The sequence below is a fragment of the Lentibacillus sediminis genome, assembly GCF_002763455.1.
Lineage (GTDB): Bacteria > Bacillota > Bacilli > Bacillales > Amphibacillaceae > Lentibacillus_D > Lentibacillus_D sediminis_A.
Genome location: NZ_NIXK01000015.1, coordinates 1 through 54,902, shown reverse-complemented (window position 1 = coordinate 54,902; position 54,902 = coordinate 1). Strand labels below are relative to the sequence as shown.

Genomic DNA, 54,902 nt, shown 5'->3' with positions numbered 1-54,902 from the left:
TGAAGGTCCAAAAAGATGGATAGAACGCTTCTCAAGATCAAAAGAGAGCGGCTGAAGGTCCAAAAAGATGAATAGAGCGGTTCTCAAGATCAAAAGTAAACGACTGGATGCTAGAAAAGACGTATAGCCCGCCGCCTCCAACCACCAGACACCCTTTTCGATAATTTCCAGCATCTGAAATAATTACCATTGAATAAGGAACGTATATTCGCATATAATAATAATAACAAACACCAGTTCCTATGTGGAGGGGTTTTTTATGAAAAAGGTCATCTTTCTTGTGGATATGCTTTCTTTTTATGCTTCAGTAGAAAAAGCGGAGCATCCGGAGCTGCAAGATAAGCCGTTGGTGGTTTCCGGTGATCCGGAAAGAAGGAGCGGGATTATTCTGGCGGCCTGCCCGTTGGCCAAAAAGGCTGGGGTAGAGACGGCGGAGGCTTTGTGGCAGGCAAAAGCCAAATGTCCGGGAGCGGTGATCGTGCGCCCGCGCATGGAACATTATATTAAGGTCTCTGCTCAAATTACGACCATCCTGGAGCAGTTTACCGACCTTGTCGAGGTCTACTCGATTGATGAGCAGTTTATGGACATCACAGGGAGCCAAAGCCTTTTCGGTAATCCGCACACAATTGCCAAACAGGTGCAAGAGGCGATCATGGAGGATACCGGGGTGTACGCCAGGGTGGGAATCGCCCCAAACAAGATTCTGGCCAAAATCGCTTGCGATAATTTTGCCAAGAAAAATGCTGCAGGGATTTTTGAGCTGAATGAAACCAATATGAAAGAGAAAATGTGGGCTTTGCCGGTTGGGAAACTGCATGGGGTGGGGAGCCGGATGGAGCGGCATCTGCAGCGGATGGGGATTGAGGATATTGGGCAGCTGGCCAATTTTCCGCTGGGCATCCTGCGCAAGCGCTGGGGGGTAAATGGCGAGCTGCTGTGGCAGAGCGCGAATGGGGCGGACCCATCCCCGGTCAGCCCGGACACCCATACCCAGCAAAAAGCGGTGGGTCATCACATGACGCTGCCGCGCGACTATCAGACGTTTGAAGAAGTTAAGGTCATATTGCTCGAACTGAGTGAGGAAGTGGCCCGGCGGACGCGGGCAGAAAAGAGCAGGGGAAATACCGTGTCTGTCGGCATCCGGGGTGCGGATCTTGCGTTTCCGACCGGATTTCATCGGCAAATGAAGCTGCATACCGCAACGAATTTCGGCATGGATATTTACCATGCTGCTGTGAAACTGTTTTGCACCTACTGGGATGGAACACCGGTCCGAAGCGTAGGTGTTACCCTGTCCCAGCTGCAGCCGGATAACCCGCAGCAGCTGAATCTATTCGATTTTTCCCTGAAAAAGGAGCGGCTCAGCCAGGCGATGGATGAGATCCATAAGAGATACGGCCCTGCGGCATTGGTTCGGGCGGCCTCTCTAAGTGCGGCCGGGCAGGCTTACATTCGGGCAGAAAAAATTGGCGGCCACTATAAATAGAAAGGAAGGGATGGACGCATGAAGCCAAATAAACTGACCCCCGGGCATAATATGCGCTGGGAAGCAAGCCGGATGATGCTGCCGGAACATAAGGAGGTGATCCGCCGGCAGCGCCAGGAATTAAACAAAAAGACAAAGCCCATATTGGATGAACAGGAGCTCGACCGGCTGGCGGGTCTCCTTCATGACGCTCTCGAATATGACATCGCGGTGAAAATCGAGATCTTCCACCCATACGAGAACCGCTGGCTGACCGGGCAAGTGGAGAAAATAGCACCAGGCCAGAAGCAGATGCAAATTATCACTGAAAACTCACTCCAGTGGATTACGATGGATGATATTCTGGAAGTGCTGCTGCAGGAGAAGTAACCTGATCGGCTGCCGTTCTTCTTCCGCGTGGGGCAGGCCATAGACTGCCTCTACGTGGCACACCGAGCAGGAATAACCGGAAACAATCCGATAAATGCCTTGATAAAACTTTACAAGTGAAGATATTTCAAAGCAGAGTCTCCAGCAGCAAATTACCCGTCCCGCGCAATATCTGACATGAAACAATTAAACCAGACTAACCCACTCAACATTAACAGAAAAAATTTTTTTATAATAATACACAAAATACTTTGACATAGTTTAATAGTACCGGTATAATACAATCAATATATATCAGAAAAATTTAACATCAGGGGCAGCCTTGTTCAGTAAAACTGGACAAGGGGAAAATCAAATGGGGAGGTCTTATTCATGAACACTCGGTCACAATGGGGGACAAGAGCAGGGTTTATTTTGGCTGCATCAGGCTCGGCAATCGGGCTCGGGAACATTTGGCGATTTCCATCGGTAGCTTATGAAAGCGGCGGGGGAGCATTTTTTATTCCATACTTATTCGCGCTGCTGACAGCGGGGATTCCGATCTTGATTATGGAGTTCACGCTTGGCCAGAAGTATCGCGGATCCGCACCACTGACGTTTAGGCGGATGAACAAGAAAACGGAATGGATCGGCTGGTGGGCTGTATTGGTGGCATTTGTCATCTCCACCTATTATTCGGTTATTATTGCATGGGCCATCATGTTTTCCTTTTTCTCGTTTAACCAGAACTGGGGCGCGGATACAGAAGCCTTCATGTTTGGGGAATTTCTGCAAACGGTGGATGCCGGGCAATTTGGCGGGTTTGTTCCAAGTGTACTTATTCCATTAATTTTTGTATGGGCCATTGTATTTGGGATTTTGTTTGCAGGTGTGCGCAAAGGGATTGAAATTGCCAACCGGATTTTTATCCCGGCACTCGTTCTGGTATTTTTGCTGATTGTCATCCGGGCGGTCACACTGCCGGGAGCAATGGAGGGGCTAAATGCGTTTTTCCAGCCGGACTTCAGTGCGATCACCTCACCGGATGTGTGGATCGCAGCCTATGGGCAAATTTTCTTTAGCTTGTCGATCGCCTTTGCGATTATGATTACGTATTCAAGTTATTTGCCGAAAAAGACCGACATTACGAACAATGCTTTTATTGTTGGATTTGGAAACTCCAGTTTTGAACTGCTGTGCGGGATTGGGGTCTTTGCCGCACTTGGTTTTATGGCGATGCAGTCCGGAACAGACGTTGACAGTGTTGTAGAGGGCGGTGTGGCGCTGGCCTTCGTGGTCTTCCCGCAGATTATCAATGAGCTTCCGGCACTGAACGGGCTGTTTGGCTTTTTGTTCTTCTTCTCACTGGTGCTTGCGGGGCTGTCCTCCCTGATTTCCATTACGGAAACATACGTAGCGGGGTTGCAGGATAAATTTAATATTTCCCGTAAGAGAGCGGTACTGTTCGGCGCAGGAGCTGCTTCCGTGATTTCTCTGATTTTTGCTACGCGCGGCGGATTGAATTTCCTGGATGCCGTCGATTACTTCATTAACCAGTTTGGGGTAGCGCTGCTTGGTCTGGTCGAAGTGATTCTGGTTGTCTGGGTCGTTCGCCATCTTAAGGATTTGCAGACACATGCCAATGGAATTTCTGACATTCGTCTTGGTTCCTGGTGGCCGATCAGCCTTGGAGCCATCACGCCAATTGTGCTTGGCTACATGATGTATGGCCTGTTCACGCAGAACTTGCTGCAGCAATTTGATACCCCGACCGGCAACTATGGAGGGTATCCGGATCTGTTTATCCTTGTCTGCGGATGGGTCGTCGTTGCCGGGGTGATCCTTGGTGGCATCGCATTGTCGCTGGCTCCATGGAAAAATCCGGCCGAAGTGAAGAAACAGGACGCTGAAAAAAGGGAGGCTAAATAAATGACCGGCGGTGCAATTACAGTCATGATTATTGGCATGGTGATCATCTGGGGCGGTCTGGCCGCCAGTATCACCAATGCTGTGAAAAAAGCCAAGAAATAACAGGAGAGCCTTTACCGTCGGTGGTAAAGGCTCTTTTCAACAAGGGCACACAGGCCAGCTCCAGCGCTAAAGCTGTGTGGACTTCCTTCACCTCCGTACGATAAGTCAACATCGACTCACTACGTTCGTCGTGTCTCCTTTATCTCCTACGTAGGAATGATCAGCTAAATTCGCCGCTTTGCGCGGCAACGCTGATCCACCTGGCATGGCCAGGCGCAGCCCATACGTCGCTACGACGCACAGGACGTGCTAGTACAGGCGTTGCCACAGGACGTGGCGTTCTTAGCCTGTAAGGGCGCTTCCGCTTTTGAATTAATTTTTAATCATCCGTTCCCATTTCTGTAAATATGGATATGGATCAAAGGAAAACTCGCTGGTTCCATTGTATTTATACATTCCGTAATGCAGATGGGGCGGAAATTTTCCCGAGGTGCCGGGCGGGCCGTAGCCGGTGGAGCCGACACTGCCGAGCACATCGCCAGGCTGAACGACCTGTCCGAGTTCAATATCATCACTGTAGCCATTTAGATGAGCGTAGTAGTGATAAATATTGTAAATGTCGCGGATACCGATTCTCCATCCACCGTATAAATTCCAGCCCATCATTTCAATCACGCCATACGTGGTAGATTTAACCGGGGTTCCATAGTCGGCAAAAATATCGGACCCCTCATGAATCCGCAGGCCGCCGAAACCACGCCTGTCCCCCCAATTATTGTTGTACGTGTAATTATACTCTGTCGCAACAGGGAAATCCCTGTCCGTCAGGTTGATCTTCTGGAACTTCGCAAACACCCTGGATGTATTCATGATCGTTTTCACGGTAAGATCGCTTTTATAATGATTCCATAAGGCAATCTTGATATCATCCCGGTTGGGGCTCCCATATTCCAGGATCATATTCCCCATCGTATACAAGACATCTTCCGGGTCATCGGGATCTGCCAGACCGTCGCCATTGCCGTCTTTTCCTTTCCCGTCAAACATAGCTATAATCCGTGCATCCAACACATCGGAGGAATTGCCAATCCCAAACCAGCTATCGGAATCGATATCAATTGAGATCACCTGCTCTTCTTCATCACTGGGCTGGATGTTCCGCTCATAATTATCAATTGCCGCAAAGTAATACCATGGAATCTGCGTCAGCGCCTCGGTCTTTTTAAACAAAGCCATCCGCTGATCATAAATGTCTTCCTCCTCTTCGGCATGCACATAACCCAAATCAGAAAGAAGCATCACAAGCGCCAGGACGGCTATGATGGAAATATATCTAAAAAGCAAAGTGTTTCACCTCCTCAAAAACGGCTGATTCGTGGTTATTCCGCTGGCTGATTCATCTGCTTAATGATCTGATCAATCGTGTTATCATAATTCCGGTTGTCAGTACGAGAATTATGCAGGCTTTGGATGTCTTCCATCAGTGACGCGTTATCAGAGACATGAATGTTGTAATACCTTGGTACGACAGACATAGCGGTTTTACTGGCGATATCGGCAGCATTTTCCGTATCAAGCTCGCCATTTCGTTCATACGCGATTAGTACTTCCTGGTCGGTAACAAGGGTGGCCACTTCCTCAAATCCTTCATTACGCAAAATGGTTCTGGTGATCATTTGCGCGACCTCCGTGCGGTCCATGGTCATAGCATGATCTTCCTGAGTATTATTCACTTCATCCCGGGAAAAACGGACATAACCGAGCTGTTCATTCAATTCTTCATTCGCCGGCTGTTCCATCTCATTGTTCGGATTCAATTTTTCATTAATGCCGATTCCCTGCTCCCCGGCATTATTGTCACCACCACACCCACTGATAAGCAAGAGACCGCTCAGCCCGATTGCTGTAAAAAGTTTCGTCTTCATGATTTTCCTCCTGTTGGTAAATTTAACTTGATTAATGAATGCATCTGCTGATAAATATGTTTTCTTTAGTTTGGCGAGAGGGAGAAATTTCATGCAGGTAATTATTTCTGCATATCTGTTTTTAGTTTTTTGTGGATTTATTTTTTCTGTGGTAAACTATAGTCAATGCTCGGGGGAGGGAATATCGTTGATTGAATTGCACGGCAAAAGATACGAAGTGGTGGAAGATGTGAAAAATGGGTTTTCCGAAAAAGCGCTGCAGGAGCGTTATTCCGATATTCTCTCCAAGTACGACTACATCGTCGGAGATTGGGGTTACGATCAGCTTCGTCTTAAAGGATTTTATCATGACCACCAGTTCAAGGCGGCGATGGACGCACGGATCGGTACCTTAGATGATTATCTTTTTGAACACTGCAATTTTGGCTGTGCCTATTTTGTTATAAAGAAAATGGCCTAGCGTGATGTATATAGGAAAGGGAGGGAGCAGTTCCGTGATGAGGAACTACTCCTTTTTTTCTGAACCGTCATGAAGCGGGTGGGCGCCCGGTGTCTTTCTTGGCAGGTCATCATGCTGCTCTTTATCCGGATAGACAAAGGCACTCCCGCGGTGCTGACCTTCCAGCCATGGCCCGGATTTTCCTTCTGTTGGCTTTTCTTTGTCAATAGTAGAACCAAGTGGCCCCTCCGGAAATTCTTCTGGAACCAGCTCTTCATTCAAGCTCCTCACATTGGAAAAATTGGAAAATGATTTGTTCTTTTTTGGCATTTTCATCGCTCCCTTTCCTTCCTATTTTTTGCCGTTCTAAAAAGGATATGAGCAGTAATTTTTGCTAAGTGCGGTTTTCGAGCTGGCCGTATAAGCGCTGGAAATGCATGAGAGAGCTTTCTCACGTGCAAAAGAGGCAGTATGCGCCCTGGAAATGCATGAGAGAGTTGTTCTCACGTGCAAAACAGACAGTCTGAGAGCCCGAAATGTTGTAGAGAGGGCTTCTCAACGACAAAAGAGGGTAAACGAATGCCTGAAATGTTGTAGAGAAGCATCCTCAATGACAAAAGGGGCAGGATGAAATGTCGGACACTCTCTAAACGCATTTGCTGCCTCAAATCTTCCGGCGTGTGATAAGATAGGGGAGATGGATCGGAGGGTAAAAAGATGTATTTTGTAGACAGGAAAAAAATAGAAGAAACGCTTCAATACATAGAACGAATAATGGAAGAACTCAGCAGCCAGAACTTCACTTCCGCTACGGAAAAATGGGCATTGGAGCGGATGGTGCACGGCCTGATTGAAGGGATGCTGGATGTCGGCAACATGATGATCGACGGTTTTATTATGCGCGACCCAGGAAGCTATGCAGATATTATTGATATTTTAATCGATGAAAAAGTGCTGCCGCAGGAGGAAGAAACAGGCTACAAAGCGTTAATCGCTTTAAGGAAAATGTTGGTGACCAGCTATACAGCGGTGGATCATGAGGAACTGCTGGAGGTTATCCGGAAAAATCAGACGGCTTTTACACAGTTCAGCAGCCATATCAGGAAATATTTGGATAATGAGCTTGGTGTGGCCCATGCGTTTTCCAATGAATAATGAACCAGGCTTCATCGTAAGAAGAAAGGAAGACATCTATTGAAATCATATAAAGGCTATTTAATCGATCTGGATGGCACGATGTATCGCGGTACCGATCCAGTCGACGGTGCCGCGTCATTTGTGGAATGGCTGCGTGCTGAACAAATCCCGTATCTTTTTGTGACCAACAACTCATCCACCACACCGGAAAAAGTGGCGGACAAACTGACTCAGATGGGAATCCATGCGACTCGTGAGCAAGTGCTGACTACCAGCCAGGCAACAGCGGGATATATCCGAAGTCAGAAAGCGGACGCCAGCTGTTATGTAATAGGCGAAGAAGGACTGCTGACGGCACTGGAAAGAGAAGGTCTTACTATCACCGAGGAGGAAATAAGCGATTTTGTTGTTGTTGGCATTGACCGGCAGGTGACTTATGAAAAATTTGCCCGGGCCTGCCTGGCAGTCCGAAACGGTGCACGGTTTATTTCAACGAATGGCGACGTGGCAATCCCGACGGAACGCGGCCTGCTGCCGGGGAACGGCTCGCTTACTTCGGTAGTTTCTGTCAACACCGGTGTGGAGCCGCTGTTTATCGGAAAGCCGGAAGCCGTGATTATGGAAGAAGCTCTGAAGAAGCTCGGTTTAAACAAGGAAGAAGTTTTAATGGTCGGAGATAATTATGATACCGATATTCTAGCAGGGATTCACGCCGGGATGGACACCTTGATGGTCTTCACCGGGGTCACTCCCTATGAGGCACTCGAGCAGGTGGAAAAACAGCCCACTTATTATGTACAGCACTTAAGTGAATGGATAGAAAAAATGCAGGAATCGCGCGGGTGAGCTCACCCGGCTCCTGCATTTTTTTAATCATCAATCGACACATCATCGGCATTGCTGTGGGCCAGCCTGCTTGAAGCAGCCGCAGCAATGGCTCCCACAATGTCATCAAGAAACGTGTGGACTTCCCCGGTCGATTTATCATTTAATCGTTTCAGAATGCCCGGTTTCTGTTTATCAATATAGCCGTAATTAGTAAAGCCGATGGAGCCGTAAACATTAATAATCGACAGGGCGATCACCTCGTCAATGCCGTACAGTCCTTCATCGGTGTCAATCGTTTTCTGCAGCGGCTGGTCAAGCATTTGCTTTTCTGCCATGACGTCCAGCTGGATGCCGGTCAGGACCGCATTTTGCACCTCGCGTTTTGTCAGCACCCTGTCAACATTATAGAGGCAATCCTCCATGCTGAGATTTTCATGATATTTGGACTGCAAGTAATAGACGAGCTCGGCAATATCCTCGAGTTCCACTCCGCGCTCTGTCAGCCACTTCCTTGCTTTGACTTCCAGTTCACTCTTTTTCGTGTTCTCTTCCATACAAACACTCCTTTAGTTTTCCTTATCTGGTTAAAAATCGCTCCCATGGTTCATAGGCTATTATATAAGCAAATGGATGAGGAGGGTTTCCATTGCCGATGAGAGATTTTCTTACTGCAAATTATGCCATCCGTACAGAAGATAAACTGACATTGGATGGCAGAGAAGGTTATATCCAAGATAATACTGTCTATTTTATCATGTACGCCGATAACAGGGAAATGATTCATATGGAGCAGGCGGTGCTTTCCTATTATTTGATGGAACAGCAATACGATCACATGGCGGTTCCGATCCCCAATCGTCAAGGCCAGTGGTACACCGAGTATCAGGACAAAACTTTCACGGTGCTCCAAGTGCGGGCACTAAAGGGGGAATCACAGCTCTCCCCTGGTGCGCTTCTGGCAAATTTTCATCAAACCGGAGCGGCCTACAGCTATGAGCCGCGAGCCGTGTCCAGCTACGGGGCTTGGCACAGCTTGTGGATTGATAAACTGACTTTGTTTGAGGAGACGATTGAAAAAAGTGCGGCCGATCATCCGTCGTCCTATTACCGACTGCTGATGGACAGTATGCCATATATTATTGGCATTAGTGAAAATGCGATTCAGTATGTGCAGGAAACGGAAAACGAGCGGCGATTCCATGAGGGGGATCAAGGGACCATTGCGTTTAGAAGGTATGCGAATCAGCTGGGGAGTCCGGTGCTTTGGCCGGCCGACTTGGTGTATGACCACCCGGCGCGTGATGTTGCAGAAGCGATGCGCTGGATGTTGCTGGAGGATGAAGGCGAGGGAACGCTCGCAGCTTTTGCGGAGCAGTATCAGACGGTTCGGCCATTGTCCGTGTTCAGTTGGCGGTTAATTTATGCCAGATTGCTTTTTCCGATTCATTTATTTGACCTGCTGGAGCGGGGATTTTCTACCGATGATACCGCACCGCTTGAAAGAGAGTTGCAGGTACTTTTGGAAAAACAGGATGCTTATGAAAAACGGTTGCGCCATTTTTACCAGCATTCCGGGCTGGGAGAGGAAGCGCGTGACCTCCCTGTGTTACACTGGCTCTAAGAAAAGAGCAGGAGGGAAAGACATGAATAAGCCAGTGATTTATGTGACACGAAAACTCCCGGAAGAGCGGTTGGAACCTTATCGGGAACATATGGAAATTCGCATGTGGGAAGAGACAGATACGCCCGTTTCGCGGGAAGTGCTGCTGAAGGAAGTAAAAGAAGCAGACGGTCTGTTATGCATGCTGAGTGAAAAAATCGACCACGAACTGCTTGATGCGGCATCCCGTTTGCAGGTTGTCGCAAACCTGGCTGTCGGCTATGATAATATCGATGTCGAGACAGCCAAACAAAAAGGGGTCACGGTAACCAACACTCCGGATGTACTGACCGAGACAACCGCCGATCTGGCATTTGCGCTGCTGATGGCTACTGCCAGAAGAGTGGTGGAAGCGAGTGAGTATATCGAAGCGGATCAGTGGCAAAACTGGTCGCCGTATTTGCTAGCTGGCTCGGACATTCATCATAAGACGATCGGGATTGTCGGCATGGGACGGATCGGGGAAGCGGTGGCCAGACGGGCGCGAGGGTTTGCGATGCCGGTGCTTTACCATAACCGTTCAAGGAAATACCAGGCAGAAGCAGAGATTCCGGCGACTTATGCTGAGCTGGAGACATTGCTGGAAGAATCGGATTACGTCGTCTCTGTTGTTCCGTTGACCAAGGAAACGAAGCAGTTGTTTGACGAGTCAGTATTCCGGCGCATGAAAAAATCGGCTATCTTTATCAACATCTCCCGCGGGGCGGTTGTTGATGAGGAGGCGCTTGTCACCGCACTGGAAAATGGAGAAATCAAAGCTGCCGGGCTGGATGTATTTACGGAAGAACCGATTCGCTCCGATCATCCGCTGATGCAGCTCGATAATACGGTCTGCCTGCCGCATATTGGTTCTGCCAGTACGGAAACCAGAAGTGCGATGATTGATTTGTGTCTGGATAATATTTCTGCGGTTATGGAAGGAAAAGCACCTAAAACTGCTTTGTAAACAAAACCTATAATATGCGGTATAGCCTGCCGCTGCGGAAATACCCTTCGCTTTCCGCGGGCGCTGGTGAGCCTCCTCGTGCTGTCGCACTGCGGGGTCTCACCTATGCTTATGATCCCGCAGGAGTCTTCGGGTATTTCCTCCGCTGGGTGATGTACTTTGTTGCTTTACTGTTTGCTAAATTAAAAGTACAATATCCATTTTCGATGGTTGATTGGAGCGGAGGGCATCCGACTCCTGCGGGAAAAGCACGAGTCTAGACCTGAGCAGGAAGCGGTTTTCTTCCGAGGAGGCTGAAGCCGTGCCCGCGGAAAGCGGATGCCCGCAGCGGAAATCAACAAGCACACATGTCGAATTCCAATCAATTCTATAAAGAATCATATGTACTTCCGTAACGGCAGGTTATGTCACAGTTCCCATCAACTGCAACCCACACGAAAGACCTTAAATAACAATCAAAAAAAGCAGACATGCTGCATTCCAGCTGTCTGCTTGCTTCTATATGAGGAAAGTTTAAAATACCTGTTCGATTTCTGTCACGCCGGGAACTTCTGCCATCAGAGCGCGTTCGATTCCCGCTTTCAGGGTGATGGTAGAACTTGGGCAATTGCCGCATGCTCCCATCAGACGAAGAAGTACAATGCCGTCATCATCCACATCAACCAACTCGACATCTCCGCCATCACGCAGTAAAAATGGACGCAGTTTGCTCAGCACTTCCTGTACTTGTTCTTGCATTATCCATCTTCTCCTTTCTATACTCCTATTATAAACCGCCATTGCAAAAAAATCTATCGGTAAAATAACATTTGCTTTACTGATTAATTATATTTTATCTTTTTATCAATGTTTTGTAAAATAAAAGTAGTTGGCGAGGGGGGAAACAACATGAAAAAAATAATGATTACCGTCTATGGTGCCGAGCAGATTTGTGCAAGTTGTGTCGGTGCGCCTGGATCCAAAGACACGTATGAATGGCTGCAAGCAGCAATTGACAGAAAGTATCATTCCGAACCGGTTGAATATGAATACGTCGATATTAATTACCCGCCGCAAGTGGAAAAACATCAGCAATTCGCTGAACGGGTGCTGGAAGAGGACATGTTTTACCCAATCGTTTTCATTAACGATGAAATGGTCGCAGAAGGGATTCCCCGGCTGAAACCGATCTATAAGGAACTTGATAATCAAGGACTCAAACAGCAGACATAAAGAAATGAGGATGACAAATGGAACTGCCTTTCATCAAAATGCATGGACTGGGAAATAATTATATTTATGTCGATTTATTCCAATTTCAAATAGAAGAAGAAATACTTCCAGATCTGGCGCGGGCTGTCGCTGATGTAAACACAGGGATTGGTGCGGATGGCCTGATTCTTATTCAGCCAAGTAAGCGCGCGGAGGTAGGCATGCGCATCTTTAATAAAGACGGCTCCGAGGGAAAAACCTGCGGCAATGGTCTGCGCTGCACCGCGAAATACGCCTATGAGCATGGTTTGGTGGCGACGGAAAAATTTCAGATTGAAACCAAAGCCAATCTGGTGGCAGCAGAAGTTGAAGGTGAGAGTGGCAGAGCAGAAGAGATTACCATTAATATGGGCGCACCAATGCTTGAAAGATCTGCGATTCCCATGCTTGGTGAGGAGAAAAACAGGGTAGTGGCCGAAGATTTTGCGGTAAAAGATGCACAGATGAAAGTCACTGCCGTATCGATGGGTAATCCGCATGCCGTATTTTTTGTGGACGATATTCAGCAGGCGCCGCTTTATCAACTAGGCCCTGTGATTGAAAAAGACGCACGTTTTCCGGAAGGCGTGAATGTGGAATTTGTTGAAGCCGTATCGGAAACGGAATTAAATTTTCATGTATGGGAACGCGGATCCGGAGTGACACAGGCTTGCGGAACCGGTGCCTGTGCCGCTGCCGTTGCTGCTGTACTGAACGGTTATGCCAGGCAGGGAGAGACGATTACCGTTCATCTTGCAGGCGGCGATTTAATGATAAACTGGAGTGAGGATGGCGATGTCTGGATGACCGGCGGAGCAGAGGTGATCGCAGCAGGCACGTTTTTTTACAACGGGAAGGCACGGATTTAGCTATGCTGCTGGCTCAATTGGTTGAATGAATCGCTTTCTGCTTGTATACTAAAGAGTAAGAAATAACCTTTGAAAGAAGGAGGTCGCCCGATATGGTGATTACACTGACAGATAAAGCTGTTGATCGGATTAAGGAAATGATGGCTGACGAACCGGTGGATGCGCGCCTGCGTTTTGGCATCCAAGGCGGCGGCTGCAGCGGGCTGTCTTACGCGCTGGGCTTTGAATATGAAGTGAATGAGGAACTCCAAAGGGAAGAAGAAATAAATGGCATCCCGGTCTTGTTTAATAACCAGGATATTCCGATTATAGAAGGAACGACGATTGACTTTAAACAGAATATGATGGGGGGCGGGTTTTCCATCGAAAATCCGAACGCTATCGTCTCCTGTGGCTGCGGTTCTTCTTTCCGCACGAAAGATAAAGTTGGAACCCCGGGAGATTGCTAATGAACAAGAGCCAGGATGCTATATGAGCATGCTGGCTCTTGTGTTTTTAAATTGGAACCAACGTAGCAGCGAGTAAATCCTCCGCTCACACAGCCTTCCGGATTAAAACATAGCCGTTGAATGCTTCGGCTGAATCCTTGCTTTCGGATCAATGTATTGCTTGGCGTTATTAATCGCAGTTGGCCCTTCGCCGAAACCAGTGGCAATCAGTTTCACTTTTCCTTCATAGGTACAAATATCGCCTGCTGCATAGATGCCGCGGATGTTTGTCTCCATTTTGCTGTTGACAACAATGCTGTTTTTCTCGATATCCAGCCCCCATTCCTTTATCGGTCCAAGGGTGGAAACGAAGCCATAATTGCACAGCACCGAATCAACGGTCAGCTCGATGGTTCTGTCCCCTTTGACTTCTTCCAGGGTCACTGCGTCAATTTTGTTACTTGCTGTAATCGATGCAGGCACAAAAGGGGTGAGTGTTTCCACCGACGAGGCATGGAGTTTTTCTACACTGTGCTCATGCGCGCGGAACTTCTCCCGCCGGTGCACCAGGGTTACTTTTTTGGCAATCGGCTCAAGCATCAGTGCCCAGTCGACTGCCGAATCGCCACCACCCAAGAGAAGTACATGCTGATCTTTGTACTGATTCATATCTTTGACGTGATAATGCAGATTAATCCCTTCAAACTGCTCGCTGGCCCCGACATTCAACCGCCTTGGCTGAAACGCGCCGTTGCCCGCGGTGATGATGATTGTTTTCGTCCGGTGGATTTCCCCTGTGTTTGAGGTAAGCTTGAACGTATCATCTTCCAGCCGCTCCACCTGGTCTATCGACTGCTCCAGGACAATGGTCGGGCCAAAAAGATTCGCTTGTTCCTCCAGATTGTCCACCAATTCCTGGGCGCCAACTTTCGGGAAACCGGCAATATCATATATATCTTTCTCCGGATACAGGGCGGTCAGCTGCCCCCCGGTATGCGGCAAACTTTCAATAATTTTTACACTCGCCTGACGCATCCCGCCGTAAAAAGCAGTGAACAACCCGGTAGGTCCTGCGCCAATAATTGTGACATCATAAACTTGTTCTGCCAAGAAACTGTCCCTCCATTTCTCTCGTTGCTACCACACCACTCCCATATTATCACAAATGCACGGAAATGTACGAAGAGGGTGCACATAAGGAAAAAAAAATCGACAAAATTCGGGAAGTGACAGGCACCTTGACACACAGGTTGAAAAACAAGAGAAAAAACGCTATGATGATGAATGGGTATTTTACAAATATGTAACAGTTAGGTTATATTTACATATCAGAAAGACTGCGGCGAATGCTGAATGGATGTGATGATTAAATGAGCAAACCGAATATTGTGATATTGGGTGCCGGGTATGGCGGCATGATAACAGCAGTCAGACTGCAGAAGACGATCAAGCCATCTGAGGCGACAATTACACTCGTAAACCGAAATGATTACCATTATCAGACGACCTGGCTGCATGAAAATGCGGCAGGCACCTTGCCCCATGAACGGACCAAGATTCCGATTAATGACTTGATTGACCGTGACAAGGTAAATATCGTACTGGAAAAAGTGGTTGGGATCAAACCTGAGGAGAAAAAGGTCAAATTGGAAAAAAGCGAATTAAGCTATGATATATTGGTGGTCGGCTTAGGGTTTGAAGCGGCCACTTTTGATGTGCCAGGGCTGGATAAGCATGCCTTTACGATTGAAGACCTCAACAGTGCCCGGCTCCTGAACCAGAATCTGGAGTATCATTTTGCCGCATACCACCATGGCAAGAAGGCAGATCCGTCCAGGCTGAATATCGTTGTTGGAGGCGGCGGATTTACCGGCATTGAGTTTCTGGGGGAGCTGGCAAACAGGATACCGGCACTTTGCGAGAAATTTGATATTGAGAAAACCCTGGTGCGAATCGTTAATATTGAAAAGTCGCCGATGGTGCTTTCCGGATTTGATCCGCAGCTGGCAGATTATGCGATGAATTCCCTGGAATCCCGCGGGGTCGAATTTATTACCGGTGCGGCGATTACAGCCTGTGAGCCAGACCGCATGATGTATGAAAAAGACGGTAAGGAAATCGAAATACCAACACGCACAACCGTCTGGGCGGCAGGCGTGAGGGCAAATACACTTATTGAGCAGTCTGGCCTTGCCACCAACAGAGGAAAAGTGGAGGTACGTGAGGATCTGCGCAGTCCGGATTATGATGATATTTTCGTCATAGGGGATTGTGCCACCGTGTTTGATGAATCCACAGGTGACGCGTATCCCCCGACAGCCCAGATTGCGATCCAGCAGGCAAAAACTGCTGCCCGCAATATCAAGTCGCTGATCACCACTGGGGAGACGGAAAAATTTCAGCCCAAAATTCTTGGCACGGTTGCTTCCCTCGGACATAATGATGCGGTCGGCGAGCTGTTCGGCAGCCGGAAAATACGGGGCTTAAGTGCGGTGATAATGAAAAAAATCATTGATAACCGCTATTTGCTGCAGCTGGGCGGTATCCGCCTGTTGATGAGGAAAGGCAAATTCAATATTTTTTATTGAGCAAGATAAACAGCGATGACTTGTTGTCCCAAGTCATCGTTTTCTAATACCCAGCAAAACCCCGGACAGGAAGCTTGCCCTTTCTTTTCTCTTTATTATAGAATGTAGGTTGCATGGTTCGGAAGGGAGATACTGCGTTGATTCAATTAGTTGTATCGATTATATTATATTTCGTGATATTTTTTGGGATCGCTTTTATATTGAATATGCTATTACGTCGGACATGGCTGATGGCTGTGCTTTATCCAGTTATTGTTATTATGATTGTCGATAATATTTCTACATGGAACTATTTTACAAGCCCCGGAGAAGCCTTCTCGGCGATAGGGGAGAGGCTGATGAGCATCACGGCAGTGGACATAACGATATTGCTTTCCGGTTTTGCCGGGACTATTCTGTCAGGCATTGTGATTAAGATGCTCAGGAAGAACGGATATCAGATGTTTTAATGCTGGAAGAATAGCAGCAAACCAAGATTCTTAAAAAAAGATGAATATAATTTTACTAGATTGGGAATGATGACATCCAGTGAGGTGTTATCAATGAAAACCAAAAATTTTATTCGAAGAGCGGGGATGCTGCTGTTATTTTCCCTGGCATTCCTTGCTACGGCAACTTCCATTTCCAATGTCTCCCTGGCAGATGTCCAGACTTGGGTAACAGAGGAAGTGAGCGGCACAGCTGCTAATGGCACTCATCCTTCATCGGAGTTTCGACATACAGCAATAAAGGAAAAATCGCTAAAATCTAAGGATGAGAAAGAACGCTTGATTTCCAGTGATGAAATTGACGGGCCGCAAACGCTGGATGAAGCGGTAAATTTTGAACAGTATCCCTCAGCCACGGTTATGGCTACCGGTTACACAGCCGGGGTGGAATCAACAGGTAAAACACCATCCCATCCGATGTACGGCATCACGTTTTCCGGTGTGCAGGTGAAGCGAGACTTGTATTCTACTATTGCTGCGGATTTAGATGTTTACCCAATCGGAACTATTATGTTCATCCCTGGTTACGGATATGGTGTTGTGGCCGATAAGGGTAGTGCCATTAACGGCAACGACATTGATTTATACTACGAAACGGTAGAAGATGTGTATTCAGAGTGGGGAAAAAAAGAGCTTGAGGTATACATTGTGGAAATGGGAGACGGCAGCCTGACAGAAGAAGCATTGACAGAACTGAATGAAACGGAAGCATTGCAAGTGTTTAGACAGAATATAACGGAATAATAACGGAAAATGGAGGGTTCCCTATTTAGGGGGCTCTCCTTTTTGCATGGTTCTTTCTGTGCTATGATAGAAGGCAGTGAATCTTTGAGAGCGTAGGAGGGACCCAGCATGACGGAAAAACAGCAGGCAATGCCAGGGAAAGACGGTAATCGGATCTATTTTTTCCTGTTATTGGCTGGAATTATTGTGGTGGCATTTAATCTGCGTCCCGCCATCACATCGGTCGGACCGCTGATCGGCATGATCCGTGATGATCTCGGGCTTTCCAACTGGAGTGTGGGCATTTTGACAAGTCTGCCGCTGGTCGCATTTGCCATCATGTCACCAGTCGCTCCCAGACTGGCAAATCGCTGGTCCAACGAGCGCGCACTGTTGATGGGCTTGCTGCTGCTTTTCGCTGGCATTGTAATTCGTTCGCAATCCGCAGTAGCTCTTTTGTTTTTCGGGACATTGCTGATTGGTTTTGGTATCGCTATTTCCAATGTTCTTCTGCCAGGGGTAGTTAAGGAAAAATTTCCTGACAGAACGGAATTGATGACAGGGGTGTACTCCACATCCATGGCTATCTTTGCGGCAGCTGCTTCGGGCTTGAGTGTGCCACTGGCGAGTGGTGCCGGGCTTGGCTGGCAGCTCGGATTGATGGTCTGGGGACTGCCGGTGATTGCCGGTGTGCTGATCTGGCTGGTGATTAATCGCAAAAACACCGGGAAAGAAGAGAAAGACGTCAACTATGTTACAGCAGGCGGCAACCGCATGTGGCGTGCGCCGCTTGCCTGGCAAGTGGCCCTTTTTATGGGGTTTCAGTCTACGTTATTTTATGTAACGATTTCCTGGCTCCCGGAAATTCTCATTTCCTATGGGGTGACGATGGAGACGGCTGGCTGGATGCTTTCGGTTCTGCAGCTGATTGGCCTGCCATTTAGCTTCCTAATGCCGGTATTGGCAGGCAAATTTCACTCCCAATGGGGGCTGGTCATCGGTTTGGGCATTTGCGGAACCGCGGGCTATAGCTGTTTGTTATTTGCTCAAGTTTTTCCAGTCATGCTGATCAGTATTGTGCTTCTTGGTGTTGCGCTTGGAGGAATGTTTCCACTCTGCCTGACCTTCTTGGCGATGCGTGCCCGTACTGCAAAGCAGGCTGCGGAATTATCGGGGATGGCACAGTCGCTCGGTTATTCATTGGCTGCAATAGGGCCTGTGATGATCGGTTATTTGTACGATATTACCGGAACATGGAGCATACCAATTAGCGTGCTGATTTTTATATCCGTACTGGTCGTTGTATTCGGCTCTCTTTCTGGCCGAAACCGCTACGTAACGGATGCATAAGAAAAAGCGCAAGTGCTGGTGGAAGGGCACTTGCGCTAGGTATGATACTAATAAAATTGCGAGAGAAAAAATGCAATACCAACACCAGTTAATCCGCCGAAAAACACTTCAATCGGCTGATGTCCAAGCAGTTCCTTTAATTCCCTGCGCTTTTGATATTCCTCTTTATTATTCCAATCTTTTGCTTCATCAAAAAAGCTTTGAAAGTCTTTAATCAGCATATTCAGCACCGCTGCCTGCTCGCCGGCTTGCCTTCTTACTCCTGTGGCGTCAAACATGGTGATGATGCTGAAGACAAAGGCGAGGGCGAAGATATTTGAGGTGACTCCTTCACTAATGCCTATCCCAGTGGTGAGCGCGGTGACAGCCGCGGAATGACTGCTTGGCATGCCGCCCGTGCTGAATGCCAGACTCGGTGAAAATTCTCTGGCTATCAGCATTTTAATGGGGATTTTTACTACCTGGGCAAAGACAATTGCCGTCAAAGCAGCGGTTACCGGAAAATTTAAAAACAGATCCATAAAAGGGCAAACATCCTTCCTGCGGGCTTCATCTAAAAACGTACCTGTCGCGGTTTGTTTGATGTTATTTTATCACATTGACTCGCTGAACGCTATGTTTCGATGAATGCAGCCTGCCGTTGTTTTCCTTATATGAACCTGTTCCCTTTAGCTACAATAAATAAGCCGACAAGAAATAAAACGTTCGATGTGTTCTCTAATTGCTAGGATTTTAAAAGACCATACACTTAATGAAAAAGAAAATGCTTCCCTAAAACAAGCCGTCAACTAACGGACTTAGCAAAAATGTACCAACAATTATTCCAAGGACAAACAACAGGATGTATACGAGAACCTTATTTATATTCATTTGTTTCCTCCCTCTGCGCTGATACTTTTATGATATAACACAGACAGAACTATTTGACAACAATAATATTGGAATAATTGTTTTTTTGACAATTATTCACATTGAAGAGATTGAGTCTGGGAGTAAATAAAAATAACCCCAGCCGAACTGGAACCAATGGAGAGATATCTTTCTCATCATTAACTTGGTAACATGCTCTAGTAAATAAATTACCAACTATACTCCGGTTTCACTCAATTGACGCATAACAATTTTACGCTTGGACAGATTTATCATAAACACGCCGGCCAAACAAGCGAGCACGGCATCTTTTATAAGAAACGGAACCATCGACAGCCAGGCGGCAGTATACGGGATTGGCAACTCCAGCCAGCCATTCATGGCCAGATACATGTACGAAACCCCGATTCCATAATTGAAGACAAGGCCTGTAAAAGCTGCGGTTATGTAAAGATAGAGTGCCCTCTGCTGGTTTTTCATCGAAATCCAGCCAACAAAAAACGCAACAAATATAAAGGAAATAATGAAGCCGCCCGTTGGTTGTAATAATACCATCGGACCTGCATGAAACCCGGCAAACACCGGCACACCGGCCAGTCCGACAAATGTATAAGCGATCATGGCAATGGTTCCAAGTTTCCTGCCAAGCATCAGCCCTGCCAGCACCGCGAAAAAGGTTTGCAGCGACAACGGAACTGATGCGCCTCCGATCGGTACCGCAAGAAACGGGAACCATACCGTAATATTTGCACCGATCGCCATCAGGCAGACGAAAACGGCACCATAGGTTAAATCAATTGGACGCAAGCTTTTCAATCTTCTCTCTCCCCTCTATGAAAATAATAATCATAGAGAGATAAATTGTCAACCATCAATATTATAAGGGTGACAATAAAAAGCAGCCCTTGAGCGGACTGCTTATTACCAAATTATTTTACAGCTGCTTCCAAGGCAACCTCCATCATCTCATTGAATGTCGTTTGCCGCTCCTCGGCACTGGTTTCCTCGCCTGTCAAAATGTGATCAGATACCGTCAGCACCGACAGCGCCTGTCGTCCGAACTTCGCAGCCAAGGTGTAAAGTGCGGTGGTTTCCATTTCAACTGCCAGCACTTGATATTTGGCCAGCAATTCGTTTACTTCCTGAGCGTTGTCGCGGTAAAATGTATCACTTGTGAAGACATTCCCCACGCGCAAATTCAATCCTTTTTCAACACCGGCATCATAGGCATTTTTCATTAGCTGAAAATCTGCCAGTGGAGCGTAGTCAATTCCGCCAAAAATCATTCGGTTCATCTGCGAATCAGTCGTGGAACCTTGAGCGAGGATGACGTCCCGCACTTTCACGTCTTTCTGGATGGCGCCACATGTACCGACACGGATTAATTTTTTCACATCATAGCTTTGGATCAATTCATTAACATAGATTGAAATGGACGGAACACCCATCCCTGTGCCCTGTACGGAAACACGTTCGCCTTTGTATGTTCCGGTGAACCCGAGCATCCCGCGCACTTCATTGTACTGGGTGACATTTTCGAGAAAATTTTCCGCAATAAATTTTGCCCTAAGCGGGTCGCCCGGCAATAGAATTTTATCAGCAATAGCTCCCTGTTCTGCACCAATATGTACACTCATTTATTCTTCCTCCTTGCGCTACATTAGATTTCAAGTTAACGTTATCACAACGCCTAGACAAAGACAAACAACTCTTTCACCGGGATAATTCTTTTCGCTAAAATTAGCGAATACGAGCGTGTTTCAATTCATTTTTCGGCAAAAATAGTGTATGATAGAAGCTGTACTCAGTAAAATAGTACGTGAGAATATGTTTTGGAAGGATGAGTTCGATGGCAGAGAAGAAATTTACAATTACTGCAGATACAGGAGTGCACGCCCGCCCGGCTACATTGCTGGTAAATAAAGCAGGACAGTATGAATCAGATGTGGAAGTTTCTTACAATGACAAAAAGGTAAACCTGAAATCCATTATGGGCGTTATGTCCCTTGGAATTCCAAAAGGTGCCGAGATCACGATCACCGCTACAGGCGGAGACGAAGAAGAAGCGATTAAAGGTGTCACAGAAGTAATTGAAGAACATTTGGGCGAGTAAAAGGCTGGAGCAATCCAGCCTTTTTCATTTCAGTAATAGGTTCTTTCATAAATTTCTTCCAGCCCGCTCATTGTTTGCAGGGCTTTCTGACTGTAGGCGGAACCATCCGCAACAAGTTTTTCCTTATAAACGTTCACTGCCTGCTTTAGGGACTGGCCATAGGATGGAATTTCCCCTGCATAGGGCTTGACGGCGGGTTTTTTTACATTCATTTTTTCATGAGGAGCGAGAGCTTTTCGCTCATGAAAAAATACATCCTCTACCTGATTGGGGTTATGCAGATCTCCTTGCATCGGATGTTTTTCTACTGCCAGCACTTCAATGAGGTAGCGGTCGCCTCTGTCCTCCCTGACTTCACCTATGTAAGTGCCGGATTTATAATGGGCACGGACGTTTTCGCCAATCGATACATCAGCCATCGTGAATCACTCCTTGTCTATATTCTCGCAAAAATATCACAGATTTGCGAACATTATGCTGGTCCGGTTTTGCATGCCGGTAAATTTTGTTATAATACACGTTGAAGGATGTGAGTACGAATGATCATGATGCCATTTCTTTATTTTCCTGAGGATAAATCCGAATATATTCCGGCACTCATTACATTATTGATCTTTGCCGCTTTAGCGGTCGTCACGCTTTACCTGATCCACCGTCACTCCAAAAAAGAAGAACGTGAATTTAACGAAAAATATAAGCAGGACATAGAATATGCAGAAAACCGGGATAAAGCGTCAGATCCGCGCGAATAGTGGAAGAGCCTTTCTTTTGTTGAAGAGAGGCTTTTATTTTTTGCGTTTAGCCTATTGCCTTTTGGTTGATACTAGAGACAACAATGCAAAAGGAGATAATCTGATGCGGGCAATTTTATTATTAATTTTTATGACGTTTTTGGTTTCCTGTCAGAGCGGAAACAGTGAGGCGAACCGAACGGTGGAAATGTATAATGCATCCGGCGACATGGTGGGGACGGCAGAACTGTCCGAGCAGGATGCCGGGGTGCAGGTTAAATTAAGTCTGGAAGGGTTGGAACCTGGTTTTCATGGGGTGCATGTTCATGAATTCCCACAATGCGAAGGGCCGGATTTCACCAGTGCCGGCAATCATTTCAATCCGGACGGGAACGAACATGGCCTTATGCATCCGGAAGGCTCCCATCTTGGTGACCTGCCGAATGTGGAAGCAGATGGCAGCGGGATTGTCGAAGCGGAACTGATGCTTGCAGAGGCGACTCTGAAAGACGGGAAAAAATCGATTCTAAGAGGCGAGGGGACCTCCTTAATTGTTCATGACGGCCAGGACGATGGGGTAAGCCAGCCCGGCGGCGAGTCGGGTGACCGTATCCTGTGCGGCGTGATTAAAACGGATCCGGATCCACAAGGCGAAGAAACACCGACAGACCCAACCGAATTTAATGAAGAACAAGAAAAATAAAGCTGCTGTGCCTTCATTGGCATAGCAGCTTTTGTTTGTACGGGGATTACGCTTGATACTTCTTAATCAAATCAACAAAGGAATCCACGAAAGTTTGCAGGAATTGAATGGTTCCTTCATTGTTGATTTTACCATTTTCATCCACTAAATCTGCTGAATTGGCAAGATAGACCTCAGGCTGCTGAACAACAGGCATATTCAGGAACGTGAGAGATTGACGTAAATGATGGTTTGCGCCAAATCCGCTCAGATTACTGATAGATTGACTGATAATCGCTGCTGGTTTGCCATCCCATACACTTTCACCATAAGGCCTTGAACCTACATCCAATGCATTTTTTAACACACCTGATACGGAACGGTTATACTCTGGGGTTACGAATAAAACAGCGTCAACTCCCTTGATGGTGTTGCGGAATATGGTATATTCCTCTGGAGAATTACCGTCATATTCCTCATTGTACAAAGCAAGATTGCCGATTTCCACAAACTCTGTTTCATACCCCTCCGGAAACAGGGAAGCTACATTCTTTGCAATTTTTTTGGAAAAAGACTCTTTCCGCAGACTGCCAACTACAATACCGATTTTCGTCATGTTGATCACCCTTTTTTTAGATTTTCTTTTTTGACTTTTTTCTAATGAGAAGTTGTTTTGACACAATATCCATAGACTGTGGCGTAAAATCAGTGAGGTTAATGATCGTCGCTACGGAAATACATTCCGCTTTCCGCGGGAGGCTGGTGAGCCCCCTTGTGCTGTCGCACTTCGGGGTCTCACCTAAGCCTTTCCTCCCGCAGGAGTCCCCATGTATTTCCTTCGCTGCCTGATGTGGTTTTTGACTCTACTGCGTGTTTAAATCAACTACCACTCTTGATAGTTGATTTCTGCTGCAGGCAGTAACTTTCTGCAAGCACGTGCTTCAGCCTCGGCCTAACAGGATGTTAGTCATGAAGGCGCCTGAGACAGGACGTCGTGATTTTAGCCTTCCATCCTTTAACCGCTTTCTGCTCAGGTTTAGACACTTGCTTTCCCTTAGGAAATCGACTGCCGTCAGCCCCAATCAATCACCTACACAGTGGGTAGTTATTGGTTGCTTTTAAAAACACACCGTTAGCGGAGGAAATACCCCGAGACTCCTGCGGGGTGATAAGCATAGGTGAGACCCCGCAGCGCGTAAGCGTGAGGAGGCTCACCAGCGCCCGCGGAAAGCGAGGGGTATTTCCGCAGCGGCAGCCTATGTCACGTTTTTAATCAACCACGACATAATTAAGAAACAAAACTTACGAAAAAAGCCTCTTTTTAAGTCTTTCCTAACTATTTACTTTCATTACATTCCTTCCACAGCGGTAATCAGCCGCTCCACACCGTCTTCCACTAAGGCTTTAGGACAGGCAATGTTCATGCGCATGAAGTAGCCGCCTTCCTCGCCGTAATCCAAACCCTTATTCAGTCCGACCCGGGCTTTTTCCACCATGAATTTATTCAGTGCCTGATCATCCAATTCCAGCCCGCGGCAATCAATCCACAAAAGATACGTGCCTTCTGTGCGGGTGACTTTGAGGTTAGTGCGGCTTTCCAGTTCTTCTATCACATAATTCCGGTTTTTCTCAAGCACCGTTTTCAGCTCATCCAGCCAGGCTTCTCCGTGCAGGTAGGCTGCTTCCAATGCGGTCGAACCCATCGTATTCAGCATATGATGGCCCTGTTTGCCTAGCATTTCATCCAGCTTATCTCTTTTTGCTTTATCCTCCGTTACACAATAGGATGCCTGCAATCCGGCAAGGTTGAATGTCTTGGAAGGGGACATACAGGTAATCGTCTGCTTGGAAATCTCCGGGGAAAGACTGGCAATCGGAATATGACGCTCTCCCGGATAGATCAGGTCCGCATGGATCTCATCTGACAGAATAAGCACATCATGTTTCAGGCAAAGCCTTGCCATTTCCTCGAGTTCTTCCTTTTTCCACACACGGCCGACCGGGTTATGCGGGGAACAAAGAATAAAGGCCTTCACTCCCTGACGCAGTTTTTCTTCAAAATCGACAAAATCAATCGTGTAATAGTTATCTTCCCGGACGAGCGGACTTTTGACAACTTCTCTGCCATGGCCCTCGATCACACTATAAAATGGTGTGTACACCGGCGTTTGGATTAAAATTTTGTCTTCCGGTTCCGTGAATGCCTGAACCGCCATATGTAAGCTGGTGACAACGCCCGGACTGAAAGACAGCCAATTTTCGTCTATTTGCCAGTCATGGCGGCGTGAAACCCAGTTGGTGACGGCGCCTTTGACCTCATCATCGATCACCGTATAGCCATAAATGCCATGTTTAGCGCGGGCGATCAGCGCCTCGTTTACAGCTTCCGGCGCCTTAAAGTCCATATCAGCCACCCACATCGGCAGCACGTCATCCGACTGGAAAACTGCCTTAAGCATGTCCCATTTCACGGAGCGAGTATTTTTGCGGTCATGTATCGTATCAAAAAATCCCATTTGTCAGCCTCCTTCTCTTTCACTTTATATTATTATAACAAATTGCCTGTCAGCAAACCCGGCTGACAGGCTGAAAAAAAGCAAAAAAAAAGCAAAGCGCTAAAAACGCTTTGCCTACAGGGGGAATACGAGAAAGTCTTACATTAATAGTATTACCCCTGCCTGTACAAAATAAACATCTTTTACCAAAAGTTTGTTAAAAATTTCCGGATTTTGTTGTCTAACCAAAATTAAAGCCGTTTTTCCAGAGCTTGTTTCGCATCTTCAAATCCAGGCTTGCCTAAGAGGGCAAACATATTCTTTTTATAAGCCTCCACACCCGGCTGGTCAAATGGATTGACGCCGAGCAGATAGCCGCTGATGGCACAGGCTTTTTCAAAGAAATAAACAAGATAGCCGAATGTATGGGCATCAAGACGTGGCACTTCCACTACTAAATTGGGAACCCCGCCGTCTGTGTGCGCGAGCAATGTGCCCTGGAAGGCTTTATCATTAATCTCATGGATGTTTTTGCCTGCCAGATAATTCAGCCCGTCGGCATTTTCCTCGTCTGCCTCCAGCGTCAGATCATTTGCGGACTCGTTCACATGCAGAACCGTTTCAAAGATATTCCGCCGGCCTTCCTGGATGTACTGGCCAAGGGAGTGGAGGTCTGTCGTGAAGTTGGCAGAGGAAGGGTAAATCCCTTTTTGATCTTTGCCTTCACTTTCTCCGAATAACTGCTTCCACCACTCGGCGAAATATTGCAGGCTCGGCTCATAATTGATCAGCAGCTCGGTAACTTTTCCTTTGTTATATAAAATATTACGCACTGCTGCGTACTGGTAAGCCGGGTTGTTGGAAAGGGAAGGCTCTGCCAAATCGTTTCTGGCTGCAGCAGCTCCTTCCATCATCGCTTCAATCGAAATGCCACTGACCGCGATTGGCAAAAGACCCACTGCTGTCAGTACCGAATAACGTCCGCCGACATCATCAGGGATCACGAATGTTTCATAGCCGGCCTGATCAGCACTGGATTTAAGTGCTCCTTTTTGTTTGTCCGTCGTGGCAAAAATTCGCTGCTTCGCTTCCTCTTCGCCATATTTTTCTTCAAGGAAATTTTTAAAAATACGAAAGGCAATTGCCGGTTCGGTGGTGGTGCCGCTCTTGGAAATGACATTGATGGAGACATCCTTATCCTTGAGCACTTCCAGCAACTGCGTCATGTAGGATGCACTCATATGATGTCCGGCGAAAATCACCTGTGGCGCATTGCGCTCTTCTTTGGACAGAAGGGTGTTAAACGGGTGGTTAAGCATCTCCAGAGCCGCACGAGCGCCCAAATACGAACCGCCAATCCCGATCACTAATAGCACATCGGAATCGTTTCTGATTTTCTCTGCGCTTTTTTGAATTCGGGTAAATTCCTCTTTATCATAGTCTACCGGCAAATCGAGCCAGCCGAGAAAATCACTGCCTGCCCCGGTCTGTTCGTGCAGAGCCTGGTGGGCAGTCTCTACGTATTTTTCCAGGTTGTCCAGCTCTTGCTGATTAAAAAAATCAAGGGCTTTATCATAGTTGAATGAAACATGTGTCATTAGCTGTATTTCCTCCTCGAGAGTCTACGTCATTTCATTACATTATCACTTTAACTCAAAACAGGACGGGAGGTAAAGGAAACTTGTTTTATCCCCGAGTTTTTTGGTTCTGGGCGAGTAAAGGACTTCCGGTCGAGAGCGAGAACTTCTGCCGGAGAGCGAGAACTTCAGCCTGAGAGCGGAAACTTCTGCCGGAGAGCGAGAACTTCAGCCGGAGAGCGAGAACTTCAGCCCGAGAGCGGAAACTTCTGCCCGAGTGCAGAAACTTCAGCCCGAGAGCGAAAACTTCAGCCCCACTGCTCTAACTTCCGCGCGTTGCACGTCATCCAGTCATAAAAAAAGACATGCTCACGCGGCATGTCTCTTGGGATTACTTCTTGCTATCATCAGACTGATTAATCCAGTCCTGAAGCTTATCTTTTAACGTATTAAAACCGCCAGTTTCGTCATTGTTATCCTGTGCTGCTTTTTTCTGCGGTTTTGCTGTTTGTTTGGGAGCTTCTTCGGTGGCGCGGATCGACAGAGAGACTTTGTTTTTCTCTTCATCGACATTCAATACTTTTACTTTCACTTCATCGCCAACAGCCAGATGTTCATTAATATCTTTAACAAATCCGTGGGTTACCTCTGATATATGAACCAATCCCTGTACTTCCTCATCCAGTGCTACAAATGCCCCATAAGGCTGAATTCCGGTTACTTTCCCCTCGATCACTTGACCGCTCTCAAAGTTTGAGATCATGCTGAACAACTCCTATATCTATTCGATTCTTTTTACACAATATATCATTTTAGCAGAAATCCGGGGAAGAAGCAAAAGATTTCCAGCAAATTCAGCAGGGGGAAAAGTCAGGACCAGGGACGAATGGTTATCAGCATATCCTCTTTTTGCAACAGAAAATCGGGACCCGGATTGATCATCCATTCATCGCTGCGCAGAATCCCAAGGAGCAGCCTGCCATCCTTTAAACAAATATTGCTGGCATGACGAAAAGTTGCCTCCTCAAGCTCTTGGGGCAGTTTCATATGGGAAAACTGCTGGCTTTTTAATAGATAAAGGATATCTTCAAAAGGCTTCGCTGTCTCGGTTCTGCGCAGTTCATGATAAAGCAGTGTGCTCATAAAATCATTCGATTTGATAATCGTGGTGGCGCCTGCTCGCAATGCATTTTCGATCTGGGTTTTTGAAAGGATTTCCGCGACGATTGGGAGATCGTGATTATTTCCGCGAATTGCCACCGTTGTCAGGATCGTATAATTATCCGCCTGCCGCTCATGCTCCGACAAATCCGCCGTAATGATTACCCGCTCGGCGTGTTCAATATTTGCCTGAGCCAGTGTTTCATCCTCGCTTGCGTCCCCATGGATGAAATGTACCGGATAATGCTGGTAGGCGAGATGGTTCAGGCTCCGGTCAATCAGCACGATCCGCTGCTCTGGCTCATGATCCATCGTAATATCAAGCAGCTGGCGGGTGCGCTCATTCCAGCCGATAAAAATCAGATGTCCCTTCCCCTTAAATGCAGCTTTGCCCTGGGTTTGATTTTGCTGATGACGAATGGCGGCAGCGGAAAATCTTGTAATATAAAAGGCAATCAATCCACCGCCTGTCAGGATGAGGAAAATGCCAATTATTTTCCCTCTGATGGTGAGCGGCACAAAATCGCCATAGCCGACGGTCGCAGCTGTGACAAACGCCCACCAGATGCCGTCAAAAATGGTCGGGAACTGCTCAGGCTCAACCAGATGGATTGAGATGCCGAACAGTGACATGATAAACAAAATGACCAACAGCAGCTTGGCGATAACGGGAAGCTTAAAATATAGAGATTTGATGATTTTAACGCTCATCAGCCTCAACCTTTTTTCCATAGGTTGGCTGGATGAAGCCTATCCTATACAAAAAGCCGACACCGTGGTGTCAGCTTTTGCGGTATTACCATTTAGCGATTTTCCAACGTTTGTTTTATATCATTGTAAGTCGCATCCCAGAAATCCCGGTTGTCACGGAAAGACTTGGTCATAAACAGGAGCATTTCCTGGAATTTTTCTTTGTAATCCTCCGCGTCTTTTTCCGGCAGGTTCTTCCGCGACTCATCGACCATCTCTTGTACTTGAGGTGCGCGCGGCCCCCATTTGGCCGTTTCTTTGCCATTTTCATCGATAAAAACAAAAATTGGAATCGAGCGGGATTTGCCGTTGGTCAAGTACTGATCCATCAATTCCAGGTTTTTGTCCCGTTCCAGCAGGCTTACTTCAATACCTGCTGCTTCGGCGAGCCGGAATAAAATTGGCACATTCATCATCGCATCGCCACACCAGTCCTCTGTCAGCACAATTGCCCGCAGTTTTTCCTCGCTCAGCTTCTGAACAAACTTCTCCTCTCCTTCAGGAAGAGAAAAATGATCATAGACGTACAGCAGATTTTCCTTATGCTTCTCCATTGACTCGATGTATGTATCAGGCGACATGCCTTTTTCAAACCATTGATTTAATTCCATCTAAACAACTCCTTTTATAAAAAAGTTTACCCTTAAATGAGAGTGCCGTAAACTGAAGTGCCCTTGGCCGGGAAATCTGCTATGATTGGGACAGAAACAGATGAAGGAGGAAGACGCAAATGAAGGCGAATCAGGATTTTTTGCAGGAATTGCTGCAAACTCCGTCTCCGTCGAGCAATGAGATGGTTATTCAAAAGAAATGGATCAGTTATGTAAAAGATTTTGCGGATGAGATCCGGACCGACAATGCAGGAAATGCCATTGGAATACTTAATCCGGAGGCTCCATTTAAAGTCCTTTTGGCAGGGCACTGTGACGAGATCGCTCTGGTGATCAATCGAATAGATGAAATCGGCTTTTTGCATTTTGATAAAATGGGCGGCATCAACCCCAAAGCAGCGGTCGGCATGAAGGTGACCGTACTCGGATTTCAGAAAACAGTTACTGGTGTAATCGGTGTCAACGCGCAGCATCATGGCGGATTGAAAGAGGACTTCGGGCTGGAAGATTTATTTATCGACGTCGGCTATAAGACAAAGGAAGAGGCGGAGGAACATGTGCAAATCGGCGACCTGGCCGTCTACAAAACAGAACCGGAAATGTTGCAGGAACGCTACATAGCAGGCCGCGGCCTGGACAATCGCACGGGGGCGTTTATCGTTGCAGAGGTGCTGAAACGGCTAGCGGAAAAAGGCTGCAATGTCGGTGTTTATGCAGCAAGCACGGTAAATGAAGAGACCAACTTGGGCGGCGCTTATTTCGCTGCAGCTGGAGTTAACCCAACCATGGCGATTGCCTGTGATGTAACGTTTGCTACCGATTATCCGGGTGTGAATAAAAATAAACATGGCGACGTGCGGCTGGAAGGCGGTCCGGTTTTGGCCAAAGGTGCGCCGATCAATCTCAAGATCAATCAGCTGCTGGAAAAAGCCGCGAAAAAACTGGAAATGCAGGTGCAATATGAATTAACACCGCGAATGACCGGAACAGACGCGGATCGGATGCGCCTCACCGGCCGGGGAGTGCCGGTTTCACTTGTATCATTGCCGCTCCGCTATATGCATTCACCGGTGGAAACGGCAAGCTTTGAGGATATCGATGAAGAGATTGAACTGCTCGTGACAATGATCAGCGACCTGAGCGGGAAGGAAAGTCTGAATCCGTTGGAAGATTGATGGAGGGAAATTTTTGAGCATAACTCTTTTCAATGGAAAACACATCATGTATACTTAAGAAAATAAATAATTCGATTCCAATCTTCGGGGCAGGGTGAAATTCCCGACCGACGGTAAGAAGCAATGCTGCTTTAAGTCCGTGACCCGTGAGGAGGCAATAGCCCCTGAGCGGTGGATCCGGTGTAAGTCCGGAACCGACAGTTACAGTCTGGATGGGAGAAGATGTCGAGTATGGCTGGTGCATAGAAGCACCTGCTTATTCCTTGTGAAATCAATCGACAACCAACCCTAAAGCTCCGCAGCTTTAGGGTTTTTGTATTTTCATGAGGGCTCATCCTTCATCGGCACGAGAGTGGAATCGAAAAGATGAGGGAGGAACAAGATGATGAAAACAAATCAATCATCAAGTTTATTGAAATTAATTATCTTGGCATTAATGGTGACTATTTCCCTGGTGCTGTTTTTCTTGAATTTTCCACTGCCGTTTCTGCCTGCCTATCTGAAAATTGATTTCAGTGATATCCCGGCATTGATGGCATCCCTGGTGTTTTCACCAATGGCAGGGGTGGTCGTCGTAGGAATAAAAAATGCCCTGTATCTGCTTATTTCCGGAGCGGGCGACCCAATTGGCGTGGCAGCCAATTTCCTGGCCGGCGTGATGTTTGTCGTCCCCGTATCGATGCTGTACCACCGGTTTAAAGGTGTGAAAAGCGTCGTCTCAGGCTTGGTGACAGGCACTGTGATCATGGCAGTGGGCATGAGTGTGCTCAACTATTTATTTATCCTTCCTGCATATTCCTGGTTCATGGGCTGGGATATGTCGGCTCAAGCCATGTGGATTGCCGTCATAGCGGGTGTTCTGCCATTTAATATGATAAAAGGCATTGTCATTGGCCTGTTGTTCGTGCCGCTGTTTATTAAAATGCGGGTATGGATTGAACAGAAACAGGAGAAATTTGCGGCATAGTATAGATGAGGACCGTTCCTTAGATGGGGCGGTTTTTTTGTTGAGAAGGAACGCTGGGGATATCGACTGGTGGCGAAGAAATATCAACCCGAGAGCGAACCCCGCAGGGCACACGTGCACGCTTCCAATAAAGCCATCGAAAAAAGCCGCCCCTGCAAACAGGGCGGCTTTACACATTTATTCTTCCTCTTCCTCCACAAGATTCCGGGCAGTAGGTTGAACTTCCAGTCGTTCTGTCGGGATCGGCTTGCCGGATTTTTCGCTTAATCCGTACGTGCCGTTTTCTATTTTTTCCAATGCATCGTTAATATCGTCCAGACGCTCCTGCCGCATGAGATCAAGTCCTGCGTCGCGTTCCTGTTCGAACTGTTCTGTTCCCATGTCGCCGGGATGGTTGTCGTAGTCGGCGAGTTCTTCAACAGATTCATTTGGAGATTCTTCCTGATTGGCTTCGATTTTTGTTTCGTTTTCTTTTTTTAATTGCAAAAGCTGTTCTTTAAAAGATTTCAGCTGTTCCTTGTTTAGGTGTGTATCCATCGAAATCTCCTTCCTGCTATTTATCCTTCCTCGTCACAACGCCAATGGTACATCTGGAGATGCAGATCAGATTTTCCGCTTCATCCACGATCTTGATTTCCCATACCATCGTTGTTCTCCCAACATGGAGCGGTACTCCCCGGGCTGTAACTATACCGGAGCGTTTGCTCTTCATATGGTTGGCATTGATTTCTATTCCGAAAACACTCTGTTTACTTGTATCCACATGCTGGGCGGCGCCAACACTCGCTGCTGTTTCTGCCAGTGCCACACTCGCACCGCCATGCAGAAAACCGAATGGCTGATGGGTGCGCTTATCCACTGGCATCGTGAGGATGACCTCACTTTTATCCAGTGACTGTACTTCGATTCCAAGTGCTTCCATTAAGGTGTTTTCCATTATTACCGACCCCCTGCACGTCTAAAACAGCCCGCTAATTAAAAGTGACAGTCCCAGCAGCATGCCGTAGATTGTGTTTGTTTTCCCGGTTGCTGCCATTGCCGGCATCATTTCAAGCGGGGAGGTTTTGCCGCGGAATTTTCGAATCACTTCTGCTGCCTTGCCTGCACTAAGAAAAACAATAATCGACCATAATGGCAAAACCCCTGTCACGATCAGGATAGCGGTGATAAGATAGGCACTGATGAAAAGACCGGCAAGAAAACGTACGGCATTCTTTTGGCCCAGTAAAATCGCGATCGTGTGCCGGCCGTTCTTTTTGTCGCCTTCCAGATCCCGGATATTGTTGGACATCATAATCCCACCAATGAAAATGGCGACCGGCAGTGAGATCAAGACCGCTTCAGAAGTCAGCGCACCGGTTTGGATGAAATAACTGATGCCGACAATCACCGTTCCCATAAAAAATCCGGAAAACAACTCACCGAATGGCGTGTAGGCAATCGGGTAAGGTCCTCCTGTATATAAATAGCCGAAAAGCATGCATACTAAACCAATCACGGCAATCCACCAGCTGGACTGCAGACAGATGTATACGCCGAGCAGCATGGCGATTCCGAAAAAACTGAGAGCCAGTCCGAGCACCGTTTTTGGCTGAATCCCATCCCGGACGATTGTGCCGCCAATGCCGACTGAATCCTCGGTGTCCAGGCCGCGGGTAAAGTCATAATACTCATTAAACATATTGGTGGCTGCTTGGATTAAAATGGAAGCCACGAGCATCGCCAAAAATAATAATGGCTGGATAGATCCTTCTGCAAATGCCAGCATGGAGCCGACAAACACGGGGACGAACGAAGCGGTTAATGTGTGCGGTCGCAACAGTCTCCACCAGACCTGAAATCCTTCTCTTTCATTTAATGCCTGTTTGACATTTACTTTATCTGCTGTTTGCATCGTAATTTCTCTCCCTGAAATAGTTCTCTACCCATTTATAGTAAGGAAATTGTTGAAGGGTGTCAATGGAGGGTGTTACCTGCTTAAAAGCCGCTATTCCCGGGGAAATATCTGCTTTTCTTGAGAAACGGCGAAAAAGAGAATAAAATAGACTATGGAAGTATGTGAACGTGTGTGGTAACGGAGGGAAACAGATGATTGAAACACAGCAAGCATCGATACAGGATTTAATAAATACAGCTATCTCCCATCTTGAGACGGAAGGGGATACGAAGCTGATCAGCTATACAAAAGAAATCACAGACATTGATCCGCTTACCTTTTTTCGGCAAGCGGAAACCCTTGGCCAGAACCGGATATTCTGGACAAGTACGGCGGATCATTTTTATATAACAGGGGTCGGCAATGCCTGGGAGATTACAGCAGAGCGCTCTCCATTTGCGGAGACAGAACGCGAGTGGAACCGGCTGATGGAAGATGCTCTCATCCATAACCCGTACAAGCTGCCGGGTACAGGTTTGAACGCGATGGGCGGGATGGATTTTGACCCGGAAAAAGAAAAAACCGCTCTGTGGAAAAATTTCCAGCCCAGCCAGTTTACGGTGCCGGCTTTTATGCTGACCAAACGGGGACACAGCTGTTATTTGACCACAAATTTTCTTGTTAAATACGGTGACCATCCTTTTCAGTTGGCAAACCAGCTGGAGAAACGGGAACGCGAACTGTTTGCCAATAATCCAACCCCGGAAGAGAAAATGAGCATCGAGAAAAAAACAGAAATTGCACCGGACGCCTGGAAACAGCTGGTGAAGCAGACGACAGAAGATATTGCCAACAAGCAGGCGGGAAAAATCGTGCTTGCCCGGGAACTGCGTTTGAAATTCGACAAGAAGGCTGACATTGCCGGTGTGCTGGATAAATTGCTGGCGACCCAGTCAAACAGCTTTATTTTTGCGTTTGAAAAAGGGGAGGACTGTTTTATCGGGGCAACACCAGAGCGTCTGGTGAAACTGGAGAGCCGTGAACTTTTGTCCACCTGTCTCGCCGGGACTGCGCCGAGAGGAAAAACAGTGGAAGAGGACGCAGCTATAGCCGATGAGCTGCTCCATGATGAAAAAAATCTGCAAGAGCACAAGTTTGTCGTGGAAATGATTAAGCAGGCAATGCTTGACTATTGTGAGGATGTGATGATCCCGGAAGAGCCGGTCATTTATCCGCTGAGGAACCTGCAGCATCTGTACACGCCAGTAACGGCAACGCTAAAAAGCTCATACAGTATTTTTGACGTGATCGGCAAATTGCATCCAACCCCCGCATTAGGTGGAGTGCCTCGCAAAGAGTCCATGGCTTATATCCGCAAGCATGAGCAGCTTGACAGAGGGTGGTACGGGGCGCCGATCGGCTGGCTGGACAGCAATGGCAACGGTGAGTTTGCGGTTGCGATCCGCTCCGGGCTAATCCAGGGGGACGAAGCGTCGTTATTTGCCGGCTGCGGGGTTGTCAAAGATTCGGACCCGGAAGCAGAATACGAGGAAACCAATATTAAATTTACGCCAATGCTGTCTGTGATGGGAGAAGGACGATGAGTCATACCGAGGCTTTAACACGCTATACCGCCAATTTTACCGATGAACTCGTGCAGAGTGGGGTGACCGATGCAGTAATTTCCCCAGGATCGAGATCCACTCCGATGGCTTTGATGATGACGGAACACCCCGATCTTAAAGAGTGGGTGATTCTTGATGAGCGTTCGGCCGCCTTTTTTGCGCTGGGACTGGCCAAAGCATCCAATCGTCCGGTTGCCTTGCTTTGCACATCCGGAACCGCGGCCGCCAATTATTTTCCTGCAATTGTCGAAGCCGCCCACAGCCGTGTGCCGCTGGTGGTACTGACAGCTGATCGGCCGCATGAGTTGCGTGATGTCGGTGCCCCGCAGGCGATCGATCAAATCAAGTTGTACGGTGATTATGTAAAATGGTTTCATGAAATGGCATTGCCTGAAAGCACACCGCAAATGCTGGAATATGCCAGAAGCAAAGCTGTCCGGGCAGTCTATATGGCTGGTGAGGGAAATCCTGGCCCGGTTCATGTGAATCTGCCATTCCGGGAACCGCTAAACCCGGATTTTTCGCTGCCTGATTTATGGAGCACTCCCGCAACATCCGGTTCGCGCCATCCTGTACTGGATGGTATGAAACAACTGCCTGACCGGGAGACGGAGCGACTTTTTCAACAGCTGCAAGGCAAGGAAAAAGGACTGATTGTCTGTGGGCCGCAGCCGGATGAGAAATTAGCGGATGCAATAACTCGATTCGCAGCCGTTTGGGGACTTCCGATTCTGGCTGATCCGCTTTCCCAGCTGCGGGGAGGCGGGCATGCAAAAGATCATATTATTGAAAGTTATGATGCAATACTAAGGAGTCAGGACATCCGAGGAAAACTCCAGCCGGATTTCATTATCCGTTTTGGTGCCATGCCTGTTTCCAAGCCGTACCTTTTCTATGTGAAAGAGCATCGTAGCATACCTCATTATGTGGTCGAGGCAGATACCGGCTTCCGGGAACCTACCGGCAGTGCGGTGTCCTATATTTTTGCCGACCCCGCGAGTTTGTGTGCGGGACTTTCTGATACTCCCGGAAAAGAGACAGGAGATTGGCTGCGCAGTTGGCAGGAAATGAACAAGATTGCTGTAGGTCATTTGCAAAAAGAGAACGAGCCTGCGCTGACGGAAGGGTCGGCAGTCCGGGAGATGCTTGAAGTGACCCCGGACGAAAGCACCGTGTATGTTGGCAACAGTATGGCAGTGCGTGATCTCGACAGCTTTTTCCTCACGTCGGATAAACATATTCCCGTGCTTGCCAACCGCGGAACCAACGGAATTGACGGGATGATTTCCAGCGGGCTTGGCGCAGCAGCAGCGGGGAAGCGGGTGATCCTGCTGCTGGGGGATTTATCTTTTTTCCATGATATGAATGGACTGCTTGCTGCCAAGCATTATCAGCTCCCAATCACGATTCTGTTGATTAATAATAATGGAGGCGGAATTTTTTCCTTCTTGCCGCATCTGCAGGGAAACCAGCATTTTGAGAAATTGTTCGGCACACCTGTTGATATCGAATTTAAACAGGCGGTGGAAATGTACGGCGGCACTCACACTTTGGCGAAAAACGCAGCAGAATTAAAGCAAGCGATGCAGGAAACAGCTGGTTTGTCCGTCATTGAAGTGCAGACCGACCGGGAAGAAAACGTCCGGTGGCATCGGGAAAAGTGGAAAGCGATTGAGCAGGACTTGCTTTCCATGGAGGTGTGAGGATGTACGTTTCGATTAATGACAGCATGTATTGGTATGAGGAATCGGGTGATGGAATTCCGCTTGTTATGTTGCACGGGTTTACCGGCAGCAGCAGGACATGGGAAGATTTCAGCAAAACACATGGGCAGGGCTTCCGGGTTATCACGGTTGATTTGCCGGGACATGGCAAAACTCAAACGCCCAATGGGCTCACCATGGAACAATGCTGTCGGGAATTAGGCGATCTATTTAAGGCATTAAATCTGGACCGTTTCCATCTCCTCGGCTATTCGATGGGCGGCAGAACGGCGCTGTCGTTTGCGATGATTTATCCGGGAGCGATTGAGTCACTCATTTTGGAAAGCGCCTCTCCGGGTCTGGACGATGAACAGGAACGGCTGGAGCGGCAGGAAAAGGATGAGAAACTTGCCCGGAAAATCGAACGTGAAGGTATACCAGCTTTCGTCGAGTACTGGGAATCCATTCCGCTATTTTCCACGCAAAAAGCCTTGTCTCAAGCGGTTAGGGAACAAGTGCGGGAGGAGCGGATGGCGCAGACAGAAGAGGGGCTTGCCGGTTCGCTCCGCGGGATGGGGACTGGAGCACAGCCTTCCTGGTGGGAGAGTCTCCCCGCGTTTGAAACCCCAGTGTTGCTGCTGGCAGGTGAGCTGGACAATAAATTTGCTCGGGTCAACCAGCAAATGGCTGCCCGCTTTCCCAATGCTGAGCTGCACACCGTCCAGGGAGCGGGACATGCAATTCACGTGGAAAAACCGCAAATGTTTGGTAAACTGGTAAGGGGGTTTATTATAAACGAGTAACTCCTACATACAGACGAAATTTACAAGGAGGCAAAGAAATGACAGTACAATGGGAAAAAGTTAGAGAATATGAAGAGATTATTTATGAAAAATATGATGGTGTTGCCAAGGTGACCATCAACCGCCCGGAAAAGCGCAATGCATTTACGCCACTCACTGTGAATGAAATGATTCATGCATTTACAGACGCGCGTGACGATTCTTCCATCGGCGTAATTATTTTAGCCGGTGAAGGGGAAAAAGCTTTTTGCTCCGGAGGCGACCAGTCCGTCCGCGGTCATGGCGGCTATGTCGGCACAGATGAGGTACCTCGCCTGAACGTGCTTGACCTGCAGCGGCTGATCCGCACGATTCCAAAACCGGTGGTCGCAATGGTATCCGGTTACGCAATTGGCGGCGGCCATGTACTGCATGTCGTCTGTGACCTGACGATTGCTGCAGACAATGCTATTTTTGGACAAACTGGACCAAAAGTGGGCAGCTTTGACGCTGGTTATGGTGCGACTTTACTGGCACGTATGGTCGGCCATAAGCGTGCCCGTGAAATCTGGTACCTCTGCCGGCAGTACAATGCGGAAGAGGCCTATGAAATGGGGCTGGTCAACACAGTCGTTCCTGTTGACAAATTGGAGGAAGAAACGCTCCAATGGTGTGAGGAAATGCTGGAAAAATCCCCAACAGCACTGCGCTTCCTGAAGGCATCGTTCAATGCGGATACTGATGGGCTTGCCGGTCTGCAGCAAATGGGCGGAGACGCGACCCTGCTGTATTACACAACCGATGAAGCAAAAGAAGGCCGAGACGCGTTTAAAGAAAAAAGGAAGCCGGACTTCAAGCAGTTCCCGCGTTTTCCTTAAAACCGGACAATACACACCCGAAAAACCTTTGCTTATTTCAGGCAAAGGTTTTTCTTAAGTACGGCGGCTAAAACCATGCCGCCACCTGAAATGAAATGAAAGGAAGTCAGGATAATGGCTGAAATGATACCGCACTGGTTATCCAAACAAGCCGATTTGGCACCGGAGCAGCCAGCAATAGAAACACCGGACGGCCGAACATGGACGTTTAAGGAATTGAAAAAAGAAAGTCAGCAGTTTGCCAGAAAACTTGCAGGACACGGCGTGAAGCAGGGAGACCATATCGGTATCCTGTCAGAAAATCAACCCGCCATGGTGACAACGATTCATGCGCTGAGCTACCTCGGGGCAACTGTTGTTTTGTTGAATACCAGATTGACTGCCGCAGAGTGGAGGTATCAGCTGGAAGACGCGGATGTGACATGTTTGCTGACATCGTCTCATTGGAGAGGGGCTGCCGTGGAAGGAGAATTGCCTTGCCATGTGCTGAGTTTTTCCGAAGTTGAGCAGACGACTGAGCAGCCAATCGCGTTACGGGAAGAGCTTGATTTGGATGAACCGTTTACCATTCTCTATACGTCAGGCACGACAGGTTTTCCCAAAGGTGTTGTCCATACTTACGGCAATCACTGGTGGAGCGCCATTTCATCGGCATTGAACCTGGGGCTGCATGCGGAGGACAAGTGGCTTTGTGCACTGCCGGTTTTTCACATCAGCGGTTTGTCGATTTTTATTAAAAGTGTGCTCTATGGAATGCCTGTTTTTCTGCTTGAAAAATTTGATGAAGACATGGCCCATGACGCGATTTTTACGCGAGGTGTGACGATGGCTTCCGTCGTTACGGTGACATTGAAGCGGCTGGTGGATCGGCCTGGGGCGGGAGAATTTCCGGAAAGTTTTCGCTGCATGCTGCTGGGCGGCGGACCGGCTCCGAGACCGCTGCTGGAGCAGACCAAGGAACGCAATATCCCAGTCTTCCAGTCATATGGCATGACCGAAACCTCTTCACAAATTGTCACCTTAAGTCCCAAGGATGCACTGCGCAAAATCGGTTCAGCAGGAAAACCGCTGATGCCGGCGCAGTTGAAAATTGTGGATCAGGATGAGCAACAGGTTGGCGAAATTTTTGTGAAAGGGCCGATGGTAACGAAGGGCTATTATAAAAATCAGCACGCCACAGAAAAATCCTTGCAGACCGGCTGGCTTGCTACCGGCGATTTGGGGCGCTTGGATGAGGAAGGATTTTTATATGTTGTGGATCGCCGCAAAGATCTGATCATTTCCGGCGGAGAAAACATCTATCCATCAGAAATCGAGAGTGTGCTGAGTGGCATGCCGCAAGTTAAAGATGTAGGCGTAGCCGGGGTAAAAGATGACACTTGGGGAAAAGTTCCTGCCGCGTTCGTGGTGAGGAGGGAAGCGGTGTCTGCGGAGGAAATTCTCGCCTTTGCTGAGTCCGGCCTGGCGAAATATAAATGGCCGAAATATATTCAGTTTGTTGAGGAACTGCCGCGAAATGCTTCGAATAAGCTGGTGCGGGCTGAGTTGCCGGAGTTGTTAGAGAGATAAATAGCTGGTGGATTGGGCAGCAGGTGCGGGTGCGCAGATTTGGCTGAGACAAATCGAGCGACCCGCACGCCAAATCGAGCGACCCGCACGCCAAATCGAGCGACCCGCACGTCAAATCGAGCGACCCGCACGTCAAATCGAGCGACCCGCACGTCAAATCGAGCGACCCGCACGTCAAATCGAGCGACCCGCACGCCAAATCGAGCGAGTCACAACCCGATCCAATAATCGAGCCTACACCAAAAAAAGGACCGCTCAGCCATACCCGAGCGGTCCTTTCCTATTCATACTTCTCCGTCAACGGCGCATAGTTAGTCGAATAAATGGTTTCCAATTCGTCTTTAGGCGATATGTGCAATTTGGCATGATTAACAGCAATCGGGCCTTCATTAAATCCGCCGGCGATCAGCTGGAGTTTGCCAGAATAAGAAGCAATGTCTCCGACGGCAAAGATGCCGGGAATGGACGTATGCATGGACTCATCGACTTGAATTGAGCCCTGTTTCATCGTCAGTCCCCAGCCGGCGATGGATCCAAGGTCAATTTGGAAACCGTGGTTCACGATCACTGCGTCAACCGGAATCTGATGGATGGATCCGTCCTCCACCTGGCGAATAAAGGCGCTGGCAATCCGGCCGTCTTTTCCTTCCAGCTCTGTCAGTTCATATGGGTTGAACACATCCACAGAGGAATTCATCATCCGTGTGACATTGCTTTCAAAACCGGTAAAAGCGGACTTGCGGTACACCAGGCTCACCTTTGCCGCAATGGGTTCCAGTTCATTGGCCCAGTCGACCGCGGAATTTCCCCCGCCGGAGATTAGCACATGCTTATCCCGGTAGCTTTCCAGCTTGCGGATGGAATAATGCAGGTTGCTGTCCTCAAACAGCTCGGCCCCCGGGATGGTGAGTTTAACCGATTTTAACGTCCCATAGCCAGTTGCCAGCACTACTGTCTTTGTATGATGCCTGGCCCCACTTTTGCTTGTCAGCAAAAACGTGCCATCCTCCAATTTTTCCATTTCCGTGACTTGCTCGCCAAGCACAATTTCCGGATCAAAGGTTTTTGCCTGTTCGATCAGGTTCTCGGTGAATTTCTCTCCGGAAACATGGGGAATTCCGCCGACATCGCGGATGATTTTTTCCGGATAAAAATAGGGCACTTTTCCGCCCAGAAATGGCAGGAATTCAATGATCTTTGTTTTCATTTCCCGCATGCCGCTATAAAAGGCAGTGAACAAGCCGACAGGTCCTCCGCCGATAATCGTTATATCATACAGTTCCAGTTGTTTTTCCATGAAAATTCCTCCAAACTGTTATTTCGCTTTCATCAATAAATAGATAAAGTAAGGTGCGCTTAAAATGGATACGACAATACCGACCGGGATTTGCGCCGGTGCCAGCAAATTTTTTCCAATCATATCGGCGACCATAAGAAGCAATGCCCCGAGCAGTGCGGAAATCGGGATGATATAATGATGTGCCGGCCCGATCAGTTTGCGGGCAATATGCGGTACGACCAATCCCAAAAAGGCAATCGCTCCACCTGCCGCGACAGCCGCTCCCGCTAATGCAACGGCAATCACCAGCAGATAGCGCCGCTCTTTTTCCACACTGGAACCGAGCCCAGATGCAACTTCATCCCCGAGTGTCAGCACATTCATGACAGTTGCCTTCTGCAATGCCAACGGGATGAGCAAGAGCATCCAAGGCAGCAGCGCGAGCACGAAACTCCAGTTGGCGTTCCAGATGTCACCGGACAGCCATACAGTTACTTGCCGGAAATCCTGCGGGTCCATTTTCAGCTGAAAAATCATTAATAAGGCGCTGAATCCGGCATTTACGCCAATTCCGACAAGCACGAGGCGAATCGGGTTGACTCCTTTTTTCCAGGCAAGCAGGTAAACAAGCAGTGCTGCTCCCATTGCACCAACAAGGGCAAAGAACGGCATGGCAAAGATAGAAAGCGTGCTGTTCAACCCCAGGCCATTTTGGAAAAAGAAAATGAACAGTACGACTGCAAATCCTGCGCCTGTATTGATTCCCAGAATGCCAGGTTCAGCCAGTTCGTTCTGCGTAACCCCCTGCAGGATAACTCCGGAGACGGCGAGCCCTGTACCAATTAACAGAGCAAGCACGATACCGGGCAGACGGAAATCAAACAGCACCAACTCTTGCTGGTCCGTGCCATTTCCTAACAGCGTCTGTATAACTTCCCCTGGTGAGATGGGGATGACCCCTATACTCAAACTGACAAAAAACATCACGATAATCAGAACAAACAGCAATCCGATGATCAGGGAGAACCGTTTTCTTTTCTGCTGATCAAATGTGTTCATTATTTTCCACCTCCACTGCCGCGTGCCAGATAAAGGAAAAATGGCACGCCAATGAGAGAAGTGATCGCTCCCACTGGTGTTTCAAATGGCGCATTAACCAGTCGTGCCGTGACATCAGCAAGCACTAAGAGCAGCGCCCCGAAAATAGCGGAAGAGGGAATGATCCAACGATAGTCGGTTCCCATAATAAACCGGGTGATATGCGGCACAATAAGACCGACGAACCCAACCGTTCCGGCAATCGACACGGCTGTCCCTGTCAGAACGAGGGCCGCAATAATGCCAAGGATTTTAATTGCTAAATTATTTTGCCCAAGCCCTGTGGCAATATCTTCACCAAGACTGAGAATGGTCACCGATTTGGAAATCGCCAGGGCAATCAAGAGACCAACAACCCCAGCAAAAGTGAGCATCTGCACATTTGCCCAGGTTACGCCGCTGAGACTGCCGGCCAGCCAGAAGCCCATTTCCTTTTCCACTTGAAAATGCAGCGAAATAGTCGATGAAACCGACCGCAGCAACGTGCCGATTGCTACACCGGCAAGTGCCAGCTTGACAGGGGTCAATCCGCCGGTGGAGAAAGAGCCTACCATAAACACTAAGACAACAGCGACTCCGGCCCCTGCCAGGGAGGCAAAGGTCATTCCGGTGTTGGACAGCGCCGGGAAAAATACCAGCGTGACCACCATGGCAAACGCCGCCCCGTCAGTGACCCCCATAATCGAAGGGGAAGCGAGCGGGTTGCGTGTCATTCCTTGCATGAGCGCGCCAGCAACAGCCAGAAACGCTCCGACCAGTGCCGCGGCGAATGCACGCGGCAGCCGCAGTTCCTGAATGATTTGATGGGTGGTCAATTCCGGATTGAACTGGGTCACCGCCTGCCAGACCGTCGCAAATGAAATATCGGTTGCCCCGAAAGACACGGAAAGAGCGATCGCCAGCCCCAGCGCAGCAATCGCCACAAGATTGATAAGGCTTTTTAAAATGGGTGAATGATTAATGACTGATAGCATGATTTTCCCCTGTTCTTGTATGTAAAAATAGAGATGCCTGTTAAAGTATATTGACTTTTCAATTGAAAATGATTATCATTACCATTAGTAGCGTTGTAATTATAACATAAAGGAGCCTTACATATGAATGCAAACTTAAGAAATCGTCTGCTTTATTTCTTGATTCCTTTAACACTGCTGTTACTCTTGGCAGCATGCGGCGGCAATAACGATTCCCAGGAGGAAACAGAGCAGGATAATAATACCGAAGAAACAGGCAGCTCAGAAATTACCATGGAATCCGAAATGGGGGAGGTAACGATCTCTGCCGATCCGGAGCGCGTGCTCGCCCCGTATAATGAAGACACACTGTTGGCGCTTGGAGTGCAGCCTGTCGCCAAATGGGCAATCGGAGAAAGCGTGCAAACGTACTTGGAAGACGAGTTGTCCGAAGTTCCAAGCATTGAATGGACACTTCCATTGGAACAGGTCCTGAGTCACGAACCGGATCTGATTATCCTGGAAAACAATATGGAAAACTATGAAGGAACCTACGAAGATTATAACAGCATTGCCCCTACCTATGTGATGTCAGAGGAAATGACCAGCGATTGGCGGATGCAATTGGAGACATTTGGGGAAATGCTCGGTAAAGAGGAAGAAGCTGAAGCTGCTTTAAATGACTATGAACAAAAGGTGGCCGATGCTTCAGAAACAATCAATCAAGCGATTGGTGATGAGACAGTTGCTGCCATTTGGGCCACCGGCGATCAGTTCTTCCTGTTTGAACAGGACCGCCACAGTGCAGAGGTGCTTTACTCTGAATTGGGAATAAACGTGCCGGCATATGTAGAGGATCTGGGCGAAGCGGGAACTACCTGGAATCCAATCTCGATCGAAGCGCTGTCCGAACTTGATGCAGATCATGTTTTCCTGCTGGCAGAAGAAGGAGTACCGGCAGTGGAAACACTGGAAAACAGCTCTGTCTGGCAAAGCACACCCGCCGCTGAAAACAGCAATGTTTACCGGGTGGAAGATCCGAGCAACTGGACAAATAAAGGCCTGATTGCTTCGGAGCAAACGATTAATGATGTGCTTGAGGCACTAGCCAATTAAGAAAAAGCTGTCCCTTGGGGGATGGCTTTTTCCTTTGGCTCTATTTGTTGCTTATTTTCGCGGTGGATTGAAAATGCGACATAAGTTACCGCACGCCGTTTCGGGAATATCTCCAACATGAGCTCTTGTTGATTTCCGCTCCGGGCAGCCGCTTTCCGCGGGCACGGCTTCAGCCTCCTCGGAAGAAAACCACTTCCTGCGGGGTCTTCAGACTCGTGCTTTTCCCGCAGGAGTCGGCTGCCCTCCGCTCCAATCAACTATCTACAGAGTGTTAGCTGTTGTTTTGTAATTACACTGGTGGAAGTTACAAAGCACACCCCCAGCGGAGGAAATACCCCGAGACTCCTGCGGGAGGAAAAGCATAGGCGAGACCCCGCAGTGCGCCAGCACAAGGGGGCTCGGCAGCTTCCCGCGGAAAGCGAGGGGTATTTCCGTAGCGGCAGGGTAATTTACGCAGTAGATTAAAGATATTATGATAAACAACCACCTTTGAGAAAGCATCCTTTCTTTTGTAGATGGATTTCTTTCCTAAACCAAGCCAAATGAAAATGATTATCATTGACAATAAGCCGGGATGCGATTACAATAAAGGTACAAATTTAAATTCGGAAAATACACACCTGTACATAGAAAATATGTATGGTTCGTATGCTGATGTAGGGGAGAGATTCCAATGCATTCATTAACAGCGAATGAATTGACGCTTGGCTATGGGGATCAGGTAATCATTGAGGATTTGGATATAGAAATTCCTAAAGGGGAAATCACCGTTCTGATCGGAGCAAACGGCTGCGGCAAGTCTACTTTGCTTCGTTCGCTCGCACGGCTCTTGAAGCCTAAAGGCGGCGATGTAGTGCTTGACGGGGAAGCAATTGCAAAAATGGGCACAAAGGAAGTTGCCAAAAAGATGTCCATCCTCCCGCAAAGTCCGGCAACTCCGGAAGGCCTCACTGTTCATGAACTCGTCAAACAGGGCAGACATCCTTACCGCGGGTTTTTAAAGCAATGGTCCAAGGAGGATGAGGATGCGGTAAACGTAGCGCTAGCCTCCACGAATATGGAGGAGTTCAGGGATCGCTCAGTTGACTCTTTGTCTGGCGGGCAGCGGCAGCGGGCTTGGATCGCGATGACGCTTGCCCAAGAGACGGACATTATTTTACTGGATGAGCCGACAACCTATCTGGATATGACACATCAGATAGACGTACTTGATCTGTTATTCGAGTTAAATGAGAAGGACGGGCGCACGATCGTCATGGTGCTGCATGATATAAATTTGGCCTGCCGCTATGCGCATCACATTGTTGCCATCAAGGATAAAGATGTTTTTCAACAGGGAAGACCGGAAGAAATTGTTTCCTGTGATTTGATGCACAACGTTTTTCAAATGAAATGCGATGTTACCTTTGACCCGCGGCTGGGAACGCCGATGTGCATCCCCCATGGCAAAGGACGATGTATCTTTAACAATCAGAACATAAAAGCTGCGGCAACCCAATAATTAATGAATTAATCGACCCATCAATTAATTGGTGGGTCTTTTCAATCTGTTTATTGATTTCCGAGGGCTCAGGTCTAGACTCATGCTTTCCCGCAGGAGTCGGCTGTCCTCCGCTCCAATTAACTATCAGCAGAATGGTTAGTTGTTGTTTAAATTACAAAGCACAACACCCAGCGAAGGGTATTTCCGCAGCGGCAGGCTAAAGCCCAAACATTTTCATGTGAAGCATTTCCTCATACATGAAACCTCACTTTTTAGGAAAAATGAAAAGTAGGAGGTGCTTTATGGAAAAGAAAACGTACTATGTTAATATTGCTGCAGGGGAAATTTCCCAGATTCCTTATGATAATAATGATGAATTTATCATTCAGGCGACCCAGGAGGAAGTCAGCATGCTGCGGGCTCATCTGAATAATATGCATGATGCCAGTGTGGATGCGTTCTGGCGGGCACACGTGCCGATTAAGCCCTATCATGAGGACCAGCCGAACGATGATTATGACAGCAACATGGTCAAGGTTTATCAGATGCTCCATGACTGGGGAGATGAAGCAGCGAGAACACATATTGAGTCGATTGGTATATTAAAGTAAGCATGGAGTGCGTATTTGTTGTTTAATTTCCCGCATATAAAGGAATAGTATCCTTGACAAAACATCGTGAGAGATACAGGGGGAAGTTCTATGAGCAACTATACCAGGAAGTCACTGAGATGGGTCCTCAGTTCCGGAATAATTTTATTTTTATTTAGCGGGTTGGTCGCAGATAACAGTTTTCAGGAACGGCAGGTGAGTGCTGCCTCTCAGGTGAGCGAGACCGGGGAAATGATAACGGATGAGGAAATCCGCTCATTGACGGAACAGTTTATGGATATACTGGTTCAGGAAGCAGACACAGATTATAAAGTAGCGAACTACCAGACAACTCAAGGATTGCTGCAGGCATTTTCCGAAGTGGCATCCAGGGACCTGGCAGCACCATATATCGATTTCTTTTACGAGCAGAAAGAGGATGGGCTGTATATCCTGCCAACAGAATTGCCGCCATGGTTCATCCAGGATAACTCCTATGAAACGGAGCAGGTGGACGCCGGGAAGGTAAAAGTATCGCAAACGAATGAGACAATCATGTATGGAGCGTACAGAATAGAACTGGAATTCACCAAGAGGGATTCCTGGAAAATTACCGATATTAACGTGTCGTAATTGATGAATGAGGGCAGCTGAGAACATGTACAGATTTCGAGATTACTATAATAACCAAGTGAAATTATCGTTTGAGAATCACCCGTTTTCCGGCTCTCCCAAACATGTTTGGGTCGTGTGCCGACATAAGGATGTATGGCTTTTGACCAAACACAGGGGGAGAGGATTTGAGTTTCCCGGGGGAAAAGTGGAGCCTGGAGAAACGGCAGAAGAGGCGGCAGTCCGTGAAGTTAAGGAAGAAACAGGCGGAGAGGTGACAAGCCTTGAGTATATCGGCCAGTATCATGTGACCGGAAAACATGAAACAGTCATCAAAAATGTCTATTTCGCCGAAGTGGGCAAGCTGCAGGAACAAAAGACGTATTATGAGACAGATGGCCCCATGCTGCTTGAGACTATCCCGCATGATGTGAAGCACAACAGCACGTACAGCTTTATCATGAAGGATGGCGTCCTGGATTATTGTTTGGAATATATAAAAAATCGCCTCGTGCTGTGAGGCGATTTTTTTGGCAGGTGTGACAGACAAGCACCTACAACTCCGTATGCTCCTTATAGTACTGGCCTTTCTCCACATAGGACCTGCGCACCCGCTCCATTTCCGCGTAATCGGCTTCGGTTAGTGTGCGGACAACTTTGGCAGGCCTGCCCATTACCACGGAGTCAGGCGGGATCTTTTTCCCGGGAGGTACGAGACTTCCGGCACCGACAAAAGCATTTTCCCCGATTTCGGCACCATCAAGAATGATGGAACCCATGCCGATAAGGGCGTTCTTTCGGATGGTCGCTGCGTGCAGGGTCACCTGGTGTCCAATTGTTACATCATCCTCAATTACCAGCGGCGTGTCAGGACTTTGATGCAACATGGACAAATCCTGAATATTGACCCGCTTGCCGATCCTGGTTGGGGCAACATCGCCGCGGATGACTGTCTTAAACCAGACACTGGACTTCTCTCCAATTGTGACATCCCCGATGACAAGTGCGTCGTTTGCGATAAAAGCTGTTTCATGAATTTGCGGGTGGATTTGTTTATAATGTGATAGCTGTTTCATTTAATTTGAATCCTCCTCGGAATTGTGGTCTCATAATTAATACAAGGATTAGCGTTTCGGAAATGGAGGAAGCGGATTGCCAGCACACATACCAACAAGAGCCATACCTCTGATGACTACAGTCTACCGGAAAATCTTCCCTGCGGTAAAGAAAGAGCTGCAGAATTGGGAAAAAAGAGCCCGGCAAATACCGGATAAAGAACTGCGTAAACAGGCTTGCGTGAGCATTCAGACGAAACGGTTTCATTGTCAGGGCGGCGCGGTCTATGCTTTGCTTGCCGGCAGACGCTTTCAGGAAGCGATCCGGTTTATTGTTGCCTATCAGACGATCAGTGACTATCTGGATAATTTATGCGACCGCAGCACTTCGATGGATTCGGCTGATTTCCGCCTGTTGCATGAGGCGATGCGTGATGCCTTGTCGCCGGGGAACGGTACGGGAAATTACTATGCAAAGCGGCGTGAGCAAGAGGACGGGGGTTATTTGGCTGAGCTTGTGCAGACTTGTCAGGGGGTGCTCGCCGGACTGGGTGATTACCACAAGATATATCCCTATGCCGAAAAGCTGGGTTCCCTGTATCGTGATTTGCAAGTACATAAACATGTCGCGCAGCCTGAGCGCATTCCCCGGTTAACAGACTGGTTTTATGCGGAGCGGAAGGAGCAGGACGGGCTTGCCTGGTATGAATTTTCGGCAGCTGCGGGCTCCACGCTGGGGATCTTTTGCCTTGTTTCTTACGGGCTTGCGGAGAACATGACGGAAACAAGAGCTGCTGCTGTTACCCGCGGGTATTTCCCATATCTGCAAGCACTGCATATTTTGCTTGATTATTATATCGATCAGGAAGAGGACCTGGAGGAAGCGGACTTGAATTTCTGCAGTTATTATCCGAGTAGCTGGAAGATGAAACAGCGGCTGCTTGAGGTGATCGAACAGGCTGTCCGGAGGCTGGACCAGCTGCCGGACCGGGAGTTTCATCAGTTCGTTATCCAGGGGCTGGTGGGATTATATTTGGGGGAGCCAAAAGCAAAAGAAATCACAGGGAGCAAAGAAATCACAAGGGAGCTGATCAGGAAAAGCGGGAGTACGGCAGGATTTTTTTTCTTGAACACGAAGCTTTATTACGTATTGAAAAGATAACATGGGGACACGTTATCTTTTCTCGATGGCCAGCAGAAATGGCGGGTCATTTTTCTGATTGATAAATCCATAGCTTAGTACGTGGAATTTTTGCTGATCCAGACTGTTGAGATAATCGAGTACCGCCTGTTTCTCCTGTTTGCCGCCGGGGTGGCCGTGATAGACGACAAGCACGATGAGTCCCTTTGGCTTCAGCAGCGGGAGCATATTACGGATGGCAGCGACCGTTGAATCACCTTTCGTAACAACCGATTTATCACTCCGAGGCAGGTAGCCGAGGTTGAAAACCGCGCCGCCAATTTGCTCATCGTGAGGCAGGTAAGCAGCAAGATTGGCATGACTGTCGTGGACGAAGCTGACATGATGGACATCGTTTGCTGTCATTAACTCCCGTGCTCGTTCAATCGCTTTTTCCTGAATGTCAAACGCCCACACCTGGCCGGTTTCCCCGGTCAATTTGCTCAGAAACAGCGTGTCCTGGCCATTTCCGCAAGTGGCATCGATGAGGGTTTCCCCGGGTGCTACAGTTTTTTCTATCAGTTCATGAGCATAGGACAGGACAGTTTTTAGCATAATGATCGATATCTCCTTGGGCTTTTCTCCCATATTACCACACGTAAAAGGGAATTGCCTTGACAAAGCGCATCAGTTTGGTTACTATTCAATATACATAAGGTAACGACAATGCAAAGGATCAGTAATAAATGTGTTCAGGCTTAGAGAGGCAGTGGCTGGTGGAAACTGTCCCTGACATTTTATGAACTCGCCTTGAAGGTTGCAGGAGTGAAGTTTATCCGTAGTTTCTGCCGTTTTCCGCGTTAAGGAATACAAGTGAGCGCACATGTTGGCGTTAATTTGGGTGGTACCGCGGGTTCTGATACAGGCTGCTCGTCCCTTTTTTCAGGGGACGAGTGGCTTTTTTGTTAGGATGTTTTCGTTAGTTTTGTTGCTTATTTACTTAGGAGTTGATGGAAACTGCGGCAGAGTGCTCGTTGATTTCCGCTCCGGGCATCCGCTTTCCGCGGGCACGGCTCCAGCCTCCTCGGAAGAAGTTCACTTCCTGCGGGGTTTTCAGACTCGTGCTTTTCCCGCAGGAGTCGGATGCCCTGCGCTCCAATCAACCATCTACAGAGTGTAAGCTGTTGTTATTTTAACAAAGCACACCATTAGCGGAGGAAATACCCGGAGACTCCTGCGGGATGAAAAGCATAGGTGAGACCCCACAGCGCGACAGCGCGAGGAGGCTCACCAGCGCCCGCGGAAAGCGAAGGGTATTTCCGTAGCGGCAGGGTCAAGTTACGTCGCAGTCTATAGATATTGTGACAAAAACAACATTCTTTTAGAAAACAACCTTTGTTTAAGTGAAAAGGAGGAAGTCAGATGAGTTTTGATCACCAGCAAGTGGAAAAGAAATGGCAGACATACTGGCATAAGGAAAAAACTTTTAAAGCAAATACGGATTCGGAAAAAGAGAAAGTGTACGCACTGGATATGTTTCCGTACCCATCCGGCGCCGGACTGCATGTCGGGCATCCGGAGGGCTATACGGCCACTGATATTTTTTCCCGGATGAAGCGGATGCAGGGATATGAGGTGCTTCACCCGATGGGCTGGGATGCGTTCGGTCTGCCTGCAGAACAATATGCGATCGATACCGGGAATAGCCCGGAAGCATTTACGGAAACGAACATTGCCACCTTTAAACGGCAAATCCAGGAGCTTGGATTTTCTTATGACTGGGATCGTGAAATTAGCACGATGGATCCGAATTATTACAAATGGACCCAGTGGATTTTCACTAAGCTGTATGAACACGGGCTTGCCTATATGGATGAGGTGGCGGTGAACTGGTGCCCGGCGCTGGGAACCGTATTGGCAAATGAAGAAGTGATCGACGGCAAGAGTGAGCGCGGCGGCCATCCGGTTGTCCGCAAGCCAATGAAACAATGGATGCTGAAAATTACTGCCTATGCCGACAGACTGCTGAAAGACCTGGAAGAACTGGATTGGCCGGAAAGCATCAAAGACATGCAGCGGAACTGGATCGGCCGCTCGGAAGGGGCCGAGGTAACATTCGGCATGGATGGGCATGACGAAGAGTTTACCGTCTTTACTACCAGACCGGACACGCTTTTTGGCGCAACGTATGCCGTGTTTTCCCCGGAGCATCCGCTTGTGGAGCAAATCACCACGGAAGCGCAAAAACGGGCAGTAGAAGCGTACCAGCATGAGGTTGCGACCAAATCCGAGCTGGAACGAACCGATCTGGCAAAAAATAAAACCGGTGTATTCACTGGCGCCTATGCGATCAATCCCGTCAATCAGCAGAAAATCCCAATCTGGATCGCGGATTATGTTCTGATGAGCTACGGATCCGGTGCGATCATGGCAGTGCCGGCCCATGATGAACGCGATTATGAGTTTGCCGTGAAATTTGACCTGCCAATTGTTGAAGTCGTTGCCGGCGGGGATATTTCCAAGGAGGCTTATACCGGAGAGGGTGAGCATGTCAACTCCGAGTTTCTGAATGGCCTTGGCACCGCCGAAGCGATTTCTGGGATGATCGACCGGTTGGAGAGGGAAAGCAAAGGTGAGAAAAAGGTGACATATCGGCTGCGTGACTGGCTCTTCGCCAGACAGCGCTACTGGGGTGAGCCGATTCCAATCATTCATTGGGAAGACGGGAACACCACCACAGTTCCCGAGGAAGAATTGCCGCTAGAACTGCCGGAAATGACGGAGATTAAACCATCAGGAACCGGCGAATCCCCGCTGGCAAATAATCCGGATTGGGTGAATGTGACCGATCCGGAAACCGGCATGAAGGGCCGTCGCGAAACAAGCACGATGCCGCAATGGGCCGGCAGCTGCTGGTATTTCCTGCGTTTTGTCGATCCTGATAACACGGAGCAGCTGGCTGATCCGGAACTGCTAAAGAAATGGCTGCCTGTGGACATTTACATCGGCGGGGCCGAGCATGCCGTACTGCATCTCTTGTATGCACGCTTCTGGCATAAATTTTTATATGACATTGGTGTTGTGCCGACCAAGGAGCCGTTTATGAAATTGTTTAACCAGGGAATGATCCTCGGGGAAGGCAATGAAAAAATGAGCAAATCCAAGGGGAATGTGGTAAACCCGGATGATATTATTGCTTCTCACGGGGCAGATACGCTGAGACTGTATGAAATGTTTATGGGGCCGCTCGATGCCGCAGTTGCCTGGTCGACTAATGGACTGGACGGCGCCCGACGTTTCCTGGACCGCGTGTGGCGGTTGATTGTCACCGAAGATGGCGAGCTGTCAGGAAAGATCACCGAAGTGGAAAATGCTTCCCTTGAAAAGGTGTATCACGAAACGGTGAAAAAAGTCACCGAGGATTTCGAGAATCTGCATTTTAATACAGGCATTTCCCAGCTGATGGTATTTATTAATGAAGGATATAAAGCTGAACAGCTTCCAAAAAGCTATGTGGAAGGATTTGTAAAGCTGCTTTCCCCTGTCGCGCCGCATCTTGCGGAGGAACTGTGGGAGCGTCTCGGCCACCAGGGAACGATCAGTTATGAGCCCTGGCCTGGCTATGATGAGACGAAGCTGGTGGAAGATGAAGTGGAAATTGTCGTGCAGATCATGGGCAAAGTCCGAGCCAAGCTGCAGGTGCCGGCAGACATCACAAAAGATGAACTGGAGAAAGAAGCACTAGAGCATGAAAAAGTCCAGAGTCAGCTGGAAGGAAAGACAGTAAGAAAAGTCATTGTCGTTCCAGGAAAGCTGGTTAATATTGTAGCAAATTAAAAAGAAGGATCGTCCCCTTGTTCAGGAGGGCGATCCTTCTGCTTATGGGAAACTTACTCAGCAGGCGGCGCGGAAGGCACCCAATCCGTCTGCAAAATAATCCACTCATCATCTTCGTAATACCAGAGGGTCTCTATCGTGCCAAGCTGATCGGCGTGATAGGCGCCGCTGATCTGCCGGTAACTCTTTAAACCATACCCCTTGCTTTCACTGATGAGAACAGGCTCGAAAAACGCAATCGGGTCAACCATAACTTGGGTTCTTTCCAAGAGACGTCCTTCTTCATTATAGATGCCTAACCGGATATAATCCTCTTTCCGGTCTTCCACATTAAGCGAAATCGCTGGGTGATTCGGGAAGATATGAAGTTTCACTTGGAAATTTTCCTGAAACTCCCCCCTCACGTGCGGCTGTTCCGGAAGCGGTATTTTACTAAGGTTACCGCCTTTTAGTGTATGCAGCTGATAATTGTACAGGCCGCCGCTTCCGCCAGTGGCACTTTGATAAAGCAGATCATTTACATCATCATGTGTCACGTCAACAAATTGAATCTCCGGCTCATACCCGCCCCCATAAGAAATTTTCCATTCTTCTCCATGTGGACTGGAAATATCAACCCAAATATCACGATAATAATTGGTGTCCTCGGAGAACAAAACCCCCTTCAACTCAATGGTTTCTTTCTGGCCGTCACCGGTGACATCTTCTTCATAGGTTGTGATCAAGGCGGGTTTTGGTTCCGGACTCTCTTCCGCAATCGAAGAAGCCGGGCTGGATAAAACACTTAGCACGAGGAGGACTGCTGTTAGCACATTCATTGTCTCACTCCTTCTATTATAGATAGGTTTAGTTTGTATCGGATATTTGCAGCCTATTCCTAAAAAAAGTATCATGGAATGAGAATAAAAATAAGGGATGATATAAATGGCAGAAATAAAAGAAGTCACACCAAAAGAAGTAGAAAACCGGCTGGAGAAAGAAGAGGATATGGAAGTTATTGATGTAAGGGAAGATGAAGAAGTTGCTCAGGGAATGATTGAAAATGCACGGCACATTCCGCTAGGCGAATTGCCTGATGAGCTGGACAGCCTTGATAAAAAGAAAGATTACGTCATGGTCTGCCGCTCAGGAAGAAGAAGCATGAATGCCGCTCAATTAATGGATGAACAAGGCTTCAAAGTTTCCAATATGGCAGGGGGGATGCTGAAATGGGAAGGGGAAGTCATCAGCTGAGCAATTAAGCATTAAAAACAGTTGCCAGACCCCCCTTAGCCCGCAGCCAGGAAAATCATCTTGACTTTTCCTGGCTGCGGGGTTATTATAAATTTCGCGCTGTTAAACAGCATAGATTGCGAAGCCAAATCACATGTTGACAGCTGCTGAGAAACGTGATACAATGTTTGTCCACGGTGATGATAGACAGGAAATTGAGTGAAGAAAAAACGAAAAATCACTTATTGACAATCTGTTTTTCATTGTGGTATGATAATTAAGTCGCCATTTTGAGAGGCGGCAAAAAACATCCTGTTTTTCGGGTGAGGATATCCTTTTTGAGGTATTGATTCCGGATGGTGGATGTGATATACTAAGTAAGTTGCTGCAAAAAAGCAACCAGCAAGATTTGCTCTTTGAAAACTGAACAAAACAACCAGTATAAACGAAACAAGAGGAAGCCATCGGAAGCTTTTAGCAAACGATGGTTCCCCTGAAACAATTTTTGAAGCTAAGACCATCATCGGATGGAAAGGTGTCTATTCGATGCAAACTTTTATGGA

General features: G+C 47.9%; 58 protein-coding genes, 1 pseudogene, 1 riboswitch and 1 other annotated feature. Of the genes and pseudogenes, 34 read left to right on the top strand and 25 right to left on the bottom strand.

Going from position 1 to position 54,902, the window contains the following annotated elements:
- Positions 1 to 259 precede the first annotated feature (259 nt).
- From CEG13_RS17770 to CEG13_RS18620, 4 genes are all read left to right on the top strand, one after another.
- Positions 260 to 1,489 (top strand): DNA polymerase IV, encoded by a 1,230-nt coding sequence (locus CEG13_RS17770; RefSeq protein ID WP_100013233.1) that lies wholly within the window; start codon positions 260 to 262, stop codon positions 1,487 to 1,489.
- 18 nt (positions 1,490 to 1,507) lie between these two features.
- Positions 1,508 to 1,858, top strand: a complete 351-nt coding sequence (locus tag CEG13_RS17765) for a YolD-like family protein (protein WP_100013232.1) — start codon at positions 1,508 to 1,510, stop codon at positions 1,856 to 1,858.
- Positions 1,859 to 2,230: 372 nt separating this feature from the next.
- Positions 2,231 to 3,766: a sodium-dependent transporter gene (locus CEG13_RS17760; protein ID WP_100013231.1), complete on the top strand. Its 1,536-nt coding sequence runs from the start codon at positions 2,231 to 2,233 to the stop codon at positions 3,764 to 3,766.
- Positions 3,767 to 3,868, top strand: a complete 102-nt coding sequence (locus CEG13_RS18620; RefSeq protein ID WP_143469696.1) for a methionine/alanine import family NSS transporter small subunit — start codon at positions 3,767 to 3,769, stop codon at positions 3,866 to 3,868.
- 312 nt (positions 3,869 to 4,180) lie between these two features.
- Here CEG13_RS18620 and CEG13_RS17755 read toward each other — a convergent pair whose 3' ends face one another.
- Both CEG13_RS17755 and CEG13_RS17750 read right to left on the bottom strand, forming a co-directional pair.
- Positions 4,181 to 5,107: a M23 family metallopeptidase gene (locus CEG13_RS17755; protein ID WP_100013240.1), complete on the bottom strand. Its 927-nt coding sequence runs from the start codon at positions 5,105 to 5,107 to the stop codon at positions 4,181 to 4,183.
- 80 nt (positions 5,108 to 5,187) lie between these two features.
- On the bottom strand, positions 5,188 to 5,733 hold the full coding sequence (locus CEG13_RS17750) for a YhcN/YlaJ family sporulation lipoprotein (RefSeq protein WP_100013230.1): 546 nt from the start codon (positions 5,731 to 5,733) through the stop codon (positions 5,188 to 5,190).
- Positions 5,734 to 5,920: 187 nt separating this feature from the next.
- On the opposite strand from CEG13_RS17750, the gene CEG13_RS17745 reads away from it, so the two are divergent.
- Positions 5,921 to 6,193, top strand: coding sequence for a YutD family protein (locus CEG13_RS17745; protein ID WP_100013239.1), 273 nt, complete (start codon positions 5,921 to 5,923; stop codon positions 6,191 to 6,193).
- Between the two features lie 45 nt (positions 6,194 to 6,238).
- Here the strand turns inward: CEG13_RS17745 and CEG13_RS17740 are convergent, their stop codons facing one another.
- Entirely contained in the window at positions 6,239 to 6,502 is a 264-nt protein-coding gene (locus CEG13_RS17740; RefSeq protein WP_100013238.1) for a hypothetical protein, read from the bottom strand.
- A gap of 387 nt (positions 6,503 to 6,889) precedes the next feature.
- Here CEG13_RS17740 and CEG13_RS17735 point away from each other — a divergent pair, with 387 nt between their 5' ends.
- Positions 6,890 to 7,327, top strand: coding sequence for a DUF86 domain-containing protein (locus CEG13_RS17735; RefSeq protein ID WP_100013229.1), 438 nt, complete (start codon positions 6,890 to 6,892; stop codon positions 7,325 to 7,327).
- Positions 7,328 to 7,366: 39 nt separating this feature from the next.
- A complete protein-coding gene (locus CEG13_RS17730) occupies positions 7,367 to 8,155 on the top strand; it encodes a TIGR01457 family HAD-type hydrolase (RefSeq protein WP_100013228.1) in 789 nt (262 codons plus the stop codon).
- 23 nt (positions 8,156 to 8,178) lie between these two features.
- On the opposite strand, the gene CEG13_RS17725 is transcribed toward CEG13_RS17730, so the two are convergent.
- On the bottom strand, positions 8,179 to 8,691 hold the full coding sequence (locus CEG13_RS17725) for a phosphatidylglycerophosphatase A family protein (protein WP_100013227.1): 513 nt from the start codon (positions 8,689 to 8,691) through the stop codon (positions 8,179 to 8,181).
- 98 nt (positions 8,692 to 8,789) lie between these two features.
- Between CEG13_RS17725 and CEG13_RS17720 the strand changes: the two genes are divergently transcribed.
- Together CEG13_RS17720 and CEG13_RS17715 are read left to right on the top strand one after the other, a co-directional pair.
- On the top strand, positions 8,790 to 9,758 hold the full coding sequence (locus tag CEG13_RS17720; RefSeq protein ID WP_100013237.1) for a protein kinase family protein: 969 nt from the start codon (positions 8,790 to 8,792) through the stop codon (positions 9,756 to 9,758).
- A 22-nt stretch (positions 9,759 to 9,780) separates the two neighbouring features.
- On the top strand, positions 9,781 to 10,743 hold the full coding sequence (locus CEG13_RS17715) for a 2-hydroxyacid dehydrogenase (protein WP_100013226.1): 963 nt from the start codon (positions 9,781 to 9,783) through the stop codon (positions 10,741 to 10,743).
- 513 nt (positions 10,744 to 11,256) lie between these two features.
- Here CEG13_RS17715 and CEG13_RS17710 read toward each other — a convergent pair.
- A pseudogene (locus CEG13_RS17710) lies at positions 11,257 to 11,481 on the bottom strand (NifU family protein); the annotation flags it as partial.
- A 150-nt stretch (positions 11,482 to 11,631) separates the two neighbouring features.
- Between CEG13_RS17710 and CEG13_RS17705 the strand changes: the two are divergent.
- The 3 genes from CEG13_RS17705 to CEG13_RS17695 all read left to right on the top strand — a co-directional run bounded on the left by CEG13_RS17705 (position 11,632) and on the right by CEG13_RS17695 (position 13,291).
- The gene (locus CEG13_RS17705) at positions 11,632 to 11,955 is read left to right on the top strand and encodes a YuzD family protein (protein ID WP_100013224.1); all 324 of its coding nucleotides are present in this window, start codon (positions 11,632 to 11,634) and stop codon (positions 11,953 to 11,955) included.
- A gap of 17 nt (positions 11,956 to 11,972) precedes the next feature.
- Positions 11,973 to 12,842, top strand: coding sequence for a diaminopimelate epimerase (gene dapF / locus CEG13_RS17700; protein ID WP_100013223.1), 870 nt, complete (start codon positions 11,973 to 11,975; stop codon positions 12,840 to 12,842).
- Positions 12,843 to 12,934: 92 nt separating this feature from the next.
- Positions 12,935 to 13,291: a HesB/IscA family protein gene (locus CEG13_RS17695; protein ID WP_100013222.1), complete on the top strand. Its 357-nt coding sequence runs from the start codon at positions 12,935 to 12,937 to the stop codon at positions 13,289 to 13,291.
- Positions 13,292 to 13,393: 102 nt separating this feature from the next.
- On the opposite strand, the gene CEG13_RS17690 is transcribed toward CEG13_RS17695, so the two are convergent.
- On the bottom strand, positions 13,394 to 14,380 hold the full coding sequence (locus tag CEG13_RS17690) for an NAD(P)/FAD-dependent oxidoreductase (RefSeq protein ID WP_100013221.1): 987 nt from the start codon (positions 14,378 to 14,380) through the stop codon (positions 13,394 to 13,396).
- A 260-nt stretch (positions 14,381 to 14,640) separates the two neighbouring features.
- Between CEG13_RS17690 and CEG13_RS17685 the strand changes: the two genes are divergently transcribed.
- The 4 genes from CEG13_RS17685 (at position 14,641) to CEG13_RS17670 (ending at position 18,419) form a co-directional block, all read left to right on the top strand.
- Positions 14,641 to 15,858 carry an NAD(P)/FAD-dependent oxidoreductase gene (locus tag CEG13_RS17685; RefSeq protein ID WP_100013220.1) on the top strand — a complete coding sequence of 406 codons (1,218 nt, stop codon included), beginning with the start codon at positions 14,641 to 14,643 and terminating at the stop codon, positions 15,856 to 15,858.
- Positions 15,859 to 15,995: 137 nt separating this feature from the next.
- The gene (locus tag CEG13_RS17680; RefSeq protein WP_100013219.1) at positions 15,996 to 16,307 is read left to right on the top strand and encodes a YuiB family protein; all 312 of its coding nucleotides are present in this window, start codon (positions 15,996 to 15,998) and stop codon (positions 16,305 to 16,307) included.
- A gap of 93 nt (positions 16,308 to 16,400) precedes the next feature.
- Positions 16,401 to 17,090, top strand: a complete 690-nt coding sequence (locus tag CEG13_RS17675) for a 3D domain-containing protein (RefSeq protein WP_100013218.1) — start codon at positions 16,401 to 16,403, stop codon at positions 17,088 to 17,090.
- 108 nt (positions 17,091 to 17,198) lie between these two features.
- Positions 17,199 to 18,419 carry a CynX/NimT family MFS transporter gene (locus tag CEG13_RS17670; protein ID WP_239984704.1) on the top strand — a complete coding sequence of 407 codons (1,221 nt, stop codon included), beginning with the start codon at positions 17,199 to 17,201 and terminating at the stop codon, positions 18,417 to 18,419.
- A gap of 47 nt (positions 18,420 to 18,466) precedes the next feature.
- On the opposite strand, the gene CEG13_RS17665 is transcribed toward CEG13_RS17670, so the two are convergent.
- The 3 genes from CEG13_RS17665 to deoD form a co-directional block, all read right to left on the bottom strand.
- A complete protein-coding gene (locus CEG13_RS17665; protein WP_100013217.1) occupies positions 18,467 to 18,940 on the bottom strand; it encodes a divergent PAP2 family protein in 474 nt (157 codons plus the stop codon).
- Between the two features lie 565 nt (positions 18,941 to 19,505).
- On the bottom strand, positions 19,506 to 20,105 hold the full coding sequence (locus CEG13_RS17660; protein WP_100013216.1) for a biotin transporter BioY: 600 nt from the start codon (positions 20,103 to 20,105) through the stop codon (positions 19,506 to 19,508).
- Between the two features lie 113 nt (positions 20,106 to 20,218).
- Positions 20,219 to 20,926, bottom strand: a complete 708-nt coding sequence (gene deoD / locus CEG13_RS17655) for a purine-nucleoside phosphorylase (protein ID WP_100013215.1) — start codon at positions 20,924 to 20,926, stop codon at positions 20,219 to 20,221.
- A 212-nt stretch (positions 20,927 to 21,138) separates the two neighbouring features.
- Between deoD and CEG13_RS17650 the strand changes: the two genes are divergently transcribed.
- Positions 21,139 to 21,402, top strand: a complete 264-nt coding sequence (locus tag CEG13_RS17650) for a phosphocarrier protein HPr (protein ID WP_100013214.1) — start codon at positions 21,139 to 21,141, stop codon at positions 21,400 to 21,402.
- A 29-nt stretch (positions 21,403 to 21,431) separates the two neighbouring features.
- On the opposite strand, the gene kapB is transcribed toward CEG13_RS17650, so the two are convergent.
- Complete coding sequence (gene kapB / locus CEG13_RS17645) at positions 21,432 to 21,821, bottom strand: kinase-associated lipoprotein KapB (RefSeq protein WP_100013213.1); 390 nt, start codon at positions 21,819 to 21,821, stop codon at positions 21,432 to 21,434.
- Positions 21,822 to 21,941: 120 nt separating this feature from the next.
- Between kapB and CEG13_RS17640 the strand changes: the two genes are divergently transcribed.
- Together CEG13_RS17640 and CEG13_RS17635 are read left to right on the top strand one after the other, a co-directional pair.
- Positions 21,942 to 22,154: a hypothetical protein gene (locus tag CEG13_RS17640; protein WP_338033023.1), complete on the top strand. Its 213-nt coding sequence runs from the start codon at positions 21,942 to 21,944 to the stop codon at positions 22,152 to 22,154.
- A 103-nt stretch (positions 22,155 to 22,257) separates the two neighbouring features.
- The gene (locus CEG13_RS17635) at positions 22,258 to 22,836 is read left to right on the top strand and encodes a superoxide dismutase family protein (RefSeq protein ID WP_100013212.1); all 579 of its coding nucleotides are present in this window, start codon (positions 22,258 to 22,260) and stop codon (positions 22,834 to 22,836) included.
- A gap of 46 nt (positions 22,837 to 22,882) precedes the next feature.
- Here CEG13_RS17635 and CEG13_RS17630 read toward each other — a convergent pair whose 3' ends face one another.
- The 6 genes from CEG13_RS17630 to CEG13_RS17605 all read right to left on the bottom strand — a co-directional run bounded on the left by CEG13_RS17630 (position 22,883) and on the right by CEG13_RS17605 (position 29,409).
- Complete coding sequence (locus CEG13_RS17630; RefSeq protein ID WP_100013211.1) at positions 22,883 to 23,431, bottom strand: NADPH-dependent FMN reductase; 549 nt, start codon at positions 23,429 to 23,431, stop codon at positions 22,883 to 22,885.
- Positions 23,432 to 24,164: 733 nt separating this feature from the next.
- Positions 24,165 to 25,331 (bottom strand): PatB family C-S lyase, encoded by a 1,167-nt coding sequence (locus CEG13_RS17625; protein ID WP_100013210.1) that lies wholly within the window; start codon positions 25,329 to 25,331, stop codon positions 24,165 to 24,167.
- Between the two features lie 230 nt (positions 25,332 to 25,561).
- Positions 25,562 to 26,908, bottom strand: a complete 1,347-nt coding sequence (locus CEG13_RS17620; RefSeq protein WP_100013209.1) for a glucose-6-phosphate isomerase — start codon at positions 26,906 to 26,908, stop codon at positions 25,562 to 25,564.
- A 370-nt stretch (positions 26,909 to 27,278) separates the two neighbouring features.
- The gene (yugI, locus tag CEG13_RS17615) at positions 27,279 to 27,650 is read right to left on the bottom strand and encodes a S1 domain-containing post-transcriptional regulator GSP13 (protein ID WP_100013208.1); all 372 of its coding nucleotides are present in this window, start codon (positions 27,648 to 27,650) and stop codon (positions 27,279 to 27,281) included.
- Positions 27,651 to 27,757: 107 nt separating this feature from the next.
- A complete protein-coding gene (locus CEG13_RS17610) occupies positions 27,758 to 28,759 on the bottom strand; it encodes a potassium channel family protein (protein WP_100013207.1) in 1,002 nt (333 codons plus the stop codon).
- A gap of 92 nt (positions 28,760 to 28,851) precedes the next feature.
- Complete coding sequence (locus CEG13_RS17605; RefSeq protein WP_100013206.1) at positions 28,852 to 29,409, bottom strand: thioredoxin family protein; 558 nt, start codon at positions 29,407 to 29,409, stop codon at positions 28,852 to 28,854.
- 119 nt (positions 29,410 to 29,528) lie between these two features.
- Here CEG13_RS17605 and CEG13_RS17600 point away from each other — a divergent pair, with 119 nt between their 5' ends.
- Both CEG13_RS17600 and CEG13_RS17595 read left to right on the top strand, forming a co-directional pair.
- Positions 29,529 to 30,584 carry a M20/M25/M40 family metallo-hydrolase gene (locus CEG13_RS17600; protein ID WP_100013205.1) on the top strand — a complete coding sequence of 352 codons (1,056 nt, stop codon included), beginning with the start codon at positions 29,529 to 29,531 and terminating at the stop codon, positions 30,582 to 30,584.
- A gap of 76 nt (positions 30,585 to 30,660) precedes the next feature.
- Positions 30,661 to 30,812: riboswitch (FMN riboswitch) on the top strand.
- A gap of 157 nt (positions 30,813 to 30,969) precedes the next feature.
- Positions 30,970 to 31,551, top strand: a complete 582-nt coding sequence (locus tag CEG13_RS17595) for an ECF transporter S component (protein ID WP_100013234.1) — start codon at positions 30,970 to 30,972, stop codon at positions 31,549 to 31,551.
- A 177-nt stretch (positions 31,552 to 31,728) separates the two neighbouring features.
- On the opposite strand, the gene CEG13_RS17590 is transcribed toward CEG13_RS17595, so the two are convergent.
- Genes CEG13_RS17590 through CEG13_RS17580 form a run of 3 tightly spaced genes read right to left on the bottom strand, consistent with a single transcriptional unit; the run spans position 31,729 to position 33,445 of the window.
- Positions 31,729 to 32,088, bottom strand: coding sequence for a TraR/DksA C4-type zinc finger protein (locus CEG13_RS17590; RefSeq protein ID WP_100013204.1), 360 nt, complete (start codon positions 32,086 to 32,088; stop codon positions 31,729 to 31,731).
- A gap of 16 nt (positions 32,089 to 32,104) precedes the next feature.
- Positions 32,105 to 32,488: a hotdog fold thioesterase gene (locus CEG13_RS17585; protein WP_100013203.1), complete on the bottom strand. Its 384-nt coding sequence runs from the start codon at positions 32,486 to 32,488 to the stop codon at positions 32,105 to 32,107.
- A gap of 21 nt (positions 32,489 to 32,509) precedes the next feature.
- Positions 32,510 to 33,445 (bottom strand): 1,4-dihydroxy-2-naphthoate polyprenyltransferase, encoded by a 936-nt coding sequence (locus CEG13_RS17580; protein ID WP_100013202.1) that lies wholly within the window; start codon positions 33,443 to 33,445, stop codon positions 32,510 to 32,512.
- Positions 33,446 to 33,639: 194 nt separating this feature from the next.
- Here CEG13_RS17580 and CEG13_RS17575 point away from each other — a divergent pair, with 194 nt between their 5' ends.
- The 5 genes from CEG13_RS17575 (at position 33,640) to CEG13_RS17555 (ending at position 39,984) form a co-directional block, all read left to right on the top strand.
- Entirely contained in the window at positions 33,640 to 35,031 is a 1,392-nt protein-coding gene (locus CEG13_RS17575) for an isochorismate synthase (protein WP_100013201.1), read from the top strand.
- A complete protein-coding gene (gene menD, locus CEG13_RS17570) occupies positions 35,028 to 36,755 on the top strand; it encodes a 2-succinyl-5-enolpyruvyl-6-hydroxy-3-cyclohexene-1-carboxylic-acid synthase (protein WP_100013200.1) in 1,728 nt (575 codons plus the stop codon). The genes CEG13_RS17575 and menD overlap by 4 nt, the downstream gene beginning before the upstream one ends.
- A 2-nt stretch (positions 36,756 to 36,757) precedes the next feature.
- Positions 36,758 to 37,558 (top strand): 2-succinyl-6-hydroxy-2,4-cyclohexadiene-1-carboxylate synthase, encoded by an 801-nt coding sequence (gene menH, locus CEG13_RS17565; protein WP_100013199.1) that lies wholly within the window; start codon positions 36,758 to 36,760, stop codon positions 37,556 to 37,558.
- Between the two features lie 38 nt (positions 37,559 to 37,596).
- Entirely contained in the window at positions 37,597 to 38,415 is an 819-nt protein-coding gene (gene menB / locus CEG13_RS17560; protein WP_100013198.1) for a 1,4-dihydroxy-2-naphthoyl-CoA synthase, read from the top strand.
- 114 nt (positions 38,416 to 38,529) lie between these two features.
- A complete protein-coding gene (locus CEG13_RS17555) occupies positions 38,530 to 39,984 on the top strand; it encodes an o-succinylbenzoate--CoA ligase (protein WP_100013197.1) in 1,455 nt (484 codons plus the stop codon).
- Between the two features lie 280 nt (positions 39,985 to 40,264).
- Here CEG13_RS17555 and CEG13_RS17550 read toward each other — a convergent pair whose 3' ends face one another.
- The 3 genes from CEG13_RS17550 to CEG13_RS17540 are packed head-to-tail and all read right to left on the bottom strand — an operon-like array spanning position 40,265 to position 43,335.
- Positions 40,265 to 41,281 (bottom strand): NAD(P)/FAD-dependent oxidoreductase, encoded by a 1,017-nt coding sequence (locus CEG13_RS17550; RefSeq protein WP_100013196.1) that lies wholly within the window; start codon positions 41,279 to 41,281, stop codon positions 40,265 to 40,267.
- Positions 41,282 to 41,299: 18 nt separating this feature from the next.
- On the bottom strand, positions 41,300 to 42,322 hold the full coding sequence (locus CEG13_RS17545; RefSeq protein WP_100013195.1) for a FecCD family ABC transporter permease: 1,023 nt from the start codon (positions 42,320 to 42,322) through the stop codon (positions 41,300 to 41,302).
- Positions 42,322 to 43,335: a FecCD family ABC transporter permease gene (locus CEG13_RS17540; protein ID WP_100013194.1), complete on the bottom strand. Its 1,014-nt coding sequence runs from the start codon at positions 43,333 to 43,335 to the stop codon at positions 42,322 to 42,324. The genes CEG13_RS17545 and CEG13_RS17540 overlap by 1 nt, the downstream gene beginning before the upstream one ends.
- A 123-nt stretch (positions 43,336 to 43,458) precedes the next feature.
- Here CEG13_RS17540 and CEG13_RS17535 point away from each other — a divergent pair, with 123 nt between their 5' ends.
- From CEG13_RS17535 to ytkD, 5 genes are all read left to right on the top strand, one after another.
- Complete coding sequence (locus CEG13_RS17535; RefSeq protein WP_100013193.1) at positions 43,459 to 44,430, top strand: iron-hydroxamate ABC transporter substrate-binding protein; 972 nt, start codon at positions 43,459 to 43,461, stop codon at positions 44,428 to 44,430.
- Positions 44,431 to 45,103: 673 nt separating this feature from the next.
- On the top strand, positions 45,104 to 45,931 hold the full coding sequence (locus tag CEG13_RS17530) for an ABC transporter ATP-binding protein (protein WP_100013192.1): 828 nt from the start codon (positions 45,104 to 45,106) through the stop codon (positions 45,929 to 45,931).
- A gap of 284 nt (positions 45,932 to 46,215) precedes the next feature.
- Positions 46,216 to 46,524: a hydrolase gene (locus tag CEG13_RS17525; protein WP_100013191.1), complete on the top strand. Its 309-nt coding sequence runs from the start codon at positions 46,216 to 46,218 to the stop codon at positions 46,522 to 46,524.
- A 90-nt stretch (positions 46,525 to 46,614) separates the two neighbouring features.
- Positions 46,615 to 47,136 (top strand): hypothetical protein, encoded by a 522-nt coding sequence (locus tag CEG13_RS17520; RefSeq protein ID WP_100013190.1) that lies wholly within the window; start codon positions 46,615 to 46,617, stop codon positions 47,134 to 47,136.
- 25 nt (positions 47,137 to 47,161) lie between these two features.
- A complete protein-coding gene (ytkD, locus tag CEG13_RS17515) occupies positions 47,162 to 47,635 on the top strand; it encodes an RNA deprotection pyrophosphohydrolase (RefSeq protein ID WP_100013189.1) in 474 nt (157 codons plus the stop codon).
- Between the two features lie 34 nt (positions 47,636 to 47,669).
- On the opposite strand, the gene CEG13_RS17510 is transcribed toward ytkD, so the two are convergent.
- Positions 47,670 to 48,191 carry a gamma carbonic anhydrase gene (locus CEG13_RS17510; protein WP_100013188.1) on the bottom strand — a complete coding sequence of 174 codons (522 nt, stop codon included), beginning with the start codon at positions 48,189 to 48,191 and terminating at the stop codon, positions 47,670 to 47,672.
- Positions 48,192 to 48,267: 76 nt separating this feature from the next.
- On the opposite strand from CEG13_RS17510, the gene CEG13_RS17505 reads away from it, so the two are divergent.
- On the top strand, positions 48,268 to 49,332 hold the full coding sequence (locus CEG13_RS17505; protein ID WP_239984703.1) for a tetraprenyl-beta-curcumene synthase family protein: 1,065 nt from the start codon (positions 48,268 to 48,270) through the stop codon (positions 49,330 to 49,332).
- Positions 49,333 to 49,344: 12 nt separating this feature from the next.
- Here CEG13_RS17505 and mnmM read toward each other — a convergent pair whose 3' ends face one another.
- On the bottom strand, positions 49,345 to 49,905 hold the full coding sequence (gene mnmM, locus CEG13_RS17500) for a tRNA 5-(aminomethyl)-2-thiouridylate-methyltransferase MnmM (RefSeq protein WP_100013186.1): 561 nt from the start codon (positions 49,903 to 49,905) through the stop codon (positions 49,345 to 49,347).
- A 102-nt stretch (positions 49,906 to 50,007) separates the two neighbouring features.
- Positions 50,008 to 50,231 (top strand) — a binding site (T-box leader).
- A 481-nt stretch (positions 50,232 to 50,712) separates the two neighbouring features.
- Between mnmM and leuS the strand changes: the two genes are divergently transcribed.
- Complete coding sequence (gene leuS / locus CEG13_RS17495) at positions 50,713 to 53,127, top strand: leucine--tRNA ligase (RefSeq protein ID WP_100013185.1); 2,415 nt, start codon at positions 50,713 to 50,715, stop codon at positions 53,125 to 53,127.
- 53 nt (positions 53,128 to 53,180) lie between these two features.
- Here the strand turns inward: leuS and CEG13_RS17490 are convergent, their stop codons facing one another.
- Positions 53,181 to 53,945, bottom strand: coding sequence for a hypothetical protein (locus CEG13_RS17490; RefSeq protein WP_100013184.1), 765 nt, complete (start codon positions 53,943 to 53,945; stop codon positions 53,181 to 53,183).
- Between the two features lie 106 nt (positions 53,946 to 54,051).
- Between CEG13_RS17490 and CEG13_RS17485 the strand changes: the two genes are divergently transcribed.
- Positions 54,052 to 54,360, top strand: a complete 309-nt coding sequence (locus CEG13_RS17485) for a rhodanese-like domain-containing protein (protein WP_100013183.1) — start codon at positions 54,052 to 54,054, stop codon at positions 54,358 to 54,360.
- The last annotated feature ends 542 nt before the right edge of the window (positions 54,361 to 54,902 follow it).

What these genes read in the sequence shown, in the direction of transcription:
- CEG13_RS17770 (WP_100013233.1), top strand. Translation starts at nt 260, where the DNA reads ATGAAAAAGGTCATCTTTCTTGTGGATATGCTTTCTTTTTATGCTTCA.
- CEG13_RS17765 (WP_100013232.1), top strand. Translation starts at nt 1,508, where the DNA reads ATGAAGCCAAATAAACTGACCCCCGGGCATAATATGCGCTGGGAAGCA.
- CEG13_RS17760 (WP_100013231.1), top strand. Translation starts at nt 2,231, where the DNA reads ATGAACACTCGGTCACAATGGGGGACAAGAGCAGGGTTTATTTTGGCT.
- CEG13_RS18620 (WP_143469696.1), top strand. Translation starts at nt 3,767, where the DNA reads ATGACCGGCGGTGCAATTACAGTCATGATTATTGGCATGGTGATCATC.
- CEG13_RS17755 (WP_100013240.1), bottom strand. Translation starts at nt 5,107, where the DNA reads ATGCTTCTTTCTGATTTGGGTTATGTGCATGCCGAAGAGGAGGAAGAC.
- CEG13_RS17750 (WP_100013230.1), bottom strand. Translation starts at nt 5,733, where the DNA reads ATGAAGACGAAACTTTTTACAGCAATCGGGCTGAGCGGTCTCTTGCTT.
- CEG13_RS17740 (WP_100013238.1), bottom strand. Translation starts at nt 6,502, where the DNA reads ATGCCAAAAAAGAACAAATCATTTTCCAATTTTTCCAATGTGAGGAGC.
- CEG13_RS17735 (WP_100013229.1), top strand. Translation starts at nt 6,890, where the DNA reads ATGTATTTTGTAGACAGGAAAAAAATAGAAGAAACGCTTCAATACATA.
- CEG13_RS17725 (WP_100013227.1), bottom strand. Translation starts at nt 8,691, where the DNA reads ATGGAAGAGAACACGAAAAAGAGTGAACTGGAAGTCAAAGCAAGGAAG.
- CEG13_RS17720 (WP_100013237.1), top strand. Translation starts at nt 8,790, where the DNA reads ATGAGAGATTTTCTTACTGCAAATTATGCCATCCGTACAGAAGATAAA.
- CEG13_RS17715 (WP_100013226.1), top strand. Translation starts at nt 9,781, where the DNA reads ATGAATAAGCCAGTGATTTATGTGACACGAAAACTCCCGGAAGAGCGG.
- CEG13_RS17705 (WP_100013224.1), top strand. Translation starts at nt 11,632, where the DNA reads ATGAAAAAAATAATGATTACCGTCTATGGTGCCGAGCAGATTTGTGCA.
- dapF (WP_100013223.1), top strand. Translation starts at nt 11,973, where the DNA reads ATGGAACTGCCTTTCATCAAAATGCATGGACTGGGAAATAATTATATT.
- CEG13_RS17695 (WP_100013222.1), top strand. Translation starts at nt 12,935, where the DNA reads ATGGTGATTACACTGACAGATAAAGCTGTTGATCGGATTAAGGAAATG.
- CEG13_RS17685 (WP_100013220.1), top strand. Translation starts at nt 14,641, where the DNA reads ATGAGCAAACCGAATATTGTGATATTGGGTGCCGGGTATGGCGGCATG.
- CEG13_RS17675 (WP_100013218.1), top strand. Translation starts at nt 16,401, where the DNA reads ATGAAAACCAAAAATTTTATTCGAAGAGCGGGGATGCTGCTGTTATTT.
- CEG13_RS17670 (WP_239984704.1), top strand. Translation starts at nt 17,199, where the DNA reads ATGACGGAAAAACAGCAGGCAATGCCAGGGAAAGACGGTAATCGGATC.
- CEG13_RS17665 (WP_100013217.1), bottom strand. Translation starts at nt 18,940, where the DNA reads ATGGATCTGTTTTTAAATTTTCCGGTAACCGCTGCTTTGACGGCAATT.
- deoD (WP_100013215.1), bottom strand. Translation starts at nt 20,926, where the DNA reads ATGAGTGTACATATTGGTGCAGAACAGGGAGCTATTGCTGATAAAATT.
- CEG13_RS17650 (WP_100013214.1), top strand. Translation starts at nt 21,139, where the DNA reads ATGGCAGAGAAGAAATTTACAATTACTGCAGATACAGGAGTGCACGCC.
- kapB (WP_100013213.1), bottom strand. Translation starts at nt 21,821, where the DNA reads ATGGCTGATGTATCGATTGGCGAAAACGTCCGTGCCCATTATAAATCC.
- CEG13_RS17640 (WP_338033023.1), top strand. Translation starts at nt 21,942, where the DNA reads ATGATCATGATGCCATTTCTTTATTTTCCTGAGGATAAATCCGAATAT.
- CEG13_RS17635 (WP_100013212.1), top strand. Translation starts at nt 22,258, where the DNA reads ATGCGGGCAATTTTATTATTAATTTTTATGACGTTTTTGGTTTCCTGT.
- CEG13_RS17630 (WP_100013211.1), bottom strand. Translation starts at nt 23,431, where the DNA reads ATGACGAAAATCGGTATTGTAGTTGGCAGTCTGCGGAAAGAGTCTTTT.
- CEG13_RS17625 (WP_100013210.1), bottom strand. Translation starts at nt 25,331, where the DNA reads ATGGGATTTTTTGATACGATACATGACCGCAAAAATACTCGCTCCGTG.
- CEG13_RS17620 (WP_100013209.1), bottom strand. Translation starts at nt 26,908, where the DNA reads ATGACACATGTTTCATTCAACTATGATAAAGCCCTTGATTTTTTTAAT.
- yugI (WP_100013208.1), bottom strand. Translation starts at nt 27,650, where the DNA reads ATGATCTCAAACTTTGAGAGCGGTCAAGTGATCGAGGGGAAAGTAACC.
- CEG13_RS17610 (WP_100013207.1), bottom strand. Translation starts at nt 28,759, where the DNA reads ATGAGCGTTAAAATCATCAAATCTCTATATTTTAAGCTTCCCGTTATC.
- CEG13_RS17605 (WP_100013206.1), bottom strand. Translation starts at nt 29,409, where the DNA reads ATGGAATTAAATCAATGGTTTGAAAAAGGCATGTCGCCTGATACATAC.
- CEG13_RS17600 (WP_100013205.1), top strand. Translation starts at nt 29,529, where the DNA reads ATGAAGGCGAATCAGGATTTTTTGCAGGAATTGCTGCAAACTCCGTCT.
- CEG13_RS17595 (WP_100013234.1), top strand. Translation starts at nt 30,970, where the DNA reads ATGAAAACAAATCAATCATCAAGTTTATTGAAATTAATTATCTTGGCA.
- CEG13_RS17590 (WP_100013204.1), bottom strand. Translation starts at nt 32,088, where the DNA reads ATGGATACACACCTAAACAAGGAACAGCTGAAATCTTTTAAAGAACAG.
- CEG13_RS17585 (WP_100013203.1), bottom strand. Translation starts at nt 32,488, where the DNA reads ATGGAAAACACCTTAATGGAAGCACTTGGAATCGAAGTACAGTCACTG.
- CEG13_RS17580 (WP_100013202.1), bottom strand. Translation starts at nt 33,445, where the DNA reads ATGCAAACAGCAGATAAAGTAAATGTCAAACAGGCATTAAATGAAAGA.
- CEG13_RS17575 (WP_100013201.1), top strand. Translation starts at nt 33,640, where the DNA reads ATGATTGAAACACAGCAAGCATCGATACAGGATTTAATAAATACAGCT.
- menD (WP_100013200.1), top strand. Translation starts at nt 35,028, where the DNA reads ATGAGTCATACCGAGGCTTTAACACGCTATACCGCCAATTTTACCGAT.
- menH (WP_100013199.1), top strand. Translation starts at nt 36,758, where the DNA reads ATGTACGTTTCGATTAATGACAGCATGTATTGGTATGAGGAATCGGGT.
- menB (WP_100013198.1), top strand. Translation starts at nt 37,597, where the DNA reads ATGACAGTACAATGGGAAAAAGTTAGAGAATATGAAGAGATTATTTAT.
- CEG13_RS17555 (WP_100013197.1), top strand. Translation starts at nt 38,530, where the DNA reads ATGGCTGAAATGATACCGCACTGGTTATCCAAACAAGCCGATTTGGCA.
- CEG13_RS17550 (WP_100013196.1), bottom strand. Translation starts at nt 41,281, where the DNA reads ATGGAAAAACAACTGGAACTGTATGATATAACGATTATCGGCGGAGGA.
- CEG13_RS17545 (WP_100013195.1), bottom strand. Translation starts at nt 42,322, where the DNA reads ATGAACACATTTGATCAGCAGAAAAGAAAACGGTTCTCCCTGATCATC.
- CEG13_RS17540 (WP_100013194.1), bottom strand. Translation starts at nt 43,335, where the DNA reads ATGCTATCAGTCATTAATCATTCACCCATTTTAAAAAGCCTTATCAAT.
- CEG13_RS17535 (WP_100013193.1), top strand. Translation starts at nt 43,459, where the DNA reads ATGAATGCAAACTTAAGAAATCGTCTGCTTTATTTCTTGATTCCTTTA.
- CEG13_RS17530 (WP_100013192.1), top strand. Translation starts at nt 45,104, where the DNA reads ATGCATTCATTAACAGCGAATGAATTGACGCTTGGCTATGGGGATCAG.
- CEG13_RS17525 (WP_100013191.1), top strand. Translation starts at nt 46,216, where the DNA reads ATGGAAAAGAAAACGTACTATGTTAATATTGCTGCAGGGGAAATTTCC.
- CEG13_RS17520 (WP_100013190.1), top strand. Translation starts at nt 46,615, where the DNA reads ATGAGCAACTATACCAGGAAGTCACTGAGATGGGTCCTCAGTTCCGGA.
- ytkD (WP_100013189.1), top strand. Translation starts at nt 47,162, where the DNA reads ATGTACAGATTTCGAGATTACTATAATAACCAAGTGAAATTATCGTTT.
- CEG13_RS17510 (WP_100013188.1), bottom strand. Translation starts at nt 48,191, where the DNA reads ATGAAACAGCTATCACATTATAAACAAATCCACCCGCAAATTCATGAA.
- mnmM (WP_100013186.1), bottom strand. Translation starts at nt 49,905, where the DNA reads ATGCTAAAAACTGTCCTGTCCTATGCTCATGAACTGATAGAAAAAACT.
- leuS (WP_100013185.1), top strand. Translation starts at nt 50,713, where the DNA reads ATGAGTTTTGATCACCAGCAAGTGGAAAAGAAATGGCAGACATACTGG.
- CEG13_RS17490 (WP_100013184.1), bottom strand. Translation starts at nt 53,945, where the DNA reads ATGAATGTGCTAACAGCAGTCCTCCTCGTGCTAAGTGTTTTATCCAGC.
- CEG13_RS17485 (WP_100013183.1), top strand. Translation starts at nt 54,052, where the DNA reads ATGGCAGAAATAAAAGAAGTCACACCAAAAGAAGTAGAAAACCGGCTG.